The following is a 55,059-nucleotide window of genomic DNA, read 5'->3' as shown; positions in this document are numbered from 1 at the left end:
GGAGGGCGCGGTGAAGGCGGCGATCCGCTCGTTGACCCAGTCGTTCACCGTATCGCGGTTGAACCAGTAGGCAGCGCCCGCGCCGCCGACAAGGGCGACCAGCGCCACCACGGCTGCGAGCGCCGCGACATTGAGGCGCGACTTGCGCGGCTCGGCGCGGAAGGAGCGCTGCGGCGCGCGGGCCGTTTCCACGGTCGGCGTGGAAGATGTCGCATCGGCAAGCCCGGCCTCTGCCATGGCGGCCGCGCCGGCAGCGGCCGCACCAGCCTTCGGGCCGTGGCCGAGAAGTTCGTCGAGATCGCCCCAGTCGCGTGAAGACGCCTGTTCCGGCGTTGCCTCCGGCTGTGCGGCCTTCTCCTCCGGCCAGTCCCAGGCGAGCGGGTCGCTGGCGGTGGTGTCCGCCGGCTGGACGTGGTTTTCCGCCGTCACATCGGCCGGGCTCGCCTCGTTCCAGTTCCACTGGGCCTCGGCCGAGGGCATGCGGGTGTCCGCCGCCGGCTCGGCGTCGGGCACCTGCTCTTCATGCACCGGATCGCCATGCACCGGATCGGCCTGCACCTGCGGCTCGGCGGCCTCGGCCGTCTCTTCCGCTTCCGCCTCGTGCGCAGGCTCCTGTTCCGGCTCCTCCCAGGAGGGCACATAGTCGTCAGCCGGTGCGGCCTCGACATGCCAGGACGGCTCGTTGTGCGCCTCGACGATGGCCGGCTGCTCTTCCTGCCCCGCAAGGTCTTCGGCGGGCTCGGCGTCTTCGACGACGGGCGCGGCGTGTTCAGGCTCGGGCTCGGCATGGGCTTCAGCCGGCGGGGTATCCTCCACCGGCGGCTCGGCGGCCGGCTCCTCCTCGATCGCCTGTGCTTCTGCTTTCTCGGCAGGCGCGTCTACGGCCTCGGCGACTGGCTCCTCATGATGCTCCGGCTCGATCTCGGCAACCGCTTCTTCGGCTTCGGGAACGGCGGCGGGTTCCTCCGCCACCGGCTCCGGCTGCAACACCTCTTCGGCGGGTTCCGGCGCGATGTCCTCGGCAGGCAGCGCCTCGGCATGGTCTATCTCGACGCTGTTGATCGCCGCCTCGAGCTTGTCGAGCTGACGCTTCACAAGGTCATCGGAAGGGCGCGGGTTCATGGATTCGAGCTGCCGGCGGACGGCGCCGCGGGCCTTCTCGTAAACCTTCTGCCGCATCTCGGCGTTGTTGTCCGAGAGGCCGTCCACGGCCCTTCGAATGACTGCTACAAAATCCGCCATCAGAACTTTCCGTCGTGTCCGCTCGCTATCTCATTGGAATACGTCACGGAACTGGTGTTGAGCTTGAGATTAGTCCTCAAACGGGTCGGTCACAAGTATGGTGTCGTCCCGCTCCGGACTGGTCGAGAGCAGGGCGACCGGGGCGCCGATCAGCTCTTCGACCTGGCGCACATATTTGATCGCCTGGGCCGGAAGATCCGCCCAGCTGCGCGCGCCGACGGTCGATTCCTTCCAGCCTTCGAGCGTGATGTAGACCGGCTCGACACGGGCCTGCTGGCCCTGGCTCGCCGGCAGGTGATCGATTTCCTTGCCGTCGAGCGTGTAGCCGACGCAGATCTTCAGTTCGTCTAGGCCATCGAGCACGTCGAGCTTGGTGAGCGCGATGCCTGTAATGCCGTTGGTGGCGACCGACTGGCGCACCAGCGCCGCATCGAACCAGCCGCAGCGACGCTTGCGCCCCGTCACCGTGCCGAATTCATGACCCTTCTCGCCGAGGAACTGGCCGATCTCGTCATTCAGCTCCGTCGGGAACGGGCCTTCGCCGACGCGCGTCGTATAGGCCTTGGTGATGCCGAGGATATAGCCCAGCGAGCCCGGCCCCATGCCCGAGCCGGCCGCGGCCTGCCCGGCCACCGTGTTCGACGAGGTCACGAACGGATAGGTGCCGTGGTCGATGTCGAGCAGCGAGCCCTGCGCGCCTTCGAACAGGATGCGTGCGCCGCGGCGGCGCTCCTTGTCGAGCATCAGCCAGATCGTCTCGCGGAAGGGCAGGACGCGGTCGGCGACCGAGGTCAGCTCCTGCATGATCGCATCATGCGTGATTTCGCTTTCGCCAAGGCCGCGACGCAGCGCGTTGTGATGCGTCAGCAGGCGCTCGACCTTGCCCGGCAGCGTGTCGAGATCGGCAAGGTCCATGACGCGGATGGCGCGGCGGCCCACCTTGTCCTCATAGGCCGGGCCGATGCCGCGGCGGGTGGTGCCGATCTTGACGCCGGAATTGGAGTTGGAGGCCGCGTCCTCGCGGATACCGTCGAGTTCGCGGTGCAGGGAGAGGATGAGGGTCGCATTGTCGGCGATGCGCAGGTTTTCCGGCGAGATCTTGACACCCTGCTTTTCCAGCTTGTCGATCTCGGCGATCAGCGCATGCGGATCGACGACGACGCCGTTGCCGATAACGGCCATCTTGCCCGGGCGCACGACACCGGAAGGCAGCAGCGAGAGCTTGTAGCTCGTGCCGTCGATGACGAGCGTATGGCCGGCATTGTGACCACCCTGGAAGCGCACGACAATATCGGCGCGTTCGGAAAGCCAGTCGACAATCTTGCCCTTGCCTTCGTCACCCCATTGCGATCCGATCACCACGACGTTCGTCATTTCATCTTTCCCGTTTTCGCGCACGAGCGCCTTGCTGTTACGCACGCATGCGCGCGCCTGACACAAACCCGCGCATCTATACTGTGTTGTCCTTGGGATTGCGACCCTGTTATGACGGCCGCAATCCGCTTTTTGCATGACATCTGGCGGTTTTTCACCTTATGTGAGCCACCCGCCGGCCCGCCTTGCATGCATCCTTCCACCTATCGGACCCAGCCGCCTTGAACAGCAGAGCCTATTTCTACCTGTGCGTCACCTCGCTTTTCTGGGGCGCGAACTCGGTGGCCGGCAAGCTTGCCGTCGGCCATGTCAGCCCGATGGTGCTGACCACCTTCCGCTGGACCATCGCGCTCGGCGTCATCCTGGTTCTCATGCTGCCGCAGGTGAAGCGCGACTGGCCGGCGATCCGCCGGCACTGGCTGCAGCTGCTTCTCTACGGCGTCTTCGGCTTCACCGCCTTCAACGCCCTGCTCTACACCGCGCTCGGCTATACCAGCGCCATCAACGCCGTCATCGAGCAGGCCGGCATCCCCATGCTGATCTTCGTCTTCAATTTCGCGCTCTTCCGCATCCAGGCCTCGATCGCGCAGGTTCTCGGCTTTACCGTCACGCTGGTCGGCGTTCTTGTAACAGCCGCGCATGGCGAATTCTCGGCATTGGCGGAACTGGAGTTCAACTTCGGCGATGCCCTGATGCTCGGCGCCTGCATCGTCTATGCCGCCTATACGGTCTCGCTGCGCTGGAAGCCGGAGATGCACTGGCAGAGCTTCATCGCCGCGCCCGTCTTCGGCGCGTTCCTCAGCGCCCTTCCGCTGCTCTTCTGGGAAGTGTCGCGCGGCGCCGCGATCTTCCCCGACACCACCGGCTGGATCGTCGTGCTCTATGCCGGCATCTTCCCCTCGTTGCTTTCGCAGGTGCTCTATGTGCGCGGCGTGGAGATGATCGGCGCCAACCGGGCCGGTCTCTTCATCAATGCCATCCCGGTCTTCGGCACCATCCTGTCCGTCGCGCTGATCGGCGAGACGATGCACCTGTTCCACATCGTCGCCCTTCTTCTCGTGCTCGGCGGCATCGCGATTGCCGAATGGGGACGGCCGAAAGAGAAGAACAACTGACAAATGCAAGAAGTCACCCGCAATAACCTGTATTCCATGAAGATCCACCCCTGATGCGGCGCTTAAATCTTGTCTGGATTTTCAATGTTGCCCTCGCCTGCAACATGGTCCCTTCGAGTTCCAAGTCGTGAAACCGCCTGATCCCGCGAATGCCGCCAGAGAAAAGGCCCGCCGGAGAGATCCGGCGGGCCTTTCTGTTCGTCTTGGGAGGACGAAGATCAGTCGACGTTGAAGACCAGCGACTTGACCTGGCGGATGGCCGGGTTGACGCGCAGCTTGTTCAGGACGTCCTCGGAGACGGCGGCATCGACATAAAGCAGCGCGATCGCATCGCCGCCCTGCTTGTCGCGGCCGAGCTGGAAGTTGGCGATGTTGGCGCCCGCCTCGCCCAGCGTCGTGCCGATGAAACCGATCATGCCGGGAACGTCGGTATTGGTGATGTAGACCATGTGGTTGCCGACGTCGGCATCAAGGTTGATGCCCTTGATCTGGATGAAGCGCGGCTTGCCGTCGGAGAAGACGGTGCCGGCGATCGAGCGGGTCTGGTTCCCGGTCGTTACCGTCAGGCGGATATAGCCGTCGAAGACGCCCGACTTGTCGCGCTTGACCTCCGACAGGATGATGCCCTTTTCCTTGATCATGACCGGCGCCGAGACCATGTTGACATCGGCCACCTGCGGGCGGATGAGGCCGGCGAGCACCGCGCTGGTCAGCGCCTTGGTGTTCATCGAGGCCGTCGCGCCGTCGTAGAGGATCTCGATTTCCTTGATCGCGCTTTCCGTGACCTGGCCGACGAAGGCGCCGAGCACGTCCGCAAGGCGAATGAACGGCTTCAGGATCGGCGCCTCCTCGGCAGTGATCGACGGCATGTTGATGGCGTTGGATACAGCGCCCTTGACGAGGTAGTCCGACATCTGCTCGGCGACCTGGAGGGCGACGTTCTCCTGCGCTTCCGTGGTCGACGCGCCGAGATGCGGCGTGCAGACGACGTTCGGCAGACCGAAGAGCGGGCTTTCGGTGGCGGGCTCGACCTCGAAGACGTCGAAGCCGGCGCCGGCGACATGGCCGGACTTCAGGGCTTCCGCCAGCGCCTTCTCATCGACGAGACCGCCGCGGGCGCAGTTGACGATGCGGACGCCCGGCTTCGTCTTGGCGAGCGCCTCGGCGTTGAGGATGTTGCGGGTCTTGTCGGTGAGCGGAACATGCAGCGTGATGAAGTCGGCCTTGGCCAGCAGCTCGTCCAGTTCGACCTTGGTCACGCCCATCTCCTCGGCGCGCTCCTTGGAGAGGAACGGGTCATAGGCGATGACGTGCATCTTGAGGCCGATGGCGCGCGAGCAGACGATGGAGCCGATATTGCCGGCGCCGATGACGCCGAGCGTCTTGCCGGTGATCTCGACGCCCATGAACTTCGACTTCTCCCACTTGCCGGCCTGGGTAGAGGCGTCGGCGGCCGGAAGCTGGCGGGCGACGGCGAACATCAGCGCGATGGCGTGCTCGGCCGTGGTGATCGAGTTGCCGAAGGGCGTGTTCATGACGATGATGCCGCGGCGCGAGGCGGCCGGGATATCGACATTGTCAACGCCGATGCCGGCGCGGCCGATGACCTTGAGGTTGGTCGCCGCCGCGATCAGCTTTTCCGTCGCCTTGGTGGCCGAGCGGATGGCGAGGCCATCATAATTGCCGATGATCTCGGCGAGCTTGTCCTTGTCCTTGCCGATCTTCGGCTGGAAATCGACGTCGACGCCGCGATCGCGGAAGATCTGGACGGCGGTTTCCGACAGTTCATCGGATACGAGTACGCGAGGTGCCATGAGAGGCCTCCTTCAATGGGTCCGGGAAGATGAGATAAGGGTGGCTTCGCCCGAAGGACGAAGCCAGTCGCAAAATCAGGCCGCGGCCTTGGCGAGCGTCGCCTTCTGGGTCTCGAAGGCCCAGGAGAGCCATGGCATCAGCGCTTCGAGGTCGGCCGTGTCGATGGTGGCGCCGGCCCAGATGCGCAGGCCCGACGGGGCGTCGCGATAGGCGCCGATGTCGTAGGCGACACCTTCCTTGTCGAGGAGCGCGACGAAACCCTTGGCGAAAGCGGCCTGGGCGTCGGCATCGAGCGCCAGCACGTCCTTGTCGGCGATCGTCAGGCAGACCGAGGTGTTGGAGCGCGTCGCCGGATCCTTGGCGAGATTGGCGATCCACTCGTTCTTCTCGACGAAGTCGAAGATGACCTTGGCATTGGCGTCGGCGCGGGCCATCAGGCCCTTGAGGCCGCCGACCTGCTTGGCCCAGTTGAGCGCATCGATATAGTCCTCGACGCAGAGCATGGAGGGCGTGTTGATCGTCTCGCCCTGGAAGATGCCCTCGATCAGCTTGCCGCCCTTGGTCATGCGGAAGATCTTCGGCATCGGCCAGGAGGGCGTATAGCTTTCCAGCCGCTCGACAGCGCGAGGCGACAGGATGATGACGCCATGCGCGCCCTCACCGCCCAGCACCTTCTGCCAGGAGAAGGTGACGACGTCGAGCTTGGCGAAATCGAGGTTCTGCGCGAAGGCGGCCGAGGTCGCGTCGCAGATGGTCAGGCCCTTGCGGTCGGCCGGGATGAAGTCGGCGTTCGGCACGCGCACGCCCGAGGTCGTGCCGTTCCAGGTGAAGACCACGTCACGGTCGAAGTCGATCGTGGAAAGGTCGGGGAGAAGGCCGTAATCGGCCGTGATCTTGCGCGTGTCGGGGAGCTTCAGCTCCTTCACGACATCGGAAACCCAGCCCGAGCCGAAGCTTTCCCAGGCGACCATGTCGACGCCGCGCGGGCCGAGCAGCGACCACAGCGCCATCTCGACGGCGCCGGTATCGGAGGCCGGCACGATGCCGATGCGGTGATCCGCCGGCACTTCCAGGACGTCACGGGTGAGATCGATGGCCTGCTTGAGCTTGGTCTTGCCGATCTTGGCGCGGTGCGAACGACCGAGCGGAGCATCGGAAAGCGCTTCGAGCGACCAATTTGGGCGCTTCGAGCAAGGGCCAGAAGAGAAATGGGTATTGTTCGGACGCACGTCCGGCGGTGTGACGGTCTTCGTCATGATCGCTATCCTTCCAGATAGATAGCTCCTCGTTGGGGAGGAGTGTCCCGCCGCCGTGAATATGGAAGAGCCGTTTTCAAGTCAAGAGGATTATGTCGCGAACGAAAAATAATGCGGCGCAACGGAAACGGCGCGCCGGTTTCCCGACGCGCCGCCGCGCAAGCAAAGAAAGGGGTGTCACCAGGTGGTGACGCGGATACCGGCCCGGAACTCATGCTTCTGGAAGCCCTCGTCCCGTCCCTTGACGCTGACCGAGCCGACGCCGGGCACCTCGGCCGTGCCGCCGAAGGCCTTGCCGCCCGCCATGTCGGAGAAACGATAACCGAGGTCGAGCTTGACGCGTTCTGTGAGGTCGATGGCGGCACCCGCCATCAGCGCATAGGTGAAGCGCCAGCTGTCGTCGCCCTTCACGCGGAGCTCGTCGAAGGTTGCACCTGCGCAGGAGCCCGTGTCGTTCTGGCAGTTCGCCTGGGTGCGGAAGCTGTCCCATTTCATGTAGGTCACGCCCGCACCTGCACCGACATAGGGCGTTATGCCGGCATAGGTTCCGAGATCCACATAGCCGTTGGCCAGGAAATGGGCCGCGCTGTAGTCCGCCTTCTGGCCGAGGCGGCAGGTCGTGCCCGCCGGGGCCGCGATGCAGGGCGAATCGAGGTTCGAGCTGCCGCGCAGCGAGCCGTTGAAGAAGTCCGTCGTCAGGTCGGCGCGCAGGAAATTGTTGAACTGGTAGCCCATGCCGACGCCGTAGGAGATGGGCTTGGAGAAGCGGGCATTGTCGAAATCCCCGTCAGCAAAGGTCGCGCCGAAGGCATCGATCCTGTAGTTCGGCTTGTCGTGCTTGACCCAGCCGGAGTAACCGAGATCGCCGCGGATATACCAGCCCTCGGCCACCGTGCTGCCGGAAACGTCGATTTCCGGCGCGTTGATGATGTCGAGATCGCTCGCCGTCACGCTCGTCGCGACGAGGCCGGCAAGAATGGCAATACCAAGCGGTGCGATGCGGCGGAACATGGTCTCGATCCCTCAAGGCCGGCGGGCCGGCGGTTGCGTGATCGGCGCAGGGCCAGGCATCCTTAAGAGATTGCTGCCCTACACCGTTGGTTAACCATAAATCTTAAGGCATGAAGAAACGGTTAAGTGTCCGGATCTGCAACGCGTTCGGGAATGCGAAAAGGCCGCCCGGAGGGCGGCCTTGCAAGGCGGTCGGCAGCACGCCGCTTATTTGTAGACCGGCTGCTCGATCGGGATTTCGGCCGGCGGGATATAGGCCTGCTGCTCGCAGCCGTTGAAGGCGTAGCGCAGACCGGCGCGTGCCTCGTGGCTGTAGAAGCCCTTGTCGTAGCCCGGGCCGCCGCCGGCATTGAAGCCGAACATCTCGCCCTTGGTGACATGGCGGAAGCGATAGCCGAGGTCGGCCTTCAGGTTGCAGGTGACGTCGACGGAAGCACCGGCCATCAGCGCATAGGTGAAGCGCCAGCTCTTCCTGCCGCGATGTTCGAAGGTCGGGTCGCAGTTCGTCGGGTCGCCGGTTTCGCACGAGGTGTTCTTGAGGCCCTTCCAGTTCACATAGGTGCCGCCGATACCTGCGCCGACATAGGGCGTGACGATGCCGTAGGTGCCGATGTCGACATAGGCGTTGGCGAGGAGGCTGAGGGCGGTCAGCGAGGAGACGTCGGTGGAGGTGCAGTTCACGGCGACGCCGCAGCCGCCCGTCGTCGAGCCCTTGAACTTGGACTTGAACATGTAGTCGAGCGTCACGTCCGTGCGGAAGTGGTCGTTGATCTGGTAACCGACACCGCCGCCGATGGTGAAGCCGCTCTTCAGGCGGGTGGAATCGAAGCTGCGATAGGTGTCGTTCGAACCCTGGTAGAAGCTCGCGCCGCGCATCTTGTTATAGGACCAGCCCATGTCGCCGCGCAGATACCAGCCGCCCGTCTCGATGACGGTTTCCTGCACCGGCGCCTCGATGACCTCCGGCTGGTAGACATCGGCCGCATAACCCGACGTGCCCGTCAGCAGGACGGCAACCACGCCACTCAAAACTTTCCTCATGGCCTTGCTCCAATAGGCTTTGCTTGGGATGGCCGGCGCGCCGGATTCCAAGTCCCTCGATCAGCCACGGATAATGGCGAGGAAAGGTTAAGGGGCGATTAACTACAAAGATTTACCGTATTTGTTAATGGTCGTTCACGAATTCGGTAAAGGATGAATAAATTTCGGAAAGCTTCCGGAAGAAACTTCGACGCGACTTGAGCGCAAAAGAAAAGGCCGAAGCAGGGCTTCGGCCTTTTCAAAGAATGCGTCGGGCGGGCTCAGGCGGCGTTGCGCACCGAGCCGATCACGCCCACCAGCTCGTCGACGATGCGCTCCACCTGTGCCCGGTCGTCACCTTCCGCCATCACGCGGATCAGCGGCTCCGTGCCGGAGGGGCGGATGAGAAGGCGGCCGTTGCGGGCGAGCTCGCTTTCGGCATCGGCGATCGCCTGGCGCACCACGGCGTCCTCCAGCGGCGAACCGGCCTGGATGCGCACGTTCTTCAGCACCTGCGGCACCGGCTCGAAGCGGTTGCATACCTCACTCACCGTCTTGCCGCTGCGCTTGACGCAGGCGAGCACCTGGAGCGCGGCGACAAGACCGTCGCCGGTCGTGCCGAAATCGGACAGGACGATATGGCCGGATTGCTCGCCGCCGACATTGTAATCGTGCTGGCGCATGTGCTCGACGACATAGCGGTCGCCCACCTTGGTCCGCTGCAGGCCGAGGCCCTGGCCGGAGAGGAAGCGTTCAAGGCCGAGATTGGACATGACGGTCGCGACGATGCCGCCGCCGCGCAGCATGCCGTCCGCCGCCCAGCTTTCGGCGATGACAGCCATCAGCTGGTCGCCATCGATGATCTTGCCGTTCTCGTCGACGATCTGCACGCGGTCGGCATCGCCGTCGAGCGCGATGCCGATATCGGCGCGCACCTCATGCACCTTGCGCTGCAGGGCGTCCGGGTGGGTGGAGCCGCATTCGAGATTGATGTTGAGGCCATCCGGCTCGTTGCCGATCGTCACGACGTCGGCGCCGAGTTCCCAGAGGGCGGCGGGGGCGACGCGGTAGGCGGCGCCATTGGCGCAGTCGATGGCCACGCGCAGGCCCTTCAGCGTCGTGTCGCGCGGCAGCGTGCGCTTGGCATGTTCTATATAGCGGTCATGCACGCCGTCGATGCGCTTCGCCCGGCCGATATCGGCCGCCTTCGCGAGCTGCGCCGTGATGTCCCTGTCGATCAGCTCCTCGATTTCCATCTCGATCTCGTCGGAGAGCTTGTAGCCATCGGGACCGAAGAGCTTGATGCCGTTGTCGTAGAACGGATTGTGCGAGGCGGAGATCATCACGCCGATATCGGCGCGCAACGACCGCGTCAGCATGGCGACGGCAGGCGTCGAGATCGGCCCAAGGATGAAGGCGTCGATGCCGGCGGCGGTAAAGCCCGCCACCATGGCGTTTTCCAACATGTAGCCGGAAAGGCGCGTGTCCTTGCCGATCACCACGCGGTGGCGATGCGCGCCACGGCGGAAGATCGTACCCACGGCGATGCCGACCCGCATGGCAAGGTCCGGCGTCATCGGGAAAATGTTGGATTGTCCCCGAATGCCGTCCGTACCGAAATAACGACGCTTCATAGTCACTCCTGAAAATCGCTGGCCGGGCGGCACTCGTGCCGCGCCCGATCCTGATGCGTTCATCCTGCCACGCCCAGCATTTAAGACGGGCCGCGGGGCGAAACTATTCTATAGCCGCCCCGTCGTTCAAACCTTAAACATCGTGCGGCCGCCCCATTTCCTTGCCACAAAAGCGAAAAAAGAGCATCCACCCGCGCATCAGAATTCGTTACAGACCGTTACCGAAGGAAACGGCCGGGAAAGACTTCCCGGCCGTCTTCGATTCTTTTTCGGCGGCTTGCCTTATTGCGGCTGCGGCTCCAGGCCGCCTTCCGCCTCGCCACCCTTCTTGTGGCCGGCCTTCGGCACGGCGGAACCGCGATGCGGCGGCGTGTCGTCACCGAGATCGCGCGCCGGCTTCTCGCCGCGGATGAGCGCCTTGATCTCGTCGCCCGTCAGCGTCTCATATTCGAGCAGGCCTTCGGCAAGCGCCACGAATTCATGGTGCTGCTCGGTGATGATGCGCTTGGCCTCGGCATAGGCCTCGTCGATCAGGCGGCGGATCTCGTTGTCGATCTTCTGCGCAGTCGCCTCGGAGACGTTCTTCTGCTGCGCAACCGAATGACCGAGGAAGACCTCCTGCTGGTTCTCGCCATAGGCGACCTGGCCGAGCTGGTCGGAAAAGCCCCACTGGGTGACCATGGCACGGGCGAGCTTGGTCGCCTGCTCGATATCTGAGGACGCGCCGGACGTGATGTTGTCCTTGCCGAAGGTGATCTCCTCGGCGACGCGGCCGCCCATCATGATCGCGAGGCGCGAAACCATCCACTTGTAGCTCATCGAGTAGCGGTCACCCTCGGGAAGCTGCATGACCATGCCGAGCGCGCGGCCGCGCGGGATGATTGTCGCCTTGTGCAGCGGATCGGCGAGCGGCACCTTGAGCGCGACGATGGCGTGGCCGGCCTCGTGATAGGCGGTGAGCTTCTTTTCCGCCTCGGTCATGGCCGAGGAACGGCGCTCGGCGCCCATCATGATCTTGTCCTTGGCGTCCTCGAACTCCTGCATGGTGACGAGGCGCTTGTTGCGCCGCGCGGCCATCAGCGCGGCCTCGTTGACGAGGTTCATGAGATCGGCGCCGGAAAAGCCGGGTGTACCGCGGGCGAGGACCTTGAGGTCGACATTCGGGGCCAGCGGCACGTTACGCACATGCACCTTGAGGATGCGCTCGCGGCCAACGATGTCGGGGTTCGGCACGACGACCTGGCGGTCGAAACGGCCGGGACGCAGGAGCGCCGGGTCGAGAACGTCGGGGCGGTTGGTCGCGGCGATCAGGATGATGCCTTCATTGGCCTCGAAACCGTCCATCTCGACGAGAAGCTGGTTCAGCGTCTGCTCGCGCTCGTCATTGCCGCCGCCGAGGCCCGCGCCGCGGTGACGGCCGACAGCGTCGATTTCGTCGATGAAGATGATGCAGGGCGCGTTCTTCTTGGCCTGCTCGAACATGTCGCGCACGCGGCTTGCGCCGACGCCGACGAACATCTCGACGAAGTCGGAACCGGAAATGGTGAAGAAGGGCACGTTCGCCTCGCCCGCGACAGAGCGTGCGAGCAGCGTCTTACCGGTGCCGGGCGGGCCGACGAGCAGCACACCGCGCGGAATGCGCCCGCCAAGGCGCTGGAACTTCTGCGGGTCGCGCAGGAATTCGACGATCTCCTCGAGGTCCTGCTTGGCTTCGTCGACGCCGGCGACGTCCGCGAAGGTCACGCGGCCATGCGCTTCGGTGAGCAGCTTCGCCTTGGACTTGCCGAAACCCATCGCCCCGCGCGAGCCGCCCTGCATCTGGCGCATGAAGAACAGCCAGACGCCGAGGATCAGGAGCATGGGCAGCAGCGTGCCGATATAGCTGAGGAACCCGGACGAGCCATCCGTCTCCGGCCGCGCGCTGACAACGACGTTCTTCGCCTCAAGCCGCTGGACGAGCGAATTGTCGCCGGTCGGCGCATAGGTCTGGAAGGTCGCGCCGGTCTCGACATAGCTGCCGACGATCTTGTCGCCGGTGATGACGACTTCCTTCACCCGGCTCGAGTCCACCTCTTTCAGGAACTGCGAATAGGGGATTTCCCGCGAGCCGGTCTGCGCCGGGCTCGTCTGGAACATGCTGAACAGCGCGATCAGCAAGAGGGCGATAATCGCCCACAGGGCGAAGTTGCGGAAATTGGGATTCATCGAACGTTCCGGGCACTTTCCCGGCCGGAGTTTCCCGGCCGCTTCTCTGTCGCCTAACATAGGGTCGCCATGCGGCCTTGCCAAGGCAAAGCACACGGGACCAGGGCTTTTCTCTCAATATCGTCAACGACGAGGATGGCCCTGCGGCCGCCTGCCATCGACATTGCCTCCATTCTACCACAACGCTTTCATGCGCGCCTTCATTCGTTCGGCGGAGACGAAAACGGCGCGCGCCCGAGAATCTCCGCGAGCGCATTGGCAAGCGGCAGGTCGAAGCGCGGCAGGAAACGGGCATAGGGCGCCACCAGGGGTTCGACGGCGGCAAGATCCGCAGGCACCCGCCCGCCATGCTCGAATTCCAGGCGCGGCGCGGCGCGGCTGGCGCGCAAGGCGGGTCCGCCCAGTCCGGCGCCGTCATCCCGCCCTCGTCCGCTGCCGGCGGCCGAAACCATGATCGTCCGGCCGGCACGGTTGGCGACATGGTATCGCCCGTCCCAGACGGCCGCCGCGCCTGCCGACAGGGCAAGGGTCTCGATGCCGCGGCATTCGCGGTAGAGGAAAAGGCCGTCGCGCCGGCGATCGAAGACCACGCGGCCGGCGGTCAGCCGCGACAGTGTGCCGCTGGCAAGGAAGCCCCGCAGGCGCCCGGCCGACGCCGCCTCAAGGGCATGAACCCGCCCCCCCGCTACCGCCGCCAGCACCAGAAAGCCACGCCAGGCCGCCGGATCGGCAAGGAGGGTGCCGACGGCCGCGGGTGCCAGCGCGAAGAAGGCGCCCTCCGTCCGGACGTTTTCGGCCAGGAAGGCGGCCGCGCACCGGGAAAGCAAGGCCCTGTCCCCGACGGCAGGTTCGGGCGAAACGCCGCGCGCCCGGATGCGGACCCGCTCGAAGCGAGGATTGTGGTTGCTTGGATCCTCGCGCCAGCCTTCGCCGCGCGCGGCGAGGAAGGCGCGGATGGCCGCCCGGTCGATGGCGAGGAAAGGCCGCAGCAGCCAGACGGCACCATGGAGCAGGACGGCATCCGCCATCCCGGAAAGGCCGATCCCTTCCGCCGACCGCGCGGCGCGCATCGCCACGGTCTCGTTCTGGTCGTCGCGCGTATGGGCAGCGAGAACGGCATCGGCGCCCATTTCCACGGCGACGTCGGCGAGGAGACCGTAGCGCCTGGCGCGGGCGGCGGCTTGCAGGCCGGAAACCGGCTTTTCGCCTTCCCAGCGGCGGATGACGTGCCTCACGCCATGGCGTGCGCAAAGGGCGCCGACCCATGCAGCCTCCCCGGCGGAGCCGGGCCGCAGGTCATGGTCGATCGTGCAGGCGGAAAGGGTGATGCCGGGATAGCGCCCGGCCGCGCGGAGCGTGGCGAGCGCCACGAGGAGCCCCGTCGAATCGCTGCCGCCGGAAACGGCGACCAGCAGGTGCGCGGGATGCTTGAAACTCTTCAGGAAACGGCCGGCTGCCTCAAAAGCGGGATCGTCCGCATGGGCCACGGTGTTTCTTCCGTCCGCAATCAGCAGGACAGACGGCTCTGCTCGGACGAAACCTTGGTCTTCACGGCCTTGGAGGCGTTCGGGTAGCGCTTGTTCACTTCGCGCAGCGTCGCACAGGCGGTCTCGCGGTTGTCGAGGGCGGCAAGCGACATGCCGAGCTTCAGCAGCATTTCCGGCGCCTTCTTCGACTTGCTGAACGTCTGGTGGGCGTTGAGGAAGGTCTTTGCGGCATCGTTGAAGTTGCCTTGCGAATATTGGGCCTCGCCCAGCCAGAAATTGGCGTCCGCCGCCTTCTCGCCCTTCGGGAAGATATCGAGATAGTCGCGGAATTCGCGTTCGGCGAGCTGGTAGTCGCCGGACAGAACATGGCCGTAGGCGACCTGGTAGAGATCGTCGGGATTGTCGAGCGAGGCGGAAGACGACTGCGAGGCCTGCGGCAGGCCGTTCTCCACGCCCGGCAGCGAATTGTCGTTGCCGATCGAGGCGCTCTGGTTGTTCAGGTCCGGATTGGCGTCGGCACCGATCGGGTTGCCGTTCTCGTCGAAGCGGATCGAGCCCAGTTCCTGCGGCTGGGCACCGCCACCCGTGCCGAGCGTGTCGGTTCCGGCGGTGTCATCCGCCGGCCCCCTGTTCGTGGCGATCTGCTGGTCGGCAGTCCCGCCGTTCACCGGCTTGTCGAGGGCGCCGCTCTTGCCGGAGCCCCCGCTCTTGCCGCTTTCGAGATCCTGGAAACGGTACTCGTTGTCTTCCTGCGTCTTGCGAAGCTGCTCCTGCATCTGCAGGAGCTGGTAGCTCATTTCCTCGATCCGGCCGTTGAGGCTGCGGATCTGCTCTTCGAGCTGCCCGACGCGCGGATCCATGGCCTGCGCCAGGATCACGTTGCCCTTCTCTGCCCGCTCGCTTTGTGCCGGCAGGAAGCCGTTCGCAAGCGGGAAAAGCGGCGATGCGCTGATCGGCCCGACCATGCCTGCTACCGCTGCGAGACTGAGAACGCCTGCCGCGACAAGTTTCTTCATCTATCTTCGTCCTGTTGGTCCCATTGTACGCCGAAGCGCTGCCGAAGAGTTTTCCAAATACTCCCAAAAAGCAACGGAGTTCGGCCAAAGTGTGTTGAAAAAAGAAAGGCGGCCTCTCGGCCGCCTTTTCCGCATCCTTCCCGGGAAGGAATTACATGCCGGCGCCACCCAGAACGGTCACGGCGCGGCGGTTCTGCGACCAGCAGGAAATGTCGTCGCAGACGGCGACCGGCTTTTCCTTGCCGTAGGAGATCGTCTTCATGCGGTTTGCCGGAACGCCGCGCGAAGCGAGGTACTGGCGGGTCGCGGCAGCGCGGCGTGCGCCGAGCGCGAGGTTGTATTCACGCGTACCGCGCTCGTCGGCATGGCCTTCGATCGTGATGGCGTAGTTCGGGTAGCGCTGCAGCCACTGGGCCTGACGGTCGAGCGTCGCGGCAGCATCGGCGCGAACCGACGAGGAGTCGGTGTCGAAGAAGATGCGGTCGCCGACATTGACGGTGAAGTCCTGCTGCGAGCCCGGGGTCGCCGCGCCTGCACCACCGTTGAGGCCGAGGTCGCCGGCATTGTTCGGCATGTTCTTCTTGGATGCGCAGCCGGCAAGCGCCAGCGTCATGAACAGGGCGATCATTGCCGGGTTGCGGGCGATGGTCTGCATGCGGCCAGCGGCCGGGGAATGAATGCGGCTCATGAGCCGGTCTCCTTGCATCAGTTCTTGCGTCAAGTTCGTTGAAGCGTCGGTTTCAATCAGGGTTGCCAGACTGTAACCGCGGTCGGTTAATCCGCGTTCAACGATTATGGTTAACGATTGCTTGTAAGACCGTCCCCGGCCCCCGGCATATCAAATGGAGACGGGCCTGCCGCGTCTCGCTGCCGCCTGATTTACAGGACTTTGCGGCAAGAACGCGGCAGGCCCGCCTTACGCGTGTCGATGCTATTCCAGAAGCGGCGACCAGGCCGGGTCGGAAGCAAAACCCTTCGTCTGCACGATCTGCTCGTTGTAGCCGGAAAGGTCGATCGAATAGATCTGCGGACCGCCGGCACCGGCGGCCTGGCGGAAGAACATCAGCACCCGTCCGTTCGGCGCCCAGGTCGGCCCCTCGTTGTGGAAGCCGGAGGTGAGGATGCGCTCTCCCGAACCGTCCGTCTTCATCACGCCGATCGAGAACTTGCCGCCCGACTGCTTGGTGAAGGCGATGAGGTCGCCGCGCGGCGACCAGACCGGGGTGGAATAGGAACCGTCGCCGAAGGAAATGCGGCGCTGGTTGGAGCCGTCGGCGCCCATCACGTAGAGCTGCGGCCTGCCGCCGCGGTCGCTCTCGAAGACGATCTGCGAGCCGTCCGGCGAGTAGGAGGGCGAGGTGTCGATCGCCGCCGTCGAGGTGAGTCGCGTCGTGGTGCGCGAGCGCAGGTCCATCGTGTAGATGTTGGAATTGCCTTCCTGCTGAAGGCTCATGATGACCTTCTGGCCATCCGGCGAGAAGCGCGGCGAGAAGGTCATGCCCGGGAAGTTGCCGACCACCTCGCGCTGCCCCGTCTCAAGCTGGAGCAGGTAGACGCGCGGCTGGTTGCCCTCGAAGGACATGTAGGTGATTTCCTGGCGGTTCGGCGAGAAGCGCGGCGTCAGGACCAGCTCGTTGGCGTTGGTGAGCGCGCGGGCGTTGAAGCCGTCCTGGTCCATGATGGCGAGCTGGCGCTTGCGGGCCGTCTTCGGGCCGCTTTCGGCGACATAGACGATGCGGGTGTCGAAATAGCCCTTCTCGCCGGTCAGGCTCTCATAGATCGCGTCAGCGATGATGTGCGCGACGCGGCGCCAGTTTTCCGGCTGGGTATAGAACTGCTGGCCGGTGATCTGCTTGCCGGCGAAGGTGTCCCACAGGCGGAACTCGGCGCGCAGGCGCCCGTCACCCTCCTGCGTCACGCGGCCCGTCACGAGGGCCTGTGCATTGATGACCTTCCAGTCATCGAAGCGCGGCGCCTGGTCGGGATTGGATATCTTCTCGATGAAAGCCTGCTTGTTCACCGGCGCGAAGAGGCCGGAGCGCTTGAGGTCGGCCGCGATCACGTCGGTGACGCGCTGGCCGAGATCACCGCCGGCGATGAAATCGGTGACGGCGATCGGCAGCGGCTCGACATTGCCCTTGTTGATGTTGATTTCCACGAGCGCCCAAGCCTGCGGCAAGGACGCCGCAAGGCCGGTCAGCACGACCAGCAAACGGAGGAGAGTGCGTCTGAACATAAATCTAGGCCTTCCTAGTTTTATACCAAGTCTCGATGATAGGAACCCATAGGATCGGCTTGTCGGGCTTGCCGGCTAGGAGAGGTCCGCAGAGCGATGCTCCCGCATCGGTCAAGGGCCTCGACACAGCCGGCAAGTCCGACAAGCCGACCGGAGGTGACGTATAGCTGGTCTGTGGCGTCGTTGCGGCGCTTGAGCGATGCGGGAGCATCGCCCTGCGCACCGCGCCTAGCCACAGACCAGCTATACGTCATCCTATAGGCTCCTATCATCGAGACTTGGTATTACATCATCTGGCTGGGGTCGAAGTTCACGACGACTTCGCTCCAGGCATCATATTTTTCCGGGGGCAGGCCCTTGAAGGGCCGCGATTTCATGATGGCGCGGCGGGCGCCGCCGGCAAGCGCACGGCGCGCGGTATCCGAACCGCCCGTCGCGACCACTTCCGGCTCGCCGATGATGTCGCCGTTCTGGTCGAGCTGCATCGTGACCTTGATGCGCACGTCGGCGGCATCGGCAAGGCCGGGGATGATCGACCAGTTGTTCTGGATCTGGCCGCGCAGCGCGTCCATCTCGCTGAGCGACAGCTTGGTGCCGCTAGTCGTCTTCTTGCCGCCGAGCGCCGCCTGTTCCTGCGAGCGCTTCGCACCGCCGCCGGCCGCCTTTTCCTTGTTGAGGAGCGCGGAGATCTCGTCGGCGTTGAAGTCGCTGTCGTTCAGCGAGCTCGCCTTTTCCTGCTTCTTCTTCTGGTCCTTCTTGCGGTCCGGCGTCTTGGCGGTCTCGGCCTTCGCCGTCTCCACCTTCTTCTCGGCCGGCTTTTCCGCGGTCTCCGCCTTCTTCGTCTCGAGCTTCGGCTTCATCTCGGGAAGCGGGATCCTGTCCGGCAGCGCCTCTGCATCCTCGACCTCGGCCGGCTTCTCCTCGGAAGGCGTCGCCTCGGGCTTCGGGTCAGGCTTGACCTCCTGCCTGGTCTCGGGAAGCGCCGCAACCTCGGTCGAGGGTTCGCTGGCAGGTTCTTCCTGCTTGACGTCCTCGACGGGTTTCGTGTCCGGCGTCTGCACGACCTTCTCGGCCTTTTCCGGCGCGGCGGCGGTCTCGATGTCGCGCGGCTTTTCCTCCGGCGTCGGCAGGTTCTTCAGGTCGACGTCGTTTTCGCCGGCATTTTCCGCGTTCTCGACCGGCGTTTCCTTCTTGGTCGGGATAGGCGCGGCCTTTTCCTTCATTTCGGCCTTCTTGTCGCCCTGCTGGATCTGCGTCAGCTCCTCGATCGACACGATATCGACCGGCATGGCCTCGACATTGGCGACGTCGAAGCTTTCAGGACTGCCGAGCGAAACCAGCGCCCAGGTGAGAACCAGGGAGTGGATGACGGCGGATGTGGCGAGGCTGCCCTTCATGGCGTGCGATCACCTGTCCGGTTTCTGCTCGGTGACGAGGCCGATATTGGTGAACCCGCCGGCCTGGATGCGCGACATCACGTCGGCGATAACGCCATAGGGCGCCGTGCCGTCGCCGCGCACGAAGACGCGCTCCGTATAGCCCGTGGTCGCCACGGCCTGGAGCTTTGCAGCGATCTCGTCGATCGGGATCGGCGTTTCCTGCAGGTAGACCTGGCCGTCCGCCTTGACGGAAACGGTGATCGGCTGCGTGTCGGCGTTGAGAGCCTTCGCCTGCGTCTTCGGCAGGTCGAGCGGCACGCCGACCGTCATCAGGGGCGCCGCCACCATGAAGATGATGAGCAGAACGAGCATGACGTCGACGAACGGCGTCACGTTGATCTCGCTCATCGGGGCCCTCTTGCCTCCGCCGCGACGGCGACGGCCACCGCCTGCATTTTTCGCTCCGACTGACATGCCCATGGCATCGTTCTCCGTCTAAAGGCCGGTCACTGCGCCGCGGCGCGCGGCTGCAGCTTCTCGTCGATCTGGCGCGACAGGATGGCGGAGAACTCGTCCGCGAAACCTTCCATGCGCGCCGTCAGCTTGCCGGCATCGGCAGAGAACTTGTTGTAGGCAATAACCGCCGGAATTGCGGCAAGAAGGCCGATGGCGGTGGCCAGAAGCGCTTCGGCAATGCCGGGCGCCACGACCGCAAGGCTCGTCTGCTTGGAGCCGGCGATCGCCTGGAACGAGGTCATGATGCCGACGACCGTGCCGAACAGGCCGACGAATGGGGCGGCCGAACCGATGGTGGCGAGCGAGCCGAGCCGCGCTTCCAGCGTCTCCGATTCACGCGAGAGCGTCACGTCCATTGCCCGGTCGATACGCATCTGCAGGCCGATCGGCGAACGCGCGCCGCGCTCGAAGCTCTTCTTCCATTCGCGCATCGCGGCGACAAAGATGGCGCTCATGCCCGAGGTCTGGCGGTCGGAGAGCGTGCGATACAGCTCCTCCAGCGATTGGCCCGACCAGAAGACCTGCTCGAAACTGTCGAGCTGGCGGCGCGCCTTCCCGTAGCTCACCGTCTTGTCGACGACGATGGCCCAGGTCCAGACGGACGCGGCAATGAGGCCGAGCATGACCAGCTTCACGACGAACCCGGCCTGCATGAAGAGACCCCAAAGGGTCACATTCGCCGCCGCTTCCAAACCCACTTGTTCCATAGACCTATGTCCCCGAATCCAGACACCCGGCACGGGCCTTTGCGGCTCGAACCGGGTAACATTCACGCCGTTGCGGTCTCCTGGGAGGTGGTTCCCGCATCGGCATTCACAAACATGGCGTCGCTCGGAAGGATTTACTCCGCACCCGCTCCGCATGTCCGTCAAGAATGTCCGGTTGATGCCGCCGGCCGCCATGCCGGTCAAACGCTTACAACCTGCCTTCTTGACGGCAATTTTGGTTAAAGGATGACGTGCAGTGCACAAAATCCTCATGAAGCGAGTAAGACATCATTATGGTTAAGGGAGTGTTACTGCTAATGCGCGCCGGCAACGCGCCCTGCCCTCGCAAGGAACCGCGCCGCCAGCCCCTCCGGCAGCCGCCGCGGCCGGCCCGCCGCATTGATGACGGCGATGATGACGCGTGCCGCGATCAGCAATTGCTCGCCCCGGCGGATTTCCTGGTTGAGGATCATCTTCGCCCCGCCGGCCTTTTCGGTGGCAGTGAGGATCGTCAGGATATCGTCCATGCGCGCAGGCAGCCGGAAGTCGATCTCCATGCGATGCACGACGAAGACCAGTCCCTCGCGGTCCTCTTCCAGAATGAGGCTGCCCTGCTCGACCCCGAGCAGCCGCAGGTAGTCCGTGCGCCCGCGCTCCAGAAAATGCAGGTAGCGGGCGTGATAGACGACGCCGGAGAAGTCCGTATCCTCGTAATAGACCCGCTGCGCGAGCCGATGGCCCGCTTCGCTCAGTTCGCCTGAAAGATAGTGGTCGAAATCCGTCATGGCCCCGTCCGGCAAGAATTTCCGCCTCTCTCCCGCAAAGCGCCGGCAATTGCAAGGGTTTCACGCTCAGCCGAGTTCGACGACCATGATTTCCGGCGGTGAGCCGAAACGGATCGGCGCGATCGAGCAGCCGAGGCCGCCGGAGACGCAGAGGTGCCGACCGTCTTCGACGACATGACCGTAGGCATAGCGGTTGCCATAGGCGGAGGGAACCATGGGCGAGTAGCCGAAAAGGCGCACCTGCCCGCCATGCGTATGCCCCGAGAGTGTCAGGGAAACCCGGGACGGCACCCGCGGGAAAACATCCGGCTCGTGCGCCATGAGGATGAGCGGCGCATCGTCCGTCACCTGCGCGAGCGTTCCCGGCAGGTCATCCAGCCCGACGAAGCCGCCGCGATTCCATTGCCGGCCCGGCCGAAGCGCGATCTGGTCCTCGAGGCCGGCGAGCCAGAACGCGCCCGTCATTGTCTCGATCCGCACGGCCCGGTTGGAATAGACCGCGATGCCGGCCTCGCGAAGCATGCGATGGCTGAACGTTTCCCCGCCGCCGGCCGCCTGCGCTTCCAGGTCGTCCCACCAGTCGTGATTTCCAAGCACCGCGTGCACGCCGAGCGGAGCCTTCAGGATCGACAGCGCCGCGGCCCAATCGGCCGGCGGCACCTTGCCCCAGACGGCCCGCATGCTCGAAAGGTAGTCACCGAGCAGCAGGACGATATCGCCGCCGAGCGTGTTGGCATGTTCGCAGATGCCGCGGATGCGGGCAGCGCTCATCCAAGGTTCGCAGGCATGGATATCGGCAAGCGCGACGAGGCGCAGCGTCTGGCCCGTCGGCCAGCCGGGCGGCACGATCCGGTAGGTCACCGTGCGCAGCCGCAGCATCGGCTCGACGCCCACCGCATAGGCGGAGGAAGCGAACCCCGCGGCGATGAAGCCTCCGAAAGCCTTCAGCAAACCGCGGCGGGTGATCACTCAATCGTCCTCGGAAAACAGCCTGAACTGAGTCGCCTCCAGGTCTTTCGGCGGCGTCAGGCCCATATGTTTCCAGGCATTTACGGTCAAAACACGGCCGCGCGGTGTGCGCTGGATGAAACCCTGCTGGATCATGTAGGGCTCGATGATGTCCTCGATCGCGTCGCGCGGTTCGGAAAGCCCCGCCGCGATGGTCTCGATGCCGACAGGCCCGCCGCCGAAATTGTGCGCGATCATCGACAGATAGCGCCGGTCGAGCTGATCGAGCCCCATATTGTCGACCAGCAGCCGCGTCAGCGCCTCATCGGCGATCTTTTGCGTCACCGCCTCGGCCCGCGCCACTTCGGCGAAATCGCGCACGCGGCGGAGCAGCCGGCCAGCGATGCGTGGCGTGCCGCGCGCACGCCGCGCGATCTCGCGCGCGCCCTCTTCCGTCATGCCGAGGCCCATCAATCGCGCGCCGCGGCGCACGATCAGCTCCAGTTCCTCGGCGGTGTAGAAGTTCAGCCGCACCGGGATGCCGAAGCGGTCGCGCAGCGGCGTGGTGAGGAGACCGAGACGCGTGGTGGCGGCGACGAGGGTGAATTTCGACAGGTCGATCTTCACCGAACGCGCCGCCGGGCCTTCGCCGATGATGAGGTCGAGCTGGAAATCCTCCATGGCCGGATAGAGGATTTCCTCGACGGCCGGGTTGAGGCGATGGATCTCGTCGATGAAGAGCACGTCGCGCTCTTCGAGATTGGTGAGCAGCGCCGCAAGGTCGCCGGCCTTCGCGATGACGGGACCGGAGGTCGAGCGGAAATTGACGCCGAGCTCCTTCGCCATGATCTGCGCCAGCGTCGTCTTGCCGAGGCCGGGCGGCCCGACGAACAGCACATGGTCGAGCGCCTCGCCGCGGTTCTTCGCCGCCTCGATGAAGATCTTCAGGTTGGCGCGCGCTTCCGCCTGGCCGGTGAAATCGTCCAGCGTCTGCGGCCGCAAGGCGGTATCGATGTCCTCGCCGCGCTTTTCCGGCGAAAGCAGTCTGTTTTCGTCGCTCATGAGCGCCTAATCCCATTGTCGGCCAAGGAAGGCAACCGCATCACCGCGACAATTCCTTGAGGCCGAGGCGGATGAGCTTGGCGCTGTCGGCCCCCTCCCCGCCATTCTTCAGCGCTGCCGCGACCGCATTGGCCGCCTGGTCGCGCGAATAGCCGAGATTGGTCAGCGCCGAGACGGCATCGGAAACCGGCGCGGAGGCGACGCCCTCGCCGAGCTCCTGCTTGAGCCCGATCGAGGCGGACGCCTCCCCCGCGAAGGCCGGCGCCTTGTTACGCAGTTCCGTGATGATGCGCACCGCCACCTTCGGCCCGACGCCCGGCGCGCGCGAAACCGCCGTCTTGTCCTGCAGCGCGATGGCGTTGGCGAGTTCCCCTGGCGTCAGGGTCGAGAGGACGGCCAGCGCCACCTTGGAGCCGACGCCCTGCACGCTCTGCAGCAGCCGGAACCACTCCCGCTCCAGCGCCGTCAGGAAGCCGAACAGCTTGAACTGGTCCTCCCGCACATAGGTCTCGATGAACAGCACCGCCGCCTCGCCGCTCGAACCGAGCTTGCCGAGCGTGCGCGCCGAGCAGAAGGCGACGTAGCCGACGCCGTGCACGTCGACGACCACGTGGTCCTCGCCGATCTCGTCGATTGTGCCCTTGAGTTTGCCGATCATGAGAAAATCCGTCAGGGATGGGTTTCGGGGGAGAGGATGTCGAGCGCGGGGAAATAGCTGCGATAGCGCGCGGCATCGCGGGTGAGCAGGCGATGGCCCCGCGCTTCCGCCTGCGCGCCGACCAGGAAATCGGGAAGCGTGCGCTCGCGCAACCCGCCAGCCCGGCGATAGGCATAATGCGCCTTGCCGGCGGCGAAGGCGGCTTCGTAGGACAGAGGTTCGCGCCGCATGCGCAGCCAGCCGAAGGCGAGGTTGAGTTCCAGTTCGCTGAGCGGCGAGGTCGCAAGCTCCGACCAGACGATGGGATTGAGGACAAGTTCCCCCTCTTCCAAGCATCGCTTCAGCGCGTTGAAGGACCAGTCCCGCTGTGGCCGATCCGGGCCCAGCATGTCGATGAGGATATTCGTATCAACGACGGTCGAGGTCATCACGCGGTCCCCGCAGCCATTCGAAATATTCGTCCGGCGTCATGCCGTCCAGATCCCAGGTCCCTTGGACGCTGGCCGCCCAGGCTTCGAAATCATCAAAGCCGGGTTTGCCGTCGCCAACCTTGACGAGCATCACACCTTCATCCGACACGACGAAATCCACTTCCGAGCCAGGCTCGATGGCAAGCCGGTCGCGGATGGGTTTGGGGATCGTCACCTGGCCTTTTTCCGTCACGCGCATGGTAATACCTCCGAGGTATTACTTAACGGCCAGACCGGAACAAGTCAAGAACAAATCAGCCCGCGAGCTTGGCGAGGCGGCCGGAGAGGCCCTGGCGGTTGTGGGCGTGGCAGATGGCGATGGCGAGCGCGTCGGCGGCGTCGTTGCCGGTGAAGGTCGCCTTCGGCATCAGCACCTTCAGCATCATGTGGATCTGCTGCTTTTCGCCGTGCCCGACGCCGATGACGGCCTTCTTCACCGCGTTCGGCGCATATTCCGCCACGCGCAGGCCCGCGCGCGCCGGTACCAGCATGGCGATGCCGCGCGCCTGGCCGAGTTTCAGGGTCGCCGTCGCATCCTTGTTGACGAAGGTCTGCTCCACGGCGGCCTCGTGCGGCTGATAGCCGTGCACGACCTCGGAAAGGCCGTCATGCAGCTGGCAGAGGCGGGAGGCAAGGTCCATGTCGCCATCGGAGGTCACGGTGCCGGACGCAACGAAGCGCAACGAATTGCCGAGCGTCTCGATGACGCCCCAGCCGGTGCGGCGAAGCCCCGGATCGATGCCGATGATGCGAATCGTTTCCTGCATGGCGAAACCCTAATCCCGTCGGCCGGACCCTGCCAGCGAAATGTGAACAAAACAAAAACAGACCGGCAATTCCATCCGGCGCCGCGAAAACCCTCGGGCCACCGCTTGGATTTCACGAAACTGAACCTACATGGGAGCACAATCAAATCCGCTTACAAAGAGGCCGCGGCCATGGTGCCCTTCTCCATCCTCGATCTTTCCCCGATCATCGAAGGCGGCACCGTCGCCCAGTCGCTCGAGAACTCCCGGCGCCTCGCGCAGGAAGCCGAAGCGCACGGCTACAAGCGCTTCTGGCTCGCCGAGCACCACGGCATGCGCGGCATCGCCAGCGCCGCCACGTCTCTGGTCATCCAGCACGTCGCCGCAGGCACGGAAAAGATCCGCGTCGGCTCCGGCGGCATCATGCTGCCGAACCATTCACCACTCGTCATCGCCGAACAGTTCGGCACGCTCGCCGCGCTCTTTCCGGATCGCATCGATCTCGGCCTCGGCCGTGCGCCCGGCACCGACATGCGCACCGCGCAGGCGCTCCGCCGCAACCTCGACAGCGCCGCCAACAACTTCCCGCAGGACGTCGTCGAGCTGATGCAGCTGATGGGGCCGGCAAGCCCCGGGCAGAAGGTCGTCGCCATCCCCGGCGCGGACAGCAACGTGCCGGTCTGGCTGCTCGGCTCCAGCCATTATTCGGCGCATCTTGCCGGCATGCTGGGCCTGCCCTTCGCCTTCGCCTCGCATTTCGCGCCGGACATGCTGCTGACGGCACTCGAAATCTACCGCGAGCGCTTCGAGCCCTCGCAGCATCTCGACAAGCCGCATGTCATGGTCGGCGTGATGGGCGCGGCCGCCGATACGGACGCGGAGGCCGATTATCTCTTCACGTCCATGCAGCAATCCTTCGTGCGCCTGCGCCGCGGCACGCCCGGCGCCTTCCCGGCGCCGGTCGACGACATGGATCCTCACTGGAGCGAGAACGAGCGCATCAATGTCGAGCATACCCTGCAATATGCCGTCGTCGGCGGACCGGAAAAGATCCGGCGCCGCATCGCCGATTTCCTGGCGCTGACCGGGGCGGACGAACTGATCGTGTCGATGCCGGTCCACGACATGGAGGCGCGGCTGAAATCGGTGCGGCTCTTCGCCGAGGCGCGGGAGGCGCTGGCGGCATAAAAAAAGCCGAGACCTTCCAGCCTCGGCTTTCCTGAATGGCGTTCGCGCTCTCCAGCCTCTCCGTCGTCATGGTCGGGCCTGACCCGACCATCCATGCTGTACCCCGCGGCAGTGGATCCTCGGGGCAAGCCCGAGGATGACGGAGAGGACAGGCGGACCGATCAAGCCGAAAGCTTGGCCATCACCTCGTCGGAGACCTCGAAGTTCGAATAGACGTTCTGCACGTCGTCGTCGTCTTCCAGCGTGTCGATGAGCTTCATCAGCGACTGCGCCTTCTCCTCGTCGACCGGCACGGTGTTCTGCGCCTTCCAGATCGCCTTGACCGTCTCGGCTTCGCCGAGCTTGTCTTCCAGCGTCTTGGAGACCTCGCCGATATCCTCGAAGCCGCAGATGATCGTGTGGCTGTCCTCGTCGGTCGTCACGTCCTCGGCGCCGGCCTCGATGGCAGCTTCCATGACGGTGTCCGCGTCACCGGCCGACAGCTTGTAGGTGATCTCGCCGACGCGGTCGAAGGAGAAGGAGACCGAGCCGGTTTCGCCGAGCGCGCCGCCGGCCTTGGAGAAGGTCGAACGGACGGAGGAGGCGGTGCGGTTGCGGTTGTCGGTCAGCGCCTCGACGATGACGGCGACGCCGCCCGGGCCGTAACCCTCGTAGCGGACTTCCTCGTAGTTCTCGCTGTCTGCGCCGGACGCCTTCTTGATGGCGCGCTCGATATTGTCCTTCGGCATGGACTGCGCCTTGGCGTTCTGGATCGCCAGGCGCAGGCGGGCGTTCATCGCCGGGTCGGGCAGGCCCGTCTTTGCCGCGACCGTGATTTCACGGGCGAGCTTGGAGAACATTTTCGACCGCACGGCGTCCTGCCGACCCTTGCGGTGCATGATATTCTTGAACTGTGAATGGCCAGCCATGGCACCCCTGTCTCATCTGTTCGGCGCCCGTTTCTTTGGTCGCCGGCTGTGTGCGGAGCGTGTCGCCGCGGTAAAGCGTCGCCCTGCCGCCCCGATTTTCGGAATGCCGCCTTATAATTTCATTGCCGCCGCACGTCCAGCAGTCCGGCGAACAAAGCGACGGCCGGTTTCAGTCGGCGCGCAGGCGGGCACGGCTCAAGAGGAAGGAATGGCCGTCATTGCGCTCGCAGGTCAGCCCCGTGCGCTCCGAATAGCAGGTGAAGGGGCCGGCCGACCAGGTTTCTCCATAGGGTATGGTCCTGTCGCCACCGCAGCATCCCTGGTCGCCGACATTGGTGCGCACCACCGCCTTGCCGCTCCGCCCAAGCGTCGCGCGCACATATTTCGGCTCCACCCTATCGCAGGAGAGTTCCGGGCCGCCATCGGCCGGCTGGTAGGTCTCCGTGCCGCCCTCGGGAATGTAGATGCAGCCGATATTGCCGGACGGCATGACAAAACTCTGCGCCACGCCGAAGGTGCGTGTGGGCAGCTTTTCCACCGGCTGGGTCACGATCTCCCGCGGCTGGCCCGACTCCGCACCGGGACCGCCCGGCGTCGGCGCGCTGCTTGCGAAGGCAAGGGCGGAGGAGAGCAGGACGGCGGGCATGGCAAGAAGGAAACGCATGAAAAACTCCGGGCATCAGACGCCGGAGAGAATATGAATCGTCGGCCGTTTGGGCAAGTTGCGGATCGACACGGTGACCGTCGCATCGTCATCGGTCACAGCATCGAAGCCCTCGCCGAACATGGAGAGGAACTGGCTGATCGGCGGCCCGCGGCGGTGCATCGGCAGGATCAGCGCCGAGCGCAGGCGCTGCACGACGCGGCTCATGCTCTCCGCGCCCATGGTCAGCCCGCCATCCACCGGCACCATCAACACGTCGAGCCTGCCGATCTCGGCATATTGCTTCTCCGTCAGCTCATGATGCAGGTGGCCGAGATGGCCGATGCACAGGCCCGCCACCTCGAAGATGAAGATGGAATTGCCGTTCGGCTCCATCGCCCCGCCCCAGCCGCGGATATCGGTCGGCACGTTGCGGATATAGGTGTCGCCGACGACGACATCATGGTCCGCGCCCTTCTCCGAACCGTCCTGCCAGCCGTGCAGCACATATTCGATGCCCGGCTCCGGGTTCGTCGTGTAGTGGCTGGAATGCGCCTTGTTCATCGTCACCACGGTCGGCAGCGCCGGCGGTTTGTACCAGCCGTTATAGTCCGTCGCGATCTTCACGCCGCCCGGCGTCTCGATGAAGAAGGTCGAATGGCCGACATAGGTGATGCGCACCTCCTCGTTCGCCTTCGCCTGAACCCGTAAGGCGGCGCTTGCCGAGAAACTGGCGAAGGTGACGGCGGGAAGCGAGCGCGCGATCATCTGGCACTGGCTGACCGGCGTTTCGGCCTGCGCGAGCGAAGACCGCGGAGCGGCGAAGACCGCAAGGACGGCAAGGATCAACGGAATGAGCAGGAGATGCGGCATGGGCGGCTCCGTTCATTGGTCGGCGCGACTATGCGCCCGCGGGGCCGACGGGTCGAGATTGTGCGGCGGGCCGGCCGATCACAATCCGTTGAGCGCTTGTTGAGCGGAACCTTGCCCGCCGCCTCACGTTCCCCGTCCATCAATCCAACGATTGCGAGGAGCAACCATGTCCAACCTCACCCAGGCACGCGAAAACCCGAAGGAGCAGCTTTTCGACGAGATCGACAGGATCCATGCCGGCATGCTCGGCGTCGACGGAAGCCATATGCACATGCAGCCGATGGCCCCGCAGCTCGACCGCCAGACCGCCACCATCTGGTTCTTCACCAAGACCGATGCGGAGATCGTCGAGGCGATTTCACCGGGCGCCCGCGCCCATTTCTGCGTGGTCGGCAAGGACCATGACTATCACGCCTGCCTTGCGGGCCGCATCTCCGTGCGCAAGGATCCGATCAAGGTCGACGAATACTGGAGCTCCATCGTCGAAGCCTGGTTCGACCATGGCAAGGACGACCCGAAGCTCACCATGCTGGCGCTGGAGATCGAGGACGCGGAAGTGTGGGCCTCGACGGGCAGCAAGCTGAAATTCGGCTGGGAGATCGCCAAGGCCAACTTCAACCCGGACGAGGAGCCGGATGTCGGCGTGAAGGCGCACCTGACCTTCACCGACGGCTCGGCCGATCACCTGCGCCACATGATCTGAGGTCAGAGCGTTTCCGCTTTTCCGGCGAAAACACTCAACCTTTTGTTTTGCCGTAATTCCGGACGCAAAACCGCTTCGCACTTTTGCTGGAATTTCTCTAGGTCCAGAAATCCGGCAGGGTTTCGGCAAGGCGCGGGCCGAGGCGAAGCGGCGCGATCTTTTCGGCAAGGCCGGTGCGGTCGGAGATATCGACCGCCAGGCCGCAGATCGTCGCCGGCCCGGAGGCCGCCTCGAAGCGGCCTTTCGGCATTTTCGAGATGAAGCGGTTGAGCGGCTCCTCCTTCTCCATGCCGAGGGAGGAATCGTAGTCGCCGCACATTCCGGCATCCGACATGTAGCCGGTGCCGCCGTTGAGGATCTGGCAATCGGCGGTCGGCACATGGGTGTGCGTGCCCACGACGACGCTGGCGCGGCCATCGACGAAATGGCCGAAGCACTGCTTCTCGCTGGTCGCCTCCGCGTGGAAATCGAAGATCACCGCATCGGCCTGCTCGCCGAGCGGGCAGGAGGCGAGGATCGTCTCGCCCGCAGTGAAGGGGTCGTCGAGTTCCGGATGCATGAACACCCGGCCCATGATGTTGGCGACGAGCACGCGCGCGCCGTTCCGCGCGATGAAGAGATTGGCACCGCGGCCGGGCGTGCCGGCGGGATAGTTGGCGGGGCGCAGGAACTGGTCGTGCCGGCTGGCGAAGGTCACGGCCTCCTTCTGGTCCCAGACGTGGTTGCCGGTCGTCACGACGTCCGCACCGGCATTGATCGTCTCAAGGAAGATGTCTTCCGTGATGCCGAAGCCGCCGGCCGCGTTTTCCCCGTTGACGACGACGAAATCCAGCTTGAGATCGCTGATCAGCCCCGGCAGGCGCTGCCAGACGGCGGTCCGCCCGGTCTTGCCCACCATGTCGCCGAGAAAGAGAAAACGCATCGAAGAACCTTATGAAACCTGTTGGAACAAACGAAGGCCGCTTTCGGTGAGGATCGCGTCCAGCGCGACGTCGTGCGGCTCCGCGGGTACTGATGCCACTTCCTGGCAATCGAAAGCAATGCCGATCAGCCTCGGCACACGGCCTTTTGCCTTGAGGCGATCGATCGCCCGGTCATAGTGGCCGGCGCCGTAGCCGATGCGGTGGCCTGCCCGGTCGAAGGCGGAGAGCGGCACGAGGAGGATATCGGGATCGAGCACCGCCGCGTCCGGCCCCGGCCCGGTCGTGCCGAAGCCGGTCTTGATCACCGGCGCGCCGACCGCCAGTTCTCGGAAGATGATCGTCTCACGGTCGAGCACGACGGGAAGGCAAAGCCGCGCCCCGCGCGTGCGAAGATGCGCCATCAGCGGGCGGATATCGGCCTCCGAACGGATCGGCCAGAAACCCGAAATCACCGCGCCAGGCGCAAATGCGATGCGGTCGCCCGCAAGCTCCACCATGGCAAGGCTGCCCTCGATACGCGCCTCGGGCGCCATGGCATCGCGCAGCGCCAGCCGCTCGTTGCGGATCGCCGCCTTCTGTTCCTTCGGTGTCACTGTCGTCTCCAGCCTTGCTGCGCGTGGCTTACCAGCTAGCAGCGCCGGAAGGCAAATCCCCATCCCGGTTGCGACGGCGGGACGTCGCAGAAGCCGACTGGCACGCGGGAAAGGCGGCTGTGCCACATCGGGACAAGGCGGCGAAAAGCCGGGCCGGCCCGTTAAGCATTGGGACAGCTTGTGCTTTCGGCGGCAGGCTGCAGCGTTTAAGCGGGGCGCATGTCCTCGGAAAATGATCTTTCCCCCCTCCCCGAGCTGACCGAGATCGAAAAGCGGTGCCTAGAACTTGCCGCCAACGGCAGGACGCCGGCCGATATCGTGCTCGAAACCGACATCGCCATGACGCGCGTGACGGACGCCATGCGCAGCGCCATCGAAAAGCTCGGCGCCCGCAACATCACCGGCGCAATCACCCGCGCCGTCCGCCTCAGGCTGATCTAGGGGCCTATGCGGCGGCGGAAGCCTCCGCCAGCCGCAGCATGGCGAGCGCCGCCCCCTCGTCGGTGATCAGCGTGTTGCAGCCGACCCGGCGGATGGTGGCGCGGATCGCCGGCGCGCGATGCGCGCCGCCCGAGACGAGCACGATATGACGCGCCTTGCTGACCGTGTCGAGGTCGATGGACATGACCCGGTGGCGGATCGGATGATCGATCGTATGGCCCTCGGCGTCGAGGAAATTGCACATCGTATCGCAGACGCAGCCGGCCGCGATCAGCTCCTCCAGCTCGTGGCGGGCGATGAAATCGCGCGAGAGCGAGCTGGAGCGCGGGCCGATGTCGCCGCAGCTGACGACGGCGATATCCATGTTCTCCGCCAGTTCGAACAGCGTCTTCAGGCCGCATTTCTCGATAAGGCTGCGCTTGGTCTCCCGCGAATCGACGAGCAGCGGCGCCAGGAACAGGTAGCACTCCGCGCCGAGCTGGCTCGCCAGCCGCCAGGTGTATTCGATCGGGTTGATATGGTGCGCCTCGACGACACCGCCGAGCAGCGAGACGACCTTCACCCGCTCGCGCCGCGCCGGGCGGAAGCTGGCGAGCGAGGCGGTGAGCGTGCGTCCCCAGCCGACGCCGATCGTGCAATCGTCCGGGATCGCCTCGGTGAGGAACTGGCCGAGCGCGAGGCCCACGCCCTTGGCGGTCGTCTCGGCGCTGTCGGCCGCCGGCACCACCACGGCTTCGTCGAGCCCATAGGCCTTCTCCAGCCGCACGGCGAGCTCGACGCAATCGGCGACACCCTCGTTGATCCAGATCTGCACCTCGGAGCGCTTCAGCGCCTCGTCCAGCATGCGGATGACCGTGGTGCGGCTGACGCCGATCTTCTCCGCCACGTCCTTCTGGGTGAGGCCTTGGTTGTAGTAGAGCCAAGCCGCCCGCAGGCGCAGTGCCGCCGATTCCGAATAGGCCGTGTGTGTGTCGCGCCGGAGCCTTGCCACGTCGCCTCCATCTTTCTCTGCAATGTTCGATCGCACCATAACACAGGAAACAAAAAATGCGACATATGTTCAAGAGATTGGTCAAAAGTGCTTGACTTTTCCCCGCGGAAGCGATGATAGTCCGCGTCATATCGGCTGGCGGCATTCCGTCGGCGGATTGGTTGTGCCAGCCCGCACGGCGACCGAAACAGGAAGCACGGTCGCCGCGCGCGCTATCACAGGAACATGGAGGAGGGCCCGAGCGTTTCAGCGCCCGGCGGCCCAGCAACAACCATTCGGGATTTCGGATATGACGTCCAAGCTTGAACAACTTCGTGCGATGACGACCGTCGTGGCAGACACCGGCGACATCGAAGCCGTGCGCCGCCTGAAGCCGGTCGATTGCACCACCAACCCCACGATCGTCCTGAAGGCACTCGGCACGCCGATGTTCGCCGACACCGTCACGGAAGCCATCCGCTGGGGCCAGTCGCAGGGCGGCAACCGCGAGGGCGTCGTCTCGGCCGTGGCCGACCGCCTTGCCATCTCCGTCGGCGCGGCGCTTGCCGAACTCGTGCCCGGCCGCGTCTCGACCGAAGTCGACGCCGACCTCTCCTTCGACACCGAAGCCTCCATCGCCAAGGGCCGCGAGATCATCAAGGCCTATGAGGCGCGCGGCATCACCCGCGACCGCATCCTCATCAAGCTCGCCTCCACCTGGGAAGGCATCCGCGCCGCGGAAGTCCTACAGAAGGACGGCATCGACTGCAACCTGACGCTGCTCTTCAACAAGGCCCAGGCCATCGCCTGCTCCGATGCCGGCGTCTTCCTCATCTCGCCCTTCGTCGGCCGCATCCTCGACTGGCACGTCAAGGCCAGCGGCAAGACCTTCACGGCGGAAGAGGATCCGGGCGTGCTCTCCGTCCGCGCCATCTACGACTACTACAAGTCGAACGGCATCGACACGATCGTCATGGGCGCCTCCTTCCGCAACACCGGCGAGATCGAAGCCCTTGCCGGCTGCGACCGCCTGACGATCAGCCCGGCACTGCTCGAAGAGCTCGACGCCGCCGAAGGCACGCTGGAGCGCAAGCTCTCGCCGGAAAAGGTCGCCAGGGTCTCGCCGATCAAGATCGACGAGAAGGCCTTCCGCTGGATGCTGAACGAAGACGCCATGGCAACCGAAAAGCTCTCCGAAGGCATCCGCGCCTTCGCCAAGGACCTCGGGAGCCTGCGCGCCATGATCGACAAGGAACTGAAGGCGGCTGCTTGAGGCCTGTCAAGAAGCACTGCCCTTCCGTCATGAAGGCCGCCCTCGGGGCGGCCTTTCTTTTGTGCCTTAACCATAGATCGACAAACACCCTGGAGGGACTCGCGAAGCCACCGTCACACGCCTAGATTACACCGAGGCGAGACGAGGAAAGGACTTGGGCATGCGGCGTTTTCTGGTGGCGGCAGCCTTATTCTGCATATCGGGATTTGCCGCGCCTGTGGCCGCCGAAGACGCCTTCCACGGCGAGTGGCAGCAGATCGCCTCGAATGCGGGTGAATGCCCGAGCTGCCGCATCACCATCCGCCAAACCGGCGCCTCCCTCCAGATCATCGCCAACAACGACTGGACGGCGCTTGCGGAGACCGGCGATCGTGACACCGCAAGCGGTGCCGGATTCTGGAAACGGGGAACGCGGAAGGCCTATTCCGGAAAGACGTTCAACATCCGCATGCGCCTGAACACGGACGACGAGCTTCTGATGAAGATGAGGATCGAGCCGATCCAGGGGAAAAGCCGCACAATCCAGGGCGTGTTCAAGCGCATCGAACGGCTGGCAATCTAAAGCGCGCCGCGATCTTTCAGATTCGCTCCTTGCGCTTTAGCTCCCTGTTTTTTCGCATGTCGTTGCCGCAAAACCGCTGCGCACTTTTGCGCGACATGCTTTAGAACAAGCACGATCCGCGACGACCGATGGAGAGTTACGATCCTGGGTGCCTACAAACGTAGGTGGGCACCGTGTGACCAAGCCCACGGGCCGGGTCAGGGACAGCTCCCTTTGGATCGAGTATGGCCCCAGGGATTGTGGTTCCTGTCGGGAAGCGCAGATCGCATCCGATATATAGGCGCAAACCGGCGTCTTCGCCAGTGGCAATTCTGCCGCTCAGTTGACCGGCGGCTTGCCGGACAGTTTCGCCGCCATGCCCTGGATCTGGCTGGTCAGCTCGCCGAGCGCCTGGGCGATCGCATCCTCGTTGCGGGAAACCTCGCTCATCACGCCTTCGCGGCCCTTGCGCAGGTCCTCGGTCTCCGCCTCCAGCTTGGTCAGCCGGCGCCTGACGTCGTTGAGCTCGTCCATGACCATGATGCCGGCCATGACGGTCAGGCGCAGGTCGCCGATCTCGCCGAACTGGCTCTTCAGGTGCCCAACATATTGATCGAAGCCGGAGGCGAGCTCTTCGAGATGCGCCTCCTGGCCCTCTTCGCAGGCCATGCGATAGGCCTTGCCATCGATCTGTACGGTTACCTGTGCCATGCGGATTTTCCTGATTGCGGGGACTAGCGGTCGAGCACGGCCCGGATGGTTTCCATGGCCGTGACGAGCCGCCGGGAGACCTCGCGGTTGACCTCCTCCAGGCGATTTGCACGGAATTCGGACTGGTCGAGCTCCTGGGCGAGCCGCGAGCGGTCGGCATTCACCCGACGCACCTCGCCTTCGACCTCGCCATGGTCGCGCTCGCGGTCGAAGCGCATGTCGAGCGCATTGTCGAGGCTGAGTATCGCCCTGCGAAGCTCCTCGATCGCCGCCCTGACTGTTTCCCCGTTCGTCATAAAGCCTTCACCGGCACTCTCAAAAAACGCGAATCGCCGCCGCCAGCGCCGGTTCTCTTGCGTTGACAGTATTCAACTGCGGGCCCGAGCGTCAACAGCGCGGCCGTGCACGCGGGAAAGCCCCTGTGGATCAGCGTTCCCGCAAGGAGCGCAAGCCCTCTCCCGCACCCTTTCGAAAACGCTAAAAAAGCCGGCGGAATCGGCCTTCAAAGGCCGGAAAAACCGCCGAATTCGTTGACTCCGACGGTGCACCTGCTATGTGTCACCCCGCTTCCTAACCGATGCCCGAAAGGGCAGCGGCCCTGAACCCCGAAGAATACGGAACAGTCATGATCTCTCGCGAAAAACACGACCGGATGGCGAACGCAATTCGCTTCCTTTCCATGGATGCCGTGGAAAAGGCGAACTCGGGTCACCCCGGCCTGCCCATGGGCGCAGCAGACATCGCAACGGTTCTTTTCACCCGCTTCCTCTCCTTCGATCCGAAGACGCCGTCCTGGCCGAACCGCGACCGCTTCGTGCTGTCGGCCGGCCACGGCTCGATGCTCCTCTATTCGCTCCTGTACTTGACGGGCTACGAGGACATCACGATCGACGAGATCAAGAACTTCCGCCAGCTCGGCGCCAGGACCGCCGGCCACCCGGAATACGGCCATGCCGCCGGCATCGAGACGACCACCGGTCCGCTCGGCCAGGGCATCGCCAACGCCGTCGGCATGGCGCTCGCCGAACGCAAGCTGCGCGACGAGTTCGGTTCCGACCTCATCGAACACTACACCTACGTTCTCGCGGGTGACGGCTGCCTCATGGAGGGGATCAGCCAGGAAGCAATCTCACTCGCCGGCCACCTGAAGCTCAACAAGCTGATCGTGTTCTGGGACGACAACAACATCTCCATCGACGGCCCGATCTCGATCGCCGACTCGACCGACCAGCACGCCCGCTTCCGCGCCTCGAACTGGAACACGATCGCCGTCGACGGCCATGATCCGGATGCGATCGCCGCGGCGATCGAAGTGGCGCAGAAGTCCGACAAGCCGACCATGATCGCCTGCAAGACGACGATCGGCTGGGGCGCCCCGAACAAGGCCGGCACGCACAAGGTGCACGGTTCGCCGCTCGGCGCGGAAGAGATCGCCGCCACCCGCAAGGCGCTGAACTGGGAATCGGAAGCCTTCGTCGTGCCCTCCGACGTGCTCGACGCCTGGCGTCTCGCGGGCCTCCGCTCGGCCAAGGCCCACAAGGAATGGGAATCGCGCCTCGAAAAGACCGAAGCCGAGAAGAAGGCCCAGTTCGTCCGCCGCTTCGCCGGCGACCTCGAAAGCGGTCTCGATTCGGCCATCTCCGCCTACAAGAAGAAACTCGCCGAGACCAAGCCGAACCCGGCGACCCGCAAGGCCTCCGAAGACGCGCTTGAGGTCATCAACGGCGTGCTGCAGGAAACCATCGGCGGCTCGGCCGACCTCACCGGCTCGAACAACACCAAGACGAGCCAGACCAAGTCGATCACCCCGACGGACTTCTCCGGCCGCTACATCCACTACGGCGTGCGCGAGCACGGCATGGCGGCTGCGATGAACGGCATGGCGCTGCATGGCGGTCTCATCCCCTATTCCGGCGGCTTCCTGATCTTCTCCGACTATTGCCGTCCGTCGATCCGCCTCGCCGCGCTGATGGGCATCCGCGTCATCCATGTCCTGACGCACGATTCCATCGGCCTCGGTGAAGACGGCCCGACGCACCAGCCGGTCGAGCACATGGCGGCGCTGCGCGCCATCCCGAACCTGCTCGTCTTCCGCCCGGCCGACGCCACGGAAACGGCGGAATGCTGGCAGCTGGCGCTGGAAAGCCACAACCGCCCCTCGGCCATCGCGCTGACCCGGCAGAACCTGATGCCGGTGCGCCTTGAATACGAGGAAGAGAATCTTTGCGCCCGCGGTGCCTATGATCTCGTCTCGGCGAGCGATGCCCAGGTGACGCTCTTCGCCTCCGGCTCGGAAATCGAGATTGCGGTCAAGGCGCAGCAGGCGCTGTCGGCCAAGGGCATTTCGACCCGTGTCGTCTCCGTGCCCTGCGTCGAGCTCTTCGCCGAGCAGCCGGAAGCCTACCAGCAGGCGGTCATCGGCAATTCGCCGGTCAAGATCGCCGTCGAGGCCGGCATCCGCCAGGGCTGGGACCACTTCATCGGCTCGGACGGCGTGTTCATCGGCATGTCCTCCTTCGGCGCGTCCGGCCCCTACAAGGACCTCTACAAGCACTTCGGCATCACGCCGGAGGCCGTCGTCGCCGCCGCGGAAGCCAAGCTCGCCTGAGTGCGTAAGGCGCGGCCTGCCGCGCCCTGCCCCGCCAAACGTTTATTGATAGGGAGAAACCCGAAATGACTGTGAAAGTTGCCATCAACGGCTTTGGCCGCATCGGCCGCAACGTTCTGCGCGCGATCGTCGAATCCGGCCGCACCGACATCGAGGTCGTCGCCGTCAACGATCTCGGCCCGGTCGAGACCAACGCGCATCTCGTTCGCTACGATTCCGTGCACGGCAAGTTCCCCGGCACCGTCACCGTTTCCGGCGACACGATCGACGTCGGCCGCGGCCCGATCCGCGTCACCGCCATCCGCGACCCCAAGGAACTGCCCTGGGGCGACGTCGATATCGCGCTGGAATGCACCGGCCTGTTCACGACGAAGGAAAAGGCCGGCGCGCATCTCGCCAACGGCTCCAAGCGCGTCATCGTGTCGGCCCCGTGCGACAATGCCGACAAGACCATCGTCTACGGCGTCAACCACAACACGTTGACCAAGGACGACCGCGTCATCTCCAACGCCTCGTGCACGACGAACTGCCTCGCGCCGGTCGCCTACGTGCTCGACAAGGCCTTCGGCATCGAGAAGGGCTACATGACGACGGTCCACTCCTACACGGGTGACCAGCCGACCCTCGACACCATGCACAAGGACCTCTACCGCGCCCGCGCGGCGGCCCTGTCGATGATCCCGACCTCCACCGGCGCCGCCAAGGCCGTCGGCCTCGTGCTGCCGCAGCTGAAGGGCAAGCTCGACGGTTCGGCCATCCGCGTGCCGACCCCGAACGTCTCGGTCGTCGACCTGAAGTTCGTGCCGAAGCGCAACGTCACCGCCGAGGAAGTCAATGCCGCCATCAAGGAAGCCGCCGAAGGCGAGCTGAAGGGCATCCTCGACTACGTCACCGGCCCGCTGGTCTCGATCGACTTCAACCACGACAGCCACTCCTCGAACTTCGCCGCCGACCAGACCAAGGTCCTCGACGGCAACCTCGTGCGCATCCTTTCCTGGTACGACAACGAGTGGGGCTTCTCGAACCGCATGTCCGACACGGCCGTTGCCCTCGGCAAGCTGATCTAAGGACGCCAAACATGTTCCCGCCCCTTGTCCTCAAGACGGTCCGCTGGCGTCCGTTGGAGGGCGAGGGGCTGGAACACCTGACCGTGCGCGCCGTCGATGGCGGCCTTCGGGCCGAAAGCACCGTGATCGGCGACCACGGCAACCGGCCCTTCGGCGTTCGCTACCGCATCGATCTCGATACCGCCTGGCGCGTCCGCGCTTTCTTCGTCGAAGACATGGCCGGCCGGCGCATCGCGATGACATCGGATGGCGAAGGCCGCTGGAGCGGAGAGGACGGAAAACCCCTTCCCGCCTTCGATGGCTGCATGGACATCGATCTCGCCGGCTCGCCCTTCACCAACACGTTGCCGATCCGGCGGCTGGGTCTTTCCGTCGAACAGGGGAAGACGACGCTGGCCATGGTCTACGTCCCGTTCGATACGTTCATGCCCTTCGTGGACGGCCAGCACTATACCTGCCTCGCGCCGGCAAGCCGTTACCTCTATGAAGCGGCGGATCGCACATTCAGCGCGGAGCTTCCGGTCGATGCCGACGGCTTCGTGACCGACTACCCCACCCTATTTACAAGACTTTGACGGGAGCCCACTCCTCATGACCTTCAAGACCCTCGACAACCTCACCGACATCGCCGGCAAGCGCGTGCTCGTCCGCGTCGATCTCAACGTGCCGGTCAAGGACGGCAAGGTCACCGATGCGACCCGCATCGAGCGCGTCGCCCCGACCATCCGCGAACTCTCGGAAAAGGGCGCGAAGGTCATCCTGCTCGCCCATTTCGGCCGCCCGAAGGGTGAGGTCGTCACTGAAATGTCGCTGGAGCAGATCCTGCCCGCCGTCAACGACGTCCTCGGCAGGAAGGTCGGCTTTGCCGCCGATTGCACCGGCGAGCCGGCCGCCGCCGCCATCGCCGCCATGGGTAACGGCGATGTCCTGCTTCTGGAAAACACCCGCTTCCACAAGGGCGAAGAGAAGAACAACCCGGACTTCACCGCCGCTCTGGCCGCAAACGGCGACATCTTCGTCAACGACGCCTTCTCCGCCGCCCACCGCGCCCATGCCTCCACCGAGGGCCTGGCGCACCTCCTGCCCGCCTATGCGGGCCGCACCATGCAGGCCGAGCTGGAAGCCCTCGAGAAGGGCCTCGGCAACCCGGCCCGTCCGGTCGTCGCCATCGTCGGCGGGGCGAAGGTCTCCACCAAGATCGACCTCCTGATGAACCTCGTGAAGAAGGTCGACGCGCTGGTCATCGGCGGCGGCATGGCGAACACCTTCCTCGCCGCCCGCGGCACCAATGTCGGCAAGTCGCTCTGCGAGCATGATCTTGCAGACACCGCCAAGCAGATCATGATCGAGGCGGCGACCGCCACCTGCGCCATCGTGCTGCCGGAAGACGGCGTCGTCGCCCGCGAGTTCAAGGCCAATGCCGAGAACCAGGTGGTCGACGTCAACGCCATCCCGGCCGATGCCATGATGCTCGATGTCGGCCCGAAGACGGTCGAGGCGGTCAATGCCTGGATCTCGCGCGCTGCGACGCTCGTCTGGAACGGCCCGCTGGGTGCCTTCGAGATCGCGCCCTTCGACGCTGCGACGGTCTCCGCCGCCAAACACGCCGCTGCCCGTACCAAGGAAGGCAAGCTGGTTTCCGTCGCCGGCGGCGGCGATACCGTTGCCGCCCTCAACCATGCCGGCGTCGCCGACGATTTCACCTATGTCTCGACCGCCGGCGGCGCGTTCCTGGAATGGATGGAAGGCAAGCCCCTGCCGGGCGTCGACGTCCTGCACCAGCAGAAATAACGGCAGAACCCTTGCGCTTGGCGTCGGATCGCTTACATTCCTCTTATCGTCAACGTTGAGAAAGGAAGGTGATCCAATGTCTAATGAGATTTCGGTCTTGGCTTCGGGCATGGGAATTGTGGTGAACGCAACGAGGCAGCCCTCGTTCTGATCCCCGCCTTCCTTCGGGCCGCAAGGCCCGGGTCCGCACCGGACCAAACCTCATGGGGGCCACCTTCGGGTGGCCCTTTTGCGTTTCAGGATCCAGCAGCACCCCTCGCGCCACCCACTGCCGTCATCCTCGGCCTCCGAGCCGAGGTTCCACCACCGCGCCCGGAGGATAAATGGTCAAGAAGAGGTTTGCAGCCTTCTGGTCGCGGCTGGTCCTGTTGGGCAACATCTTGTTACGGCCGGATCAGCACGGTCAGCATCATCAAGGCGATGGCGACGACGGCGATCTTCCAGAAATCCGCGCGCCGTCTCAGCCCCGGCAGGCCGAGGGGCCGGACGAGATGCAGCAGCATGACGGCGAGAAGCAGGGCGGGAAGGATTTTCGACATGACGGCCTTTCTCCGCCCTTCCTGTCACACCTCAGACACTTTTCCAAGCGATCAGCGTGGCGCCTGAAAATCGCTCGCCCGCGCGCTTTGCATCTGGCAATCGGTGGCAGGTACGCTATTCCTTACCCATTGGCGAAACTCACGAAAACCTCATGCGTAAAAACCTCATTTCCGTCTTCGCGCTTCTCATGGGCACGTTGTTCCTCTTCCTCGGGAACGGCCTGCACGGCCTGCTCCTGCCCATGCGCGGCGCCTTCGAAGGTTATGAGACGACGATGCTCGGCCTGCTCGGCACGTCCTGGGCGTCCGGCTTCGTTCTGGGCTGCCTTCTGGCGCCCACCGTGGTCAAGCGCATCGGCCATGTGCGCGCCTTTTCCGGCTTCGCCTCGCTGATCGCCATCATCGCGCTGCTCACCGGCATGCTGGTCGATCCGGTCTGGTGGATCGCGCTGCGCGCCGTCACCGGCTTCTCGATCGCCGGCACCTCGATGATCATCGAAAGCTGGCTGAACGAGCGCGCCACCAATGAAAGCCGCGGGCTGATCTTCTCGCTCTACATCGCCATCACCCTCGTCGGCACCGTCGGCGGCCAGATGACCGTGGCGCTGGGCGACGTCACGACACCGATGCTCTTCATGTTCGCCGGCATCCTCTATTGCCTCGCCATGCTGCCGACGACGCTCTCCACCGCCGCCTCGCCGCAGCCGCTGAAGCAGGTCAGGCTCGACATCCCCACCCTCTACCGCACCTCGCCGGTCGCGAGCGTCGGCATCGTGCTGATCGGCATCGCCAACGGCGCCTTCGGTACGCTCGGCGCGGTCTTCGGAGCCAATGCCGGCCTCACCTCCAGCACGATCGCCATCATGATGAGCGTCGCCATCTTCGCCGGCGCCGTCATGCAGCTGCCCGCCGGCCGCCTGTCCGACCGGGTCGACCGGCGCATCGTGCTCGCGGCCCTCTCGGCCATTGCCGCGGCGGCGGGCCTGTCGCTCTTCGTCTTCCAGCCGGCCTCCGTCATCGTGCTTCTGGTGCTGACGGCCCTCTACGGCGCAATGGCGAACGCGCTCTACCCCATCGCCGTCTCGCACGCCAACGACTTCGCCAGCCCCGAGGACTTCGTCAAGGTCTCCGGCGGCCTCCTGCTGCTCTACGGCGTCGGCACGATCATCGGCCCGACGCTCGGCGGCCCGATCATGTCCGCGGTCGGCCCCTATGCGCTCTTCATGGTCACCTGCTGTGCGCATATCCTTATCACCGTCTACGCCATCTTCCGCAGCCGCCGCCGCGCCGCGCTGCCGGCCGAGATGCGCGAGACCTACACGACCCTCAACCCCGGCACGCTCACCACGCCGGAAAGCCTACAGCTTTCGCCGCGCGCTCTCGCCCAGCCGCAGGCCGCCGACGAGCAACAGGAGGAGCGCCCCGCATGAGCTTTTTCGAAGACGATCGCCCCGTAAAGAAGATCGCCCATGAGATCGGCAGCGATCTCTCGCTGCTTTCCGTCGATGAGCTTGCCGCCCGAATCGACCTCCTGCGCGCGGAAATCGAACGGCTGGAAGCGGAGAAGCTGAAGAAGGGCGCGAGCCGCTCGGCGGCGGAAAACCTGTTCCGCTGAACCTGTGCCGGATTGCCGCAGCCTTGCCGAAAAGGCACAGGCACGAGCAAACCACCAATAAAGTTAACCGGCCATTAAGCCTTCCCTGTTATTACTTGTGCATCCGGTCCTTCCGGATTCAGACATTTTCACCCCCCGGGGTTTCGGTCTGATTTTTCTCCCTGTTTTACCTTGAGAGCCGCTTCCCGCGGCTCTTTTTTTGCTCGCCGCCGCCCCACGCACGGCCTGTCCCGAAAGAATTGTGGAGATTAACCCTTTCTTAAGAATACCCTTGCGCGAATTGGGTTATGGGATCATCCTCACGACACAGACCGGCCGATTGGAACACCGCAGGCCGACCTTCCGTTACCTGCATGTGATGCGTTCAACAGGGATGAAACCATGTCCGAAAGAGGATTGAATACCGTCAGCTTCGCTGGCCACGTTGCGGCGTCGGCGCAATTCAAGTCCCTGTATGCCGAGGGCATGGGTCTGGTCGAGGAGACCGCGAGCTATCTGGACGGCGTCGGCCGCCAAGCCTCCAAGGTGCTTCCCCGCATGGCCTCGGTGCTCTATGCGGCCGAATCGATGCGCCTCACCACCCGCCTGATGCAGATGGCCTCCTGGCTGCTCCTGCAGCGCGCCGTCAACAATGGCGAGATGAGCCGCGACCAGGTGCTTTCGGAAAAGAACAAGGTCCGCCTCGACAGCTTCAACGTCGACAAGACCGCGCCCGGCTGGAACGACCTGCCGGAAGCCTTCCGCGACCTCATCGAACGCTCGCTGCGCCTGCAGAACCGCATCGCCCTGCTCGACCGCGAGATCTATCGCCCGCAGGACGTCCAGACCTTCGCGCCCGACAACCAGAACAGCGTCAAGGCCCAGATCAACCTGTTGCAGACGGCCTTCGGCAGCAATTGAGCAGCCGCAAGCGCATCACACGAGACAACCCGGCTTCGGCCGGGTTTTTTGTTGCTTACGGCGCAGCTGATCGCCCCTCACCTGCCTGCCGGCATCCTCTCCCCGCAAGCGGGGCGAGGAAGGCTGGGCGCGCTGTTTGTCCGCAATCACTTACCCACAGAAGAAGGGAAACCGGCGCGACACCCCCTTCTCCCCGCTTGCGGGGAGAAGGTCCCGGCAGGGGGATGAGGGGCGGTTTCCGCACAACAAAAAACCCGGCCGAAGCCGGGTTTCTCAAACTCTTCCGAAGCAGGCGGATTAGAGGCCGAGGCCTTCGAAGCGCTTCTTGAACTTGGAGACGCGGCCGCCGCGGTCCATGAGCTGCTGGTTGCCGCCGGTCCAGGCCGGATGGGACTTCGGGTCGATTTCGAGGTTCATCGTCGCGCCTTCCGAACCCCAGGTCGAACGGGTTTCGTACTCGGTGCCGTCGGTCATCACGACCTTGATGGTGTGGTATGCGGGATGGATATCAGCCTTCATGACAACTTTCCTGCCTGTTCCGGGGGCCAATTGTCGCAATGGATTGCGACAGCGGGGCCAAAGACGTAAATGAAGCCGCGGTCGGTCGGACCTACGGCTTCCCAATTCGATGGCGAGCCTATACATGAAGGCCGTCCGGATAACAAGAGCCGAAAGACAATTCGTGCCTGAAGGCGCTGGAAACGGGGGTATGGTGTCCACAGACAGAGAGAAGGGCGCGCAGGAAAAATCGGCGCGCCGCAACATTCGTCCGCTGGGCAGGCTTGCTCCCTATATCAGTCGCTATCGCGGCCTCGTCGCCGGGGCGCTGGCAGCGCTCGTCATGGCCGCCGTCACCACGCTCGCCCTGCCGCTCGCCGTGCGCCGCATGATCGACCACGGCTTTTCCGGCGCCGATGCGGGTTTCATCAACACCTACTTCACGATGCTCTTCGCGCTGGCCGGCCTGCTCGCGCTGGCGAGCGCCATGCGCTACTACTTCGTCATCACGCTCGGAGAGCGCATCGTGGCGGACCTGCGCCGCGACGTCTTTTCCCATGTGACGAAGCTTTCGCCTGCCTTCTTCGACGTCAACCAGTCCGGCGAGATCGTCTCGCGGCTGACGGCCGACACGACGCAGATCAAGTCCGCCGTCGGCGCCACCGCCTCCGTCGCGCTGCGCAACCTCATCCTCTGTCTCGGCGCCATCGCCATGATGGTCTATACCAGCCCGAAGCTCTCCAGCCTCGTCATCGCCGCCATTCCCATCATCGTCTTCCCGCTCGTCGCCTTCGGCCGTTCGGTGCGCCGCCGCTCGCGCGAGGCGCAGGATACGCTGGCGGCCGCCTCCGCCTATGCCGGCGAGGCGATCGGCGCCACGCGCACGCTGCAGGCCTTTAATGCGGAAGACGCCGCCCGCGCCCGCTTCTTCGGCGCGGTCGAGCAGGCCTATGGCGCCGCACGCTCCGCCATCCGCGCCCGCTCGCTGCTGACCGGCTTTGCCATTGCCATGATCTTCGGCTCGGTCGTCGCCGTGCTCTGGTTCGGCGCCCGCGACGTGCTGTCGGGCACGCTTTCGGCCGGCACGCTCGGCCAGTTCCTGCTCTATGCGGTCTTTGCCGCCGGCAGCCTCGGCGCGCTGTCGGAAGTCTGGGGCGAGCTTTCGCAGGCCGCCGGCGCGGCCGAGCGCCTGACCGAGCTCCTGGAAGAGCCGCCGGCGATCACCGCACCCACGAACCCCGTGGCCCTGCCGCTGCCCGCGCGCGGTGACCTGACCTTCAATGATGTGCATTTCGCCTACCCTGCCCGTCCCGGCTATCGCAGCATCAACGGCCTGACCTTTGCGGTGAAGCACGGCGAGACCGTTGCCATCGTCGGCCCTTCCGGCGCCGGCAAGAGCACGATCCTCTCGCTGGTGCTGCGCTTCTACGACCCCGATGCCGGCACCGTGCTTCTCGACGGCGTCGATCTTCGTGCCGCCGATCCGCACGAGCTGCGCCGCCGCATCGCGCTCGTGCCGCAGGACGTCACCATCTTCGCAGCGACCATCCGCGACAACATCGCCTTCGGCATGTCCGGCGTCAGCGACGAGGCCGTGCGGGCCGCCGCAAGGGCAGCGCAGGCGGAAGAGTTCATCGAACGGCTCGACAGGGGCTATGACACCATGGTCGGCGAACGCGGCGTCACGCTGTCGGGCGGCCAGCGCCAGCGCATCGCCATCGCCCGCGCCATCCTCAAGGACGCCCCGCTGCTGCTGCTCGACGAGGCGACCTCCGCCCTCGACGCGGAAAGCGAGACGCTCGTCCAGAAGGCCCTCGACGGCCAGATGGGCAAGCGCACGACGATCGTCATCGCCCACCGTCTCGCCACCGTGCTGAAGGCCGACCGCATCCTCGTCATGGAGGCAGGCCGCATCGTCGAGGAAGGCACTCACCAGTCGCTCATCCGGCAGGACGGGCTCTACGCCCGCCTCGCGCGCCTGCAGTTCGATCATGGCGGCCAGGCCTTCCTTGGAGAGGACCGCGCAGTCGGCTGAACGCCGGCTCTTGCCTGACGGGCCGGGCGCCCTATCCTGTGGGGGCGGACTTCACGTCACCTCGGGAGGAAACAACGTGACATTTTCGACGCTCACCCGCCGGACCCTCGTGGCCCTCGGCACCACCGTGCTCGCATCTCTGGCACTCGGCCTGCCCGCCAGCGCCCAGCAATTCCCCGACCGGACGATCACGCTCGTCGTGCCCTTCGCCGCCGGCGGCTCGACGGATGTCGTCGCGCGCATCATCGCGCAGAAGATGGGCGATATCCTCGGCCAGCAGATCGTCGTGGAAAATGTCGGCGGCGCGGGCGGCAGCCTCGGCGCCGACCGCGTGGCACGCGCCGAGCCGGACGGCTACACGATCCTGATGGCGACCGTCGCGACACACGCGCTGAACCCGCTGATCCTCAAGACCAAGCCCTACGATGCGGAGAAGGACTTCGCGCCGGTCTCGCTGCTCGTCATCGTGCCGAACGTGCTGGTGGTGAACCCGGAACTGCCGGCCAAGACCGTCGAGGAACTGCTGGCGCTGCTGAAGGCCGATCCGGAAGGCTACAGCTATGCCTCTTCCGGCAACGGCACGCCGCTGCACCTCTCCGGCGAGCTCTTCAAGTCGATGGCGGGCGTCAGCATGCAGCACGTGCCCTACAAGGGCTCCGGCCCGGCGCTAAACGACGTGATCGGCAACCAAATCCCGATCATGTTCGACAACCTGCCCTCCTCCTCCGGCCACATCAAGGCCGGCACGCTGCGCGCGCTCGCCGTCACCACGAAGGAGCGCGCCGCCTCCTTCCCGGATGTGCCGACGGTCGCCGAATCGGGCATTCCCGCCTACGAAACCTACACGTGGAACGCGCTCTTCGCCCCGGCCGGCACGCCGGACGAGGTCGTCGCGAAGCTGAACGAGGCGGCGAATGCGGCGCTGAAGGACCCCGCCGTCGCCGAACGCATGAAGGAGTTCAGCGCCACCATCGTCGGCTCGACGCCGGAGGAGTTGGGCAAGCACGTCACGGAAGAGCTTGCCAAATGGAAGCCGGTGGTCGAGGGCGCCAACATCCAGATGGACTGAGTTATCTTTCGGTGAGTTTCAGCTCGATGCGGCGGTTGGTTGCCCGCGCCGCATCGTCGCTGCCTTCCGTGATCGGTTGGAACTCGCCGAAACCCGCCGCGACCAGCCGGTTGGCCGGCACGCCCCTGGAGATCAGGAACTTGACGACCGACGTCGCGCGGGCGGAGGAAAGCTCCCAGTTGTCGCGGTAGCGGCCCGTGCCGGAAAGCGGCACGTTGTCCGTATGGCCGTCGACGCGCAGCACCCAGTTGATCTCGGAGGGAATCTCCCGGGCGAGATCGAGCAGCGCGGTGGCGAGCTTGCTCATTTCCGCCTGCCCCGCCTCGTTGAGATCGCTGCCGCCCGAGGGGAAGAGCACCTCCGACTGGAAGACGAAACGGTCGCCGACGATGCGGATGTTTTCCCGGTCGGAAAGAATCTCGCGCAGGCGCCCGAAGAAGTCGGAGCGGTACCGGTTGAGCTCCTGCACGCGCTGCGCCAGCGCGACATTGAGGCGGCGGCCGAGATCGGCGATCTTTGCCTGCGAGGACTTGTCCTTGGCCTCGGAAGCCTGCAGCGCCTCCTCGACGGCGGCGATCTGGCTGCGCAGCGCCGCGATCTGCTGGTTGAGCAGCTCGATCTGGCTCATGGCCCGCGCGCTCACCTGCTTTTCCGAATCGAGCTCGCCCTCCAGCGTCGTGACGCGGGCATTGGCAGCATCGGAAGCGCCGGCGCCGCTGTCGAGCAGTTGCTGGAGGCGGGTGCGATCGCTTTCCGACTGGGCAAGCGAGGCCTGGAGATTGACGAGCGCATCCTCGAGGTCCTGCTTGCCACTCTTTTCAAGCGCCAGGAGCTGGGTCAGCTCGTTGATCTGGCTCGTCAGCCGGTTGAGCACGTCGTCCTTGCCGGAAATCTCGCGGCTCAGGAAGAACTGCGCCAGCACGAAGACCGTGAGCAGGAACATGATGGCGAGCAGCAACGTCGACAGCGCATCGACGAAGCCCGGCCAGTAATCGACCGCGCGCTGGCTGCGCCGGTTGCGGGCGAGCGCCATCTTTATTCGCCCCCGGCCTTGTGGGCTTTTTCCGTCGCGCGCTCAGGCAGGCGCTCGACGTTCTTCTCCCCGCTGCGGGCGGCAAGCCGGTCGAGCGTGCGGCGCAGGGCCTTCGATTCCTCCTGCTGCGCCTCGATCCAGTCGCGCAGCATCTGCTGCTCGCTGCGCATGTTCTTCACGAGGCCCTGAATGCCCTCGGCAAGGCTCGCCATGGCCGCCGTCGAACGGCCGCCGCCGCCCTCCTGCGCCAGCTTCAGGATCTGCTGGGCGAGGGCCTGCACGTCGGTGGAGGAACTGGCCGCCATGTCGACGACCGGCTGCAGTTCCGGGCCGACATCGGTGACGGAGGAGAGCCAGTTCTCCAGTTCCGTATAGAAACGGTTCTGCGCACGGCCGGCCTGCAGGTCGAGGAAGCCGAGGATCAGCGAACCGGACAGGCCGAAGAGCGAGGTGGAGAAGGCGGTGCCCATGCCGTCGAGCGGCGCGGAAAGACCTTCCTTCAGGGCGTTGAGGATGTCGTTCGCGGTGCCGCCGCCAGCATCGAGCGACTGGATAACCTGGCTGATCGAGCCGATTGTGCCGAGAAGGCCCCAGAAGGTGCCGAGAAGGCCGAGGAAGACGAGAAGGCCGATGAGGTAGCGGGACGTATCGCGCGATTCGTCGAGGCGGGTCGCGATGGAATCGAGGATCGAGCGCAGCGCGGTGGCCGAGAGCGCCACGGAATGCCGCCGGCCGATCAGCGCGCGCATCGGCGCGAGCAGCACGGGATCGCGCCCGACCTTCTCGGCGCTGCCGGCGGCGCGGAAGGAATTGAACCAGCGCACTTCCGGCCTCAGCGCCAGCACATGGTTGAAGACCAGGAGGATGCCGATCAGCAGCACGCCGAGAATGAGGCCGTTGAGGCCCGGATTGCTGAGGAAGGCCGATTGCGCCTGGCGGAAGAGGATGGCGGCCACGAAGCCGACGATGATGAGGAAGATCACCATCGTCCAGAAGAAGGCCATGGGGCTTGAGAGTTTGTGGGGATAATCCTCCGCGGTCCCGGGCGACCCTCCCCAGCCCGACAGCCCAAGCTTCGCCATATCGTCGTCTCTCCGCTTCCTCGTCGGGCGGGAGACTAGAGGAAGATTGCGCCGAATTGAAGGGCTTAGCGGCAACAGCGGCGCGGAATGCGCCGCCCATTTCCGGGTCTTAGCGCGTCGGCACCGGACGGTGCACGACTTCGCTGAGCGCCTTGTGGATATATTCGTTGCCGGCGACGACCGTGCCGGTGTCGAGCATGGCACTGCCGCCGGCAAGGTCGGTTGCGTAACCGCCCGCCTCGCGAATCAGGAGAATGCCGGCCGCCAGGTCCCACGGCGCGAGGTCGCGCTCCCAGAAACCGTCGAAACGACCGGCGGCGACATAGGCGAGATCGAGCGAGGCCGAGCCGAGGCGGCGCATGCCGGCGACTTCGCCCATCACATGGCGCAGCTCGATGAGGAACTTGCCATGGTTGCCGCGGCCGAGATGCGGGACGCCGCAGCCGATGACGGCATCCGACAGGTTCTTGCGGGCCGCCACGCGCAGGCGCCGGTCATTGAGGAAGGCACCGCCGCCGCGTTCGGCGGTGAACAGCTCGTCCGTCGCCGGGTTCAGCACGACGGCGGCGACGATCTCGCCGTTCCGCTCCAGCGCGATGGAGATCGCAAAACAGGGAATGCCATGCAGGAAGTTGGTCGTGCCGTCGAGCGGATCGACGATCCAGCGGTGTGCGCCGTCGGTGCCGATGATCTCGTCGGATTCCTCGCCGAGGAAGCCGTAGGTCGGACGGGCCTTCATCAGTTCCTCGCGGATCAGCTTTTCCGCCTTGCGGTCGGCCTGCGAAACGTAGTCGCCCGGGCCCTTCAGCGAGACCTGCAGGTTCTGCACCTCGCCGAAATCGCGCGCGAGCGACTTGCCGGCCTTGAAGGCGGCCTGAACCATGACGTTGAGAAGAGCTGAACGAGCCATGTAGCAAAAATCCTTCGGGAGTGTCCGGCGCTTCGGAACGGCAGAGCCGCGGCGCGAAACGCGCCGGGTCCGGAATATGCGGCCTCAAAACCACAAATCCCCCGAAGTTTCAAGCCTCGGCCCCCTGCGTCGGCTGCAATGCAGGGCTCCCGATGCTGCAAAGGGTAAACGGGGGCGGCCTCAGGAGCCTGAGCGATACTTGTTGGCCGCGTCGATCGCCGCCTTCTGCTGCGCGTCGCTGAGGCCGAGATAGAAGTCTTCGAGCGAGGGATCGTTGAGCCCGGCGCGACGGGCGAGAACGAACCATTTGGCCGCCTCGACCGGATCGGGCCGGGTGCCGATGGCGTGGATGTAGAGCTGGGCGAGCTTGCTCTGGGCCACGGCATTGCCGCCGCCGGCCGCCCGCTTCAGCCAATTGAAGCCGGCCTCGTAGTCACGCTCGCCGCCCGTGCCGTTGACCAGCCACATGCCGAGGTCGAGCTGGGCCGTGTCGAAGCCGGCGCGTGCGGCACGCAGCAGCCATTCCCTGGCGCGCCTCGTCTTCTCCTCCGGCAGGCCCTTCAGGCTGACATAGATCTGCGAGACGGCATATTGCGCATCCGCAATGCCCTGCTCGGCGGATTTCTCGTAGTAGGGCAGCGCCGCGCGCAGGCCCTTCTCCCCCGGGGAATCGGCCACCAGAACCTGCGCGTAATTGAACTGCGCGGAGGCATTGCCGAGATCGGCCGATTTCTTCATCAGCTCGTCGGCCTTGGCCCGGTCCTCCTTCGAGCGCGAGCGCTCCATCAGCAGGATCGCATATTTGAACATGCCGGTGGGATCGCCGCCATTGGCGGCCTGCTCGTACCAGAACATGGCCTGCTCGCGGTTCCGCTTGACGCCGAGGCCGCGGTCGAGGACTTCGGCCACCAGCGTCTGCGCGGCCGGGTCGCCAAGCTGCGCACGCGGCAGGGCCAGCTCCATCGCCGTCAGGTAGCGGCCACGCTGGAAAGCGCCATAGGCCTCGTCGATCTTGCCGGTGAAGGGCTTTTCCTCCGGCAGCGCCGGCAGGTCGGCGCCCATGCGGTCGAGCACCGAAAGGCCGGTCGACGGGCCGTCGGCAGGCTTGTCCTCTTCCGCGTCCGTTTTCGTGGCGGACTGGTCGTCGGCGGAAGCAGGCTCGATCTCGCCCGCTGGGTCCTTGGTGGCGTTTGCCGCACTGCCCGCCGTCACGGACGGTCCCTTCTTCGCCGTTTCCGCCGAGGCGGGCGCGGCAACGAGGACGCCCGCGGCGAGAAGCGCCACCGGCACGATACGGCAAGCTTGGATGAGAACGGCCCTGATCATGAGCGCCTACTATTGCTCAAACCGTGGCGCTTTTTCGTCAAGAAGGGCATTGACCGCCGCCACCACATGCGGGGCCTGCGCCGGATCGGCGAAGACCGCCTTGTCGAGGGCCACGAACTCCGCGCCGGTCTCGGCCGCGGCCAATGCGGAGTGCGGATCCGTGCCGCCGAGCACGATGCAGGGAATCTCCACCATCGAGGCCCACCATTCGGCAAGCGCGAGGTTCTTCGGATGCGCCTCCGGCTTGATGTCGCCGCCGATCTTGCCGAAGAAGATATAGTCCGGCTGCACCTCGCCGATCTCCAGCGCCCTGTGCCGGTCCGTCGCGTTGCCGCCGCCGACGATGAACTTCGGCGTGAACTTCTCGATCGTCTCGCCGAGCTCTTCGAGTCCCCCGGTGACATGGATGCCGTCGGCCTTCGCCCGGCCGGCAACGCGGGTATCGCCCGCAACGAGCGCCGCGGCGCCCGCCTGCTGGACGATCGGCACCAGGGTTTCGGCGTGCTTCTGGAACTGGCCGTCGTCCAGCCCGTATTGCGGCAGGATCACCGAGGCGACGTCACCGCCCTTCAGCGCGCCTTCCAGCATCGCGGCGCGGGCGGAAAGGTCCTCGCCCTCGGGCAGGATCAGCACCAGGCGGCAGCGGGTTTTGGCATCGGACATGGATGAACTTCCTTAGAATGCGGCACTCGGGCTCGTCATAACAGATCAAAGCGGATAGACGGAAGAACGAACAGGATCAATCGCCCTCCATGTCCATCGACCCCGCCATCTACTATGCCGCTATCCCCGCTGTCCTCCTGGTCGGCCTGACGAAGGGCGGCATGGGCGAGGCGCTGGCCCTGATGGGCGTGCCGCTGCTTGCCATGGCCGTTCCTCCGGTGCAAGCCGCCGCCATCCTGCTGCCCATCCTCGTGGTGATGGATTGCGTCTCGCTCTGGATCTGGCGCCAGCACAACGACCGCACGCTATTGAAGATGCTGCTGCCCGGCGCCCTCATCGGCATCGCGATCGGCTGGGCGACATCGGCCTATGTGCCGCGCGATGTGCTGCGCCTTATCATCGGGCTCATCACCGTTCTCTTCGTCGCCCGCTACTTCTACAACGGCTGGCGCGCGCGTCATGGCTACATCGTGCCGCCCAAGCCGCACCGGCTAGTGCCCGCCGCCTTCCTCGGCACGCTGTCCGGCTACGGCAGCTTCGTCGCCCATGCCGGCGGCGCGCCCTTCCAGGTCTACAGCCTGCCGCTGAAGCTGTCGCCGCGCGACTATACCGGCGCGGCCGTGCGCTTTTTCGCCATCCTCAACGTCATCAAGCTCGGCCCCTATTTCGCGCTCGGCCAGCTCGATACGACGAACCTGACGATATCGGCCACGCTCGTGCCGCTCGCCATCGTGGCGACGGCCATCGGCGGTTTCATCGTCAAGCGCATGAAGCCCGCCGTCTTCTATCCCTTCATGTATGCAATGGCCCTCATCGCCGGCGCGAAGCTGGCCTATGACGGCGTGGTCGCCTTTCTCTGAACCGGGTCGGGCCCTTCGCAGCGCACAAAACACTTGCCGCAAATGCTGCTTTGCCATAGCGTCCGCCCATGGCGCACCCGGACCCCTTCGCTGCGATTGCCGACCCCAACCGCAGGTTCCTGCTGGAGGAGCTGCGCCGGGCGCCGCGCACCGTCAACGAGCTTTCCGAAGGCCTGCCGATCAGCCGCCCGGCGGTCTCGCAGCACCTCAAGGCCCTTCTCGACTGCAATCTCGTCAGCGTGAAATCCCAAGGCACGAAACGCATCTACGCGATCAACGCGCGGGGCTTCGACCGGCTCAATCTCTGGCTCGACCAGTTCTGGTCCTGAGCCGGATGTCCCGTCCTGAGACAGAACGCCCCGGCGCGCCATCTTGGCGGCCAGGGCGTCTCGACATCTAAGGTTTTCGTGTACCGGGAGCGGTTTCGCGAAATGGGCTCCTACCCTGGTCCTCCCATACAGACCAACTGTTCCGCGACCCTCACCCCTTCCGTAACTTTGGAAAAATCCCTGTCTTTTCAGTGAGAGGAGCCGCGAAGGCGCTCGATCTCGTCCTTGATGCGCAACTTGCGACGCTTGATGTCCGCGATCGTCTGGTCCTCCGAGGACGGCTGATTCATTGCAGCGTGCAGCTCGGCTTCCAGAGCGAAGTGCTTCTTTTCGAGCGTGGCCAGATGAGCCTCAATCGTCATGTGACAGTTCCTTCCTTTTGCTTGCACCCGGTCATTCGCATGCCGGGTGGTCCAGGTTGCAACAGAACCAGTGTGCCATGTCATTTTTCATTTGTCGAAGGCGAAAACGTGGCAAGGGATAACTTCCCGTTACCAGGGGTTTCGTGGTAGGAGCAGCCTTCATACAAGCTGGAGGACCGCGGCTCGGCCGCACCGCCGACGACGGGGAAAGAAATAGCATGGCAGACCAGGAACAGGCTGAATTGCGGCTTGCCGTTGCACGGCTGCGCCAGGAGCACGAAGACTACGATGCCGCGATCAACGCCATGATCCAGATCGGCTGCGAAGCCCTCAGAATCCAGCGCATGAAGAAGAAGAAGCTGGTCCTCAAGGACAAGATCTCCAAGCTGGAAGACCAGATCATCCCCGACATCATCGCCTGAAAGCGGGAAAGACGCCTTGGACACGACAGAAACGCCCCCCGTCGCCATCATCATGGGAAGCCAGTCCGACTGGGAGACGATGAAGAACGCCGCCGATACGCTCGATGCGCTCGGCGTCGACTACGAGGCCCGCATCATTTCGGCGCACCGCACGCCCGACCGGCTGTACAGCTTTGCCCGCGGGGCGAAGGCGGAGGGTTTCAAGGTCATCGTGGCCGGCGCCGGCGGCGCGGCGCACCTGCCCGGCATGGCCGCGGCGATGACGCCGCTGCCGGTCTTCGGCGTGCCGGTCCAGTCCAAGGCGCTGTCCGGCCAGGACAGCCTGCTCTCCATCGTGCAGATGCCCGCCGGCATTCCCGTCGGCACGCTCGCCATCGGCAAGGCGGGCGCGGTCAATGCCGCGCTGCTCGCCGCCGCCGTGCTGGCACTGGGCGATCCGGAACTCGCCCACCGCCTCGATGAATGGCGGGAAAACCAGTCGAACGCCGTCGCAGAATATCCCGTGGACGGCCCGCTATGAGCGTCCGCACGATCGGCATCATCGGCGGCGGCCAGCTCGGCCGCATGCTGGCCATGGCGGCTGCCCGGCTGAACCTCAAGACCGTCATCCTCGAACCGCAAGCCGATTGTCCGGCCGCGCAGGTCGCCAACGCCCAGATCGTCGCGGCCTATGACGATGCGGACGCGCTTGCCGAACTTGCCCGCATCTCAGACGTCGTGACCTACGAATTCGAGAACGTGCCGGTTTCCGCCGCAGAGGCGCTTGCCGCGGCCATCCCGGTCTATCCCCCGCCGCGCGCGCTGGAGGTCTCGCAGGACCGGCTCGTCGAAAAGCGCTTCATCCGCGACTGCGGCATCCTCACCGCCGATTTTGCCGCCGTGGACAACCAGGCCGACCTCGAAGACGCACTCGACCGCTTCGGCGGCGTCGGTGTCCTAAAGACGCGCCGGCTCGGCTATGACGGCAAGGGCCAGCGGCTCTTCCGTTCGCCCGCGGAGGATCGCGAAGGCACCTTCGAGGCGCTCGGCGGGGTGCCGCTGATCCTCGAGAGCCTGGTGCCGTTCGAGCGGGAAATCTCCATCATCGCCGCACGCGACCGCGAGGGCACCATCGCCTGCTACGATCCGGCGGAAAACGTCCACCAGAACGGCATCCTGCACACCTCCACCCTGCCGGCCCGCGTCGGTGAGGCGACCGCCAACCAGGCCCGCAAGGCAGCCCGCGCCATCCTCGACCAGCTCGACTATGTCGGCGTCATCGGCGTCGAGTTCTTCGTGCTGCCGGATGGCGGGCTCGTCGCCAACGAGATTGCGCCCCGCGTGCACAATTCCGGCCATTGGACGGAGGCGGCCTGCGTCATCTCGCAGTTCGAGCAGCATATCCGCGCCGTCGCCGGCCATACGCTCGGCGATCCCCGCCGCCATTCGGATTGCGTGATGCAGAATCTCGTCGGCGACGACATCGAGGACGTCCCCGCCTGGCTCGCAAGGCCTGGCGTGC

58 protein-coding genes and 1 other RNA gene (2 of these 59 running past the window's edge) are annotated in these 55,059 nt (G+C 65.0%); 20 read left to right on the top strand and 39 right to left on the bottom strand.

What is annotated here, in order from left to right; genetic code table 11:
- Together MUU56_RS16385 and MUU56_RS16380 are read right to left on the bottom strand one after the other, a co-directional pair.
- Positions 1-1,242 carry the 5' portion of a ribonuclease E domain-containing protein gene (locus MUU56_RS16385; protein ID WP_244768353.1) on the bottom strand. Its footprint begins 1,011 nt before the window's first position, so the window shows 1,242 of its 2,253 coding nt (coding positions 1-1,242); the start codon lies at positions 1,240-1,242; its stop codon lies off the left edge, out of view.
- Positions 1,243-1,311: 69 nt separating this feature from the next.
- Positions 1,312-2,616, bottom strand: coding sequence for an adenylosuccinate synthase (locus MUU56_RS16380; RefSeq protein WP_244768352.1), 1,305 nt, complete (start codon positions 2,614-2,616; stop codon positions 1,312-1,314).
- A gap of 221 nt (positions 2,617-2,837) precedes the next feature.
- Between MUU56_RS16380 and MUU56_RS16375 the strand changes: the two genes are divergently transcribed.
- Positions 2,838-3,731, top strand: coding sequence for a DMT family transporter (locus MUU56_RS16375; protein ID WP_244768351.1), 894 nt, complete (start codon positions 2,838-2,840; stop codon positions 3,729-3,731).
- Positions 3,732-3,949: 218 nt separating this feature from the next.
- Here the strand turns inward: MUU56_RS16375 and serA are convergent, their stop codons facing one another.
- The 20 genes from serA to ruvC form a co-directional block, all read right to left on the bottom strand.
- Positions 3,950-5,545, bottom strand: a complete 1,596-nt coding sequence (gene serA / locus MUU56_RS16370; RefSeq protein ID WP_244768350.1) for a phosphoglycerate dehydrogenase — start codon at positions 5,543-5,545, stop codon at positions 3,950-3,952.
- Between the two features lie 75 nt (positions 5,546-5,620).
- The gene (locus MUU56_RS16365; protein ID WP_244768349.1) at positions 5,621-6,802 is read right to left on the bottom strand and encodes a phosphoserine transaminase; all 1,182 of its coding nucleotides are present in this window, start codon (positions 6,800-6,802) and stop codon (positions 5,621-5,623) included.
- 177 nt (positions 6,803-6,979) lie between these two features.
- Complete coding sequence (locus tag MUU56_RS16360) at positions 6,980-7,813, bottom strand: outer membrane protein (protein ID WP_244768348.1); 834 nt, start codon at positions 7,811-7,813, stop codon at positions 6,980-6,982.
- 207 nt (positions 7,814-8,020) lie between these two features.
- A complete protein-coding gene (locus MUU56_RS16355; protein ID WP_244768347.1) occupies positions 8,021-8,854 on the bottom strand; it encodes an outer membrane protein in 834 nt (277 codons plus the stop codon).
- A 260-nt stretch (positions 8,855-9,114) separates the two neighbouring features.
- The gene (gene glmM, locus MUU56_RS16350) at positions 9,115-10,467 is read right to left on the bottom strand and encodes a phosphoglucosamine mutase (RefSeq protein WP_244768346.1); all 1,353 of its coding nucleotides are present in this window, start codon (positions 10,465-10,467) and stop codon (positions 9,115-9,117) included.
- Positions 10,468-10,749: 282 nt separating this feature from the next.
- On the bottom strand, positions 10,750-12,672 hold the full coding sequence (gene ftsH / locus MUU56_RS16345; RefSeq protein WP_244768345.1) for an ATP-dependent zinc metalloprotease FtsH: 1,923 nt from the start codon (positions 12,670-12,672) through the stop codon (positions 10,750-10,752).
- 200 nt (positions 12,673-12,872) lie between these two features.
- On the bottom strand, positions 12,873-14,159 hold the full coding sequence (gene tilS / locus MUU56_RS16340; protein WP_244768344.1) for a tRNA lysidine(34) synthetase TilS: 1,287 nt from the start codon (positions 14,157-14,159) through the stop codon (positions 12,873-12,875).
- A gap of 20 nt (positions 14,160-14,179) precedes the next feature.
- Positions 14,180-15,175 carry a tol-pal system protein YbgF gene (gene ybgF, locus MUU56_RS16335; RefSeq protein WP_244768343.1) on the bottom strand — a complete coding sequence of 332 codons (996 nt, stop codon included), beginning with the start codon at positions 15,173-15,175 and terminating at the stop codon, positions 14,180-14,182.
- Positions 15,176-15,326: 151 nt separating this feature from the next.
- Positions 15,327-15,863: a peptidoglycan-associated lipoprotein Pal gene (gene pal, locus MUU56_RS16330; protein ID WP_064331113.1), complete on the bottom strand. Its 537-nt coding sequence runs from the start codon at positions 15,861-15,863 to the stop codon at positions 15,327-15,329.
- A gap of 243 nt (positions 15,864-16,106) precedes the next feature.
- Complete coding sequence (tolB, locus tag MUU56_RS16325) at positions 16,107-17,411, bottom strand: Tol-Pal system beta propeller repeat protein TolB (RefSeq protein ID WP_244768342.1); 1,305 nt, start codon at positions 17,409-17,411, stop codon at positions 16,107-16,109.
- A 284-nt stretch (positions 17,412-17,695) separates the two neighbouring features.
- Entirely contained in the window at positions 17,696-18,808 is a 1,113-nt protein-coding gene (locus MUU56_RS16320; protein WP_244768341.1) for a hypothetical protein, read from the bottom strand.
- Positions 18,809-18,817: 9 nt separating this feature from the next.
- Positions 18,818-19,270 (bottom strand): protein TolR, encoded by a 453-nt coding sequence (gene tolR, locus MUU56_RS16315; protein WP_244768340.1) that lies wholly within the window; start codon positions 19,268-19,270, stop codon positions 18,818-18,820.
- Between the two features lie 26 nt (positions 19,271-19,296).
- Positions 19,297-20,013 (bottom strand): protein TolQ, encoded by a 717-nt coding sequence (tolQ, locus tag MUU56_RS16310; protein ID WP_244768339.1) that lies wholly within the window; start codon positions 20,011-20,013, stop codon positions 19,297-19,299.
- Positions 20,014-20,327: 314 nt separating this feature from the next.
- Positions 20,328-20,798, bottom strand: a complete 471-nt coding sequence (ybgC, locus tag MUU56_RS16305; protein ID WP_244768338.1) for a tol-pal system-associated acyl-CoA thioesterase — start codon at positions 20,796-20,798, stop codon at positions 20,328-20,330.
- Positions 20,799-20,864: 66 nt separating this feature from the next.
- Entirely contained in the window at positions 20,865-21,767 is a 903-nt protein-coding gene (locus tag MUU56_RS16300) for a metallophosphoesterase (RefSeq protein WP_244768337.1), read from the bottom strand.
- Positions 21,768-22,808: a Holliday junction branch migration DNA helicase RuvB gene (gene ruvB / locus MUU56_RS16295; protein WP_244768336.1), complete on the bottom strand. Its 1,041-nt coding sequence runs from the start codon at positions 22,806-22,808 to the stop codon at positions 21,768-21,770.
- A gap of 40 nt (positions 22,809-22,848) precedes the next feature.
- Positions 22,849-23,466: a Holliday junction branch migration protein RuvA gene (gene ruvA / locus MUU56_RS16290; protein ID WP_244768335.1), complete on the bottom strand. Its 618-nt coding sequence runs from the start codon at positions 23,464-23,466 to the stop codon at positions 22,849-22,851.
- 11 nt (positions 23,467-23,477) lie between these two features.
- Entirely contained in the window at positions 23,478-23,894 is a 417-nt protein-coding gene (locus MUU56_RS16285) for a type II toxin-antitoxin system VapC family toxin (protein ID WP_244768334.1), read from the bottom strand.
- On the bottom strand, positions 23,875-24,135 hold the full coding sequence (locus MUU56_RS16280) for an AbrB/MazE/SpoVT family DNA-binding domain-containing protein (RefSeq protein ID WP_064331122.1): 261 nt from the start codon (positions 24,133-24,135) through the stop codon (positions 23,875-23,877). Before MUU56_RS16280 ends, MUU56_RS16285 begins: the two co-directional genes overlap by 20 nt.
- 55 nt (positions 24,136-24,190) lie before the next feature.
- On the bottom strand, positions 24,191-24,703 hold the full coding sequence (gene ruvC, locus MUU56_RS16275) for a crossover junction endodeoxyribonuclease RuvC (protein ID WP_244768333.1): 513 nt from the start codon (positions 24,701-24,703) through the stop codon (positions 24,191-24,193).
- 171 nt (positions 24,704-24,874) lie between these two features.
- On the opposite strand from ruvC, the gene MUU56_RS16270 reads away from it, so the two are divergent.
- Positions 24,875-25,870, top strand: a complete 996-nt coding sequence (locus MUU56_RS16270) for an LLM class flavin-dependent oxidoreductase (protein ID WP_244768332.1) — start codon at positions 24,875-24,877, stop codon at positions 25,868-25,870.
- Between the two features lie 161 nt (positions 25,871-26,031).
- Here MUU56_RS16270 and MUU56_RS16265 read toward each other — a convergent pair whose 3' ends face one another.
- The 3 genes from MUU56_RS16265 to MUU56_RS16255 all read right to left on the bottom strand — a co-directional run bounded on the left by MUU56_RS16265 (position 26,032) and on the right by MUU56_RS16255 (position 28,294).
- Positions 26,032-26,778: a YebC/PmpR family DNA-binding transcriptional regulator gene (locus MUU56_RS16265; RefSeq protein ID WP_244768331.1), complete on the bottom strand. Its 747-nt coding sequence runs from the start codon at positions 26,776-26,778 to the stop codon at positions 26,032-26,034.
- A 169-nt stretch (positions 26,779-26,947) separates the two neighbouring features.
- Positions 26,948-27,442, bottom strand: a complete 495-nt coding sequence (locus MUU56_RS16260; protein ID WP_244768330.1) for a hypothetical protein — start codon at positions 27,440-27,442, stop codon at positions 26,948-26,950.
- A 15-nt stretch (positions 27,443-27,457) separates the two neighbouring features.
- Positions 27,458-28,294 (bottom strand): MBL fold metallo-hydrolase, encoded by an 837-nt coding sequence (locus MUU56_RS16255; protein WP_244768329.1) that lies wholly within the window; start codon positions 28,292-28,294, stop codon positions 27,458-27,460.
- 166 nt (positions 28,295-28,460) lie between these two features.
- Between MUU56_RS16255 and MUU56_RS16250 the strand changes: the two genes are divergently transcribed.
- Positions 28,461-28,997, top strand: a complete 537-nt coding sequence (locus tag MUU56_RS16250; RefSeq protein WP_244768328.1) for a pyridoxamine 5'-phosphate oxidase family protein — start codon at positions 28,461-28,463, stop codon at positions 28,995-28,997.
- A gap of 97 nt (positions 28,998-29,094) precedes the next feature.
- Here MUU56_RS16250 and MUU56_RS16245 read toward each other — a convergent pair whose 3' ends face one another.
- The gene (locus tag MUU56_RS16245; RefSeq protein ID WP_244768327.1) at positions 29,095-29,919 is read right to left on the bottom strand and encodes a TIGR00282 family metallophosphoesterase; all 825 of its coding nucleotides are present in this window, start codon (positions 29,917-29,919) and stop codon (positions 29,095-29,097) included.
- A gap of 9 nt (positions 29,920-29,928) precedes the next feature.
- Complete coding sequence (locus tag MUU56_RS16240; RefSeq protein ID WP_244768326.1) at positions 29,929-30,513, bottom strand: 5-formyltetrahydrofolate cyclo-ligase; 585 nt, start codon at positions 30,511-30,513, stop codon at positions 29,929-29,931.
- A 219-nt stretch (positions 30,514-30,732) separates the two neighbouring features.
- Between MUU56_RS16240 and MUU56_RS16235 the strand changes: the two genes are divergently transcribed.
- The gene (locus MUU56_RS16235) at positions 30,733-30,954 is read left to right on the top strand and encodes a LuxR C-terminal-related transcriptional regulator (protein ID WP_244768325.1); all 222 of its coding nucleotides are present in this window, start codon (positions 30,733-30,735) and stop codon (positions 30,952-30,954) included.
- Between the two features lie 4 nt (positions 30,955-30,958).
- Here the strand turns inward: MUU56_RS16235 and MUU56_RS16230 are convergent, their stop codons facing one another.
- Complete coding sequence (locus tag MUU56_RS16230; protein ID WP_244768324.1) at positions 30,959-31,945, bottom strand: sugar-binding transcriptional regulator; 987 nt, start codon at positions 31,943-31,945, stop codon at positions 30,959-30,961.
- A 289-nt stretch (positions 31,946-32,234) separates the two neighbouring features.
- Here MUU56_RS16230 and tal point away from each other — a divergent pair, with 289 nt between their 5' ends.
- The gene (gene tal, locus MUU56_RS16225) at positions 32,235-33,197 is read left to right on the top strand and encodes a transaldolase (protein WP_244768323.1); all 963 of its coding nucleotides are present in this window, start codon (positions 32,235-32,237) and stop codon (positions 33,195-33,197) included.
- 217 nt (positions 33,198-33,414) lie between these two features.
- Positions 33,415-33,759, top strand: coding sequence for a hypothetical protein (locus MUU56_RS16220; RefSeq protein ID WP_244768322.1), 345 nt, complete (start codon positions 33,415-33,417; stop codon positions 33,757-33,759).
- A gap of 109 nt (positions 33,760-33,868) precedes the next feature.
- Here the strand turns inward: MUU56_RS16220 and ssrS are convergent.
- From ssrS to MUU56_RS16205, 3 genes are all read right to left on the bottom strand, one after another.
- Positions 33,869-34,027: non-coding RNA, 6S RNA (ssrS, locus tag MUU56_RS16215), on the bottom strand.
- Between the two features lie 50 nt (positions 34,028-34,077).
- Entirely contained in the window at positions 34,078-34,449 is a 372-nt protein-coding gene (locus MUU56_RS16210) for a cell division protein ZapA (RefSeq protein ID WP_244768321.1), read from the bottom strand.
- Positions 34,450-34,472: 23 nt separating this feature from the next.
- On the bottom strand, positions 34,473-34,745 hold the full coding sequence (locus tag MUU56_RS16205) for a DUF4164 domain-containing protein (RefSeq protein ID WP_037408596.1): 273 nt from the start codon (positions 34,743-34,745) through the stop codon (positions 34,473-34,475).
- A gap of 329 nt (positions 34,746-35,074) precedes the next feature.
- On the opposite strand from MUU56_RS16205, the gene tkt reads away from it, so the two are divergent.
- The 4 genes from tkt (at position 35,075) to MUU56_RS16185 (ending at position 39,915) form a co-directional block, all read left to right on the top strand.
- Complete coding sequence (tkt, locus tag MUU56_RS16200) at positions 35,075-37,057, top strand: transketolase (protein ID WP_244768320.1); 1,983 nt, start codon at positions 35,075-35,077, stop codon at positions 37,055-37,057.
- Positions 37,058-37,122: 65 nt separating this feature from the next.
- Positions 37,123-38,124, top strand: coding sequence for a type I glyceraldehyde-3-phosphate dehydrogenase (gene gap / locus MUU56_RS16195; RefSeq protein ID WP_244768319.1), 1,002 nt, complete (start codon positions 37,123-37,125; stop codon positions 38,122-38,124).
- A gap of 11 nt (positions 38,125-38,135) precedes the next feature.
- Complete coding sequence (locus MUU56_RS16190; protein ID WP_244768318.1) at positions 38,136-38,699, top strand: putative glycolipid-binding domain-containing protein; 564 nt, start codon at positions 38,136-38,138, stop codon at positions 38,697-38,699.
- 16 nt (positions 38,700-38,715) lie between these two features.
- The gene (locus MUU56_RS16185; protein WP_244768317.1) at positions 38,716-39,915 is read left to right on the top strand and encodes a phosphoglycerate kinase; all 1,200 of its coding nucleotides are present in this window, start codon (positions 38,716-38,718) and stop codon (positions 39,913-39,915) included.
- Positions 39,916-40,298: 383 nt separating this feature from the next.
- Here the strand turns inward: MUU56_RS16185 and MUU56_RS16180 are convergent, their stop codons facing one another.
- Entirely contained in the window at positions 40,299-40,454 is a 156-nt protein-coding gene (locus MUU56_RS16180; protein WP_244768316.1) for a hypothetical protein, read from the bottom strand.
- Between the two features lie 152 nt (positions 40,455-40,606).
- On the opposite strand from MUU56_RS16180, the gene MUU56_RS16175 reads away from it, so the two are divergent.
- From MUU56_RS16175 to rcdA, 3 genes are all read left to right on the top strand, one after another.
- Positions 40,607-41,884 carry an MFS transporter gene (locus MUU56_RS16175; RefSeq protein WP_244768315.1) on the top strand — a complete coding sequence of 426 codons (1,278 nt, stop codon included), beginning with the start codon at positions 40,607-40,609 and terminating at the stop codon, positions 41,882-41,884.
- The gene (locus MUU56_RS16170; RefSeq protein WP_064331139.1) at positions 41,881-42,069 is read left to right on the top strand and encodes a DUF1192 domain-containing protein; all 189 of its coding nucleotides are present in this window, start codon (positions 41,881-41,883) and stop codon (positions 42,067-42,069) included. Before MUU56_RS16175 ends, MUU56_RS16170 begins: the two co-directional genes overlap by 4 nt.
- Positions 42,070-42,450: 381 nt before the next feature.
- Entirely contained in the window at positions 42,451-42,969 is a 519-nt protein-coding gene (gene rcdA, locus MUU56_RS16165) for a protease adaptor protein RcdA (RefSeq protein WP_244768314.1), read from the top strand.
- Between the two features lie 297 nt (positions 42,970-43,266).
- Here rcdA and rpmE read toward each other — a convergent pair whose 3' ends face one another.
- Positions 43,267-43,488, bottom strand: a complete 222-nt coding sequence (gene rpmE, locus MUU56_RS16160) for a 50S ribosomal protein L31 (RefSeq protein ID WP_023516320.1) — start codon at positions 43,486-43,488, stop codon at positions 43,267-43,269.
- 190 nt (positions 43,489-43,678) lie between these two features.
- Between rpmE and MUU56_RS16155 the strand changes: the two genes are divergently transcribed.
- Together MUU56_RS16155 and MUU56_RS16150 are read left to right on the top strand one after the other, a co-directional pair.
- Positions 43,679-45,502 carry an ABC transporter transmembrane domain-containing protein gene (locus MUU56_RS16155; RefSeq protein ID WP_244768313.1) on the top strand — a complete coding sequence of 608 codons (1,824 nt, stop codon included), beginning with the start codon at positions 43,679-43,681 and terminating at the stop codon, positions 45,500-45,502.
- Between the two features lie 76 nt (positions 45,503-45,578).
- Positions 45,579-46,571 carry a Bug family tripartite tricarboxylate transporter substrate binding protein gene (locus MUU56_RS16150; RefSeq protein ID WP_244768312.1) on the top strand — a complete coding sequence of 331 codons (993 nt, stop codon included), beginning with the start codon at positions 45,579-45,581 and terminating at the stop codon, positions 46,569-46,571.
- Between the two features lies 1 nt (position 46,572).
- On the opposite strand, the gene MUU56_RS16145 is transcribed toward MUU56_RS16150, so the two are convergent.
- From MUU56_RS16145 to MUU56_RS16125, 5 genes are all read right to left on the bottom strand, one after another.
- Entirely contained in the window at positions 46,573-47,604 is a 1,032-nt protein-coding gene (locus MUU56_RS16145; RefSeq protein WP_244768311.1) for a peptidoglycan -binding protein, read from the bottom strand.
- 2 nt (positions 47,605-47,606) lie between these two features.
- On the bottom strand, positions 47,607-48,686 hold the full coding sequence (locus tag MUU56_RS16140; protein WP_244768310.1) for a MotA/TolQ/ExbB proton channel family protein: 1,080 nt from the start codon (positions 48,684-48,686) through the stop codon (positions 47,607-47,609).
- Positions 48,687-48,795: 109 nt separating this feature from the next.
- A complete protein-coding gene (locus MUU56_RS16135) occupies positions 48,796-49,596 on the bottom strand; it encodes an inositol monophosphatase family protein (RefSeq protein WP_244768309.1) in 801 nt (266 codons plus the stop codon).
- Positions 49,597-49,776: 180 nt separating this feature from the next.
- Complete coding sequence (locus MUU56_RS16130) at positions 49,777-50,922, bottom strand: tetratricopeptide repeat protein (protein WP_244768308.1); 1,146 nt, start codon at positions 50,920-50,922, stop codon at positions 49,777-49,779.
- A 9-nt stretch (positions 50,923-50,931) separates the two neighbouring features.
- Entirely contained in the window at positions 50,932-51,585 is a 654-nt protein-coding gene (locus tag MUU56_RS16125) for a thiamine phosphate synthase (protein WP_244768307.1), read from the bottom strand.
- An 89-nt stretch (positions 51,586-51,674) separates the two neighbouring features.
- Between MUU56_RS16125 and MUU56_RS16120 the strand changes: the two genes are divergently transcribed.
- Positions 51,675-52,445, top strand: a complete 771-nt coding sequence (locus MUU56_RS16120; RefSeq protein WP_244768306.1) for a sulfite exporter TauE/SafE family protein — start codon at positions 51,675-51,677, stop codon at positions 52,443-52,445.
- Positions 52,446-52,513: 68 nt separating this feature from the next.
- A complete protein-coding gene (locus MUU56_RS16115; protein ID WP_244768305.1) occupies positions 52,514-52,774 on the top strand; it encodes an ArsR/SmtB family transcription factor in 261 nt (86 codons plus the stop codon).
- 188 nt (positions 52,775-52,962) lie between these two features.
- Here MUU56_RS16115 and MUU56_RS16110 read toward each other — a convergent pair whose 3' ends face one another.
- Positions 52,963-53,136 carry a YdcH family protein gene (locus MUU56_RS16110; RefSeq protein ID WP_064496056.1) on the bottom strand — a complete coding sequence of 58 codons (174 nt, stop codon included), beginning with the start codon at positions 53,134-53,136 and terminating at the stop codon, positions 52,963-52,965.
- A 218-nt stretch (positions 53,137-53,354) separates the two neighbouring features.
- Here MUU56_RS16110 and MUU56_RS16105 point away from each other — a divergent pair, with 218 nt between their 5' ends.
- The 3 genes in view from MUU56_RS16105 to MUU56_RS16095 are tightly spaced (at most 52 nt apart) and all read left to right on the top strand, a layout consistent with a single transcriptional unit that may run on beyond the window.
- Positions 53,355-53,558, top strand: coding sequence for a YdcH family protein (locus MUU56_RS16105; RefSeq protein ID WP_244768304.1), 204 nt, complete (start codon positions 53,355-53,357; stop codon positions 53,556-53,558).
- A gap of 52 nt (positions 53,559-53,610) precedes the next feature.
- Positions 53,611-54,078 (top strand): 5-(carboxyamino)imidazole ribonucleotide mutase, encoded by a 468-nt coding sequence (purE, locus tag MUU56_RS16100; protein WP_244768502.1) that lies wholly within the window; start codon positions 53,611-53,613, stop codon positions 54,076-54,078.
- Positions 54,075-55,059, top strand: the 5' portion of a protein-coding gene (locus MUU56_RS16095) for a 5-(carboxyamino)imidazole ribonucleotide synthase (protein WP_244768303.1). Its footprint extends 74 nt past the window's final position; only the first 985 of its 1,059 coding nucleotides appear in the window; the start codon lies at positions 54,075-54,077; its stop codon lies off the right edge, out of view. The genes purE and MUU56_RS16095 overlap by 4 nt, the downstream gene beginning before the upstream one ends.

This window comes from Shinella yambaruensis, assembly GCF_022899355.1.
GTDB lineage: Bacteria > Pseudomonadota > Alphaproteobacteria > Rhizobiales > Rhizobiaceae > Shinella > Shinella yambaruensis.
This window is presented reverse-complemented; position numbering and strand designations above follow the sequence as displayed.

What these genes read in the sequence shown, in the direction of transcription:
- MUU56_RS16380 (WP_244768352.1), bottom strand. Translation starts at nt 2,616, where the DNA reads ATGACGAACGTCGTGGTGATCGGATCGCAATGGGGTGACGAAGGCAAG.
- serA (WP_244768350.1), bottom strand. Translation starts at nt 5,545, where the DNA reads ATGGCACCTCGCGTACTCGTATCCGATGAACTGTCGGAAACCGCCGTC.
- MUU56_RS16365 (WP_244768349.1), bottom strand. Translation starts at nt 6,802, where the DNA reads ATGACGAAGACCGTCACACCGCCGGACGTGCGTCCGAACAATACCCAT.
- MUU56_RS16360 (WP_244768348.1), bottom strand. Translation starts at nt 7,813, where the DNA reads ATGTTCCGCCGCATCGCACCGCTTGGTATTGCCATTCTTGCCGGCCTC.
- MUU56_RS16355 (WP_244768347.1), bottom strand. Translation starts at nt 8,854, where the DNA reads ATGAGGAAAGTTTTGAGTGGCGTGGTTGCCGTCCTGCTGACGGGCACG.
- glmM (WP_244768346.1), bottom strand. Translation starts at nt 10,467, where the DNA reads ATGAAGCGTCGTTATTTCGGTACGGACGGCATTCGGGGACAATCCAAC.
- ftsH (WP_244768345.1), bottom strand. Translation starts at nt 12,672, where the DNA reads ATGAATCCCAATTTCCGCAACTTCGCCCTGTGGGCGATTATCGCCCTC.
- ybgF (WP_244768343.1), bottom strand. Translation starts at nt 15,175, where the DNA reads ATGAAGAAACTTGTCGCGGCAGGCGTTCTCAGTCTCGCAGCGGTAGCA.
- pal (WP_064331113.1), bottom strand. Translation starts at nt 15,863, where the DNA reads ATGAGCCGCATTCATTCCCCGGCCGCTGGCCGCATGCAGACCATCGCC.
- tolB (WP_244768342.1), bottom strand. Translation starts at nt 17,411, where the DNA reads ATGTTCAGACGCACTCTCCTCCGTTTGCTGGTCGTGCTGACCGGCCTT.
- MUU56_RS16320 (WP_244768341.1), bottom strand. Translation starts at nt 18,808, where the DNA reads ATGAAGGGCAGCCTCGCCACATCCGCCGTCATCCACTCCCTGGTTCTC.
- tolR (WP_244768340.1), bottom strand. Translation starts at nt 19,270, where the DNA reads ATGGGCATGTCAGTCGGAGCGAAAAATGCAGGCGGTGGCCGTCGCCGT.
- tolQ (WP_244768339.1), bottom strand. Translation starts at nt 20,013, where the DNA reads ATGGAACAAGTGGGTTTGGAAGCGGCGGCGAATGTGACCCTTTGGGGT.
- ybgC (WP_244768338.1), bottom strand. Translation starts at nt 20,798, where the DNA reads ATGACGGATTTCGACCACTATCTTTCAGGCGAACTGAGCGAAGCGGGC.
- ruvB (WP_244768336.1), bottom strand. Translation starts at nt 22,808, where the DNA reads ATGAGCGACGAAAACAGACTGCTTTCGCCGGAAAAGCGCGGCGAGGAC.
- ruvA (WP_244768335.1), bottom strand. Translation starts at nt 23,466, where the DNA reads ATGATCGGCAAACTCAAGGGCACAATCGACGAGATCGGCGAGGACCAC.
- MUU56_RS16285 (WP_244768334.1), bottom strand. Translation starts at nt 23,894, where the DNA reads ATGACCTCGACCGTCGTTGATACGAATATCCTCATCGACATGCTGGGC.
- MUU56_RS16280 (WP_064331122.1), bottom strand. Translation starts at nt 24,135, where the DNA reads ATGCGCGTGACGGAAAAAGGCCAGGTGACGATCCCCAAACCCATCCGC.
- ruvC (WP_244768333.1), bottom strand. Translation starts at nt 24,703, where the DNA reads ATGCAGGAAACGATTCGCATCATCGGCATCGATCCGGGGCTTCGCCGC.
- MUU56_RS16270 (WP_244768332.1), top strand. Translation starts at nt 24,875, where the DNA reads ATGGTGCCCTTCTCCATCCTCGATCTTTCCCCGATCATCGAAGGCGGC.
- MUU56_RS16265 (WP_244768331.1), bottom strand. Translation starts at nt 26,778, where the DNA reads ATGGCTGGCCATTCACAGTTCAAGAATATCATGCACCGCAAGGGTCGG.
- MUU56_RS16260 (WP_244768330.1), bottom strand. Translation starts at nt 27,442, where the DNA reads ATGCGTTTCCTTCTTGCCATGCCCGCCGTCCTGCTCTCCTCCGCCCTT.
- MUU56_RS16255 (WP_244768329.1), bottom strand. Translation starts at nt 28,294, where the DNA reads ATGCCGCATCTCCTGCTCATTCCGTTGATCCTTGCCGTCCTTGCGGTC.
- MUU56_RS16250 (WP_244768328.1), top strand. Translation starts at nt 28,461, where the DNA reads ATGTCCAACCTCACCCAGGCACGCGAAAACCCGAAGGAGCAGCTTTTC.
- MUU56_RS16245 (WP_244768327.1), bottom strand. Translation starts at nt 29,919, where the DNA reads ATGCGTTTTCTCTTTCTCGGCGACATGGTGGGCAAGACCGGGCGGACC.
- MUU56_RS16235 (WP_244768325.1), top strand. Translation starts at nt 30,733, where the DNA reads ATGTCCTCGGAAAATGATCTTTCCCCCCTCCCCGAGCTGACCGAGATC.
- tal (WP_244768323.1), top strand. Translation starts at nt 32,235, where the DNA reads ATGACGTCCAAGCTTGAACAACTTCGTGCGATGACGACCGTCGTGGCA.
- MUU56_RS16210 (WP_244768321.1), bottom strand. Translation starts at nt 34,449, where the DNA reads ATGGCACAGGTAACCGTACAGATCGATGGCAAGGCCTATCGCATGGCC.
- MUU56_RS16205 (WP_037408596.1), bottom strand. Translation starts at nt 34,745, where the DNA reads ATGACGAACGGGGAAACAGTCAGGGCGGCGATCGAGGAGCTTCGCAGG.
- tkt (WP_244768320.1), top strand. Translation starts at nt 35,075, where the DNA reads ATGATCTCTCGCGAAAAACACGACCGGATGGCGAACGCAATTCGCTTC.
- gap (WP_244768319.1), top strand. Translation starts at nt 37,123, where the DNA reads ATGACTGTGAAAGTTGCCATCAACGGCTTTGGCCGCATCGGCCGCAAC.
- MUU56_RS16190 (WP_244768318.1), top strand. Translation starts at nt 38,136, where the DNA reads ATGTTCCCGCCCCTTGTCCTCAAGACGGTCCGCTGGCGTCCGTTGGAG.
- MUU56_RS16185 (WP_244768317.1), top strand. Translation starts at nt 38,716, where the DNA reads ATGACCTTCAAGACCCTCGACAACCTCACCGACATCGCCGGCAAGCGC.
- MUU56_RS16180 (WP_244768316.1), bottom strand. Translation starts at nt 40,454, where the DNA reads ATGTCGAAAATCCTTCCCGCCCTGCTTCTCGCCGTCATGCTGCTGCAT.
- MUU56_RS16175 (WP_244768315.1), top strand. Translation starts at nt 40,607, where the DNA reads ATGCGTAAAAACCTCATTTCCGTCTTCGCGCTTCTCATGGGCACGTTG.
- MUU56_RS16170 (WP_064331139.1), top strand. Translation starts at nt 41,881, where the DNA reads ATGAGCTTTTTCGAAGACGATCGCCCCGTAAAGAAGATCGCCCATGAG.
- rcdA (WP_244768314.1), top strand. Translation starts at nt 42,451, where the DNA reads ATGTCCGAAAGAGGATTGAATACCGTCAGCTTCGCTGGCCACGTTGCG.
- rpmE (WP_023516320.1), bottom strand. Translation starts at nt 43,488, where the DNA reads ATGAAGGCTGATATCCATCCCGCATACCACACCATCAAGGTCGTGATG.
- MUU56_RS16155 (WP_244768313.1), top strand. Translation starts at nt 43,679, where the DNA reads ATGGTGTCCACAGACAGAGAGAAGGGCGCGCAGGAAAAATCGGCGCGC.
- MUU56_RS16145 (WP_244768311.1), bottom strand. Translation starts at nt 47,604, where the DNA reads ATGGCGCTCGCCCGCAACCGGCGCAGCCAGCGCGCGGTCGATTACTGG.
- MUU56_RS16140 (WP_244768310.1), bottom strand. Translation starts at nt 48,686, where the DNA reads ATGGCGAAGCTTGGGCTGTCGGGCTGGGGAGGGTCGCCCGGGACCGCG.
- MUU56_RS16135 (WP_244768309.1), bottom strand. Translation starts at nt 49,596, where the DNA reads ATGGCTCGTTCAGCTCTTCTCAACGTCATGGTTCAGGCCGCCTTCAAG.
- MUU56_RS16130 (WP_244768308.1), bottom strand. Translation starts at nt 50,922, where the DNA reads ATGATCAGGGCCGTTCTCATCCAAGCTTGCCGTATCGTGCCGGTGGCG.
- MUU56_RS16125 (WP_244768307.1), bottom strand. Translation starts at nt 51,585, where the DNA reads ATGTCCGATGCCAAAACCCGCTGCCGCCTGGTGCTGATCCTGCCCGAG.
- MUU56_RS16120 (WP_244768306.1), top strand. Translation starts at nt 51,675, where the DNA reads ATGTCCATCGACCCCGCCATCTACTATGCCGCTATCCCCGCTGTCCTC.
- MUU56_RS16115 (WP_244768305.1), top strand. Translation starts at nt 52,514, where the DNA reads ATGGCGCACCCGGACCCCTTCGCTGCGATTGCCGACCCCAACCGCAGG.
- MUU56_RS16110 (WP_064496056.1), bottom strand. Translation starts at nt 53,136, where the DNA reads ATGACGATTGAGGCTCATCTGGCCACGCTCGAAAAGAAGCACTTCGCT.
- MUU56_RS16105 (WP_244768304.1), top strand. Translation starts at nt 53,355, where the DNA reads ATGGCAGACCAGGAACAGGCTGAATTGCGGCTTGCCGTTGCACGGCTG.
- purE (WP_244768502.1), top strand. Translation starts at nt 53,611, where the DNA reads ATGGGAAGCCAGTCCGACTGGGAGACGATGAAGAACGCCGCCGATACG.